At 54.7% G+C, this 57,671-nt stretch carries 46 protein-coding genes and 1 riboswitch (1 of these 47 only partly in view); of the genes, 11 read left to right on the plus strand and 35 right to left on the minus strand.

Features of this window, described 5'->3' with window-relative positions; translation table 11 throughout:
- Nucleotides 1-404 precede the first annotated feature (404 nt).
- The 4 genes from NST26_RS31325 to NST26_RS31340 are packed head-to-tail and all read right to left on the minus strand — an operon-like array spanning nt 405 to nt 4,237.
- Nucleotides 405-1,478: an ABC transporter substrate-binding protein gene (locus tag NST26_RS31325; RefSeq protein WP_036728155.1), complete on the minus strand. Its 1,074-nt coding sequence runs from the start codon at nt 1,476-1,478 to the stop codon at nt 405-407.
- On the minus strand, nt 1,475-2,302 hold the full coding sequence (locus NST26_RS31330; protein ID WP_076074941.1) for an ABC transporter permease: 828 nt from the start codon (nt 2,300-2,302) through the stop codon (nt 1,475-1,477). The genes NST26_RS31325 and NST26_RS31330 overlap by 4 nt, the downstream gene beginning before the upstream one ends.
- 14 nt (nt 2,303-2,316) lie before the next feature.
- Nucleotides 2,317-3,123, minus strand: coding sequence for an ABC transporter permease (locus NST26_RS31335; RefSeq protein WP_340957399.1), 807 nt, complete (start codon nt 3,121-3,123; stop codon nt 2,317-2,319).
- Nucleotides 3,113-4,237, minus strand: coding sequence for an ABC transporter ATP-binding protein (locus NST26_RS31340; RefSeq protein WP_200869578.1), 1,125 nt, complete (start codon nt 4,235-4,237; stop codon nt 3,113-3,115). Before NST26_RS31340 ends, NST26_RS31335 begins: the two co-directional genes overlap by 11 nt.
- 293 nt (nt 4,238-4,530) lie before the next feature.
- Between NST26_RS31340 and NST26_RS31345 the strand changes: the two genes are divergently transcribed.
- Entirely contained in the window at nt 4,531-5,634 is a 1,104-nt protein-coding gene (locus tag NST26_RS31345; protein WP_051478252.1) for an FUSC family protein, read from the plus strand.
- Between the two features lie 406 nt (nt 5,635-6,040).
- On the opposite strand, the gene NST26_RS31350 is transcribed toward NST26_RS31345, so the two are convergent.
- The 8 genes from NST26_RS31350 to biuH are packed head-to-tail and all read right to left on the minus strand — an operon-like array spanning nt 6,041 to nt 14,459.
- Nucleotides 6,041-7,951: an allophanate hydrolase gene (locus NST26_RS31350; protein ID WP_340980645.1), complete on the minus strand. Its 1,911-nt coding sequence runs from the start codon at nt 7,949-7,951 to the stop codon at nt 6,041-6,043.
- A 6-nt stretch (nt 7,952-7,957) separates the two neighbouring features.
- Nucleotides 7,958-9,595, minus strand: a complete 1,638-nt coding sequence (locus tag NST26_RS31355) for a PucR family transcriptional regulator (protein WP_340980646.1) — start codon at nt 9,593-9,595, stop codon at nt 7,958-7,960.
- A 16-nt stretch (nt 9,596-9,611) separates the two neighbouring features.
- Nucleotides 9,612-10,040, minus strand: coding sequence for a cupin domain-containing protein (locus NST26_RS31360; protein WP_076074705.1), 429 nt, complete (start codon nt 10,038-10,040; stop codon nt 9,612-9,614).
- 56 nt (nt 10,041-10,096) lie between these two features.
- The gene (locus NST26_RS31365) at nt 10,097-11,167 is read right to left on the minus strand and encodes a ring-opening amidohydrolase (protein ID WP_340980647.1); all 1,071 of its coding nucleotides are present in this window, start codon (nt 11,165-11,167) and stop codon (nt 10,097-10,099) included.
- A complete protein-coding gene (locus NST26_RS31370; RefSeq protein WP_036728133.1) occupies nt 11,164-11,916 on the minus strand; it encodes an ABC transporter permease in 753 nt (250 codons plus the stop codon). Before NST26_RS31370 ends, NST26_RS31365 begins: the two co-directional genes overlap by 4 nt.
- Nucleotides 11,913-12,722: an ABC transporter ATP-binding protein gene (locus tag NST26_RS31375; protein WP_339252103.1), complete on the minus strand. Its 810-nt coding sequence runs from the start codon at nt 12,720-12,722 to the stop codon at nt 11,913-11,915. The genes NST26_RS31370 and NST26_RS31375 overlap by 4 nt, the downstream gene beginning before the upstream one ends.
- Nucleotides 12,723-12,736: 14 nt before the next feature.
- Nucleotides 12,737-13,750 carry an ABC transporter substrate-binding protein gene (locus tag NST26_RS31380; protein WP_340980649.1) on the minus strand — a complete coding sequence of 338 codons (1,014 nt, stop codon included), beginning with the start codon at nt 13,748-13,750 and terminating at the stop codon, nt 12,737-12,739.
- Nucleotides 13,751-13,775: 25 nt separating this feature from the next.
- Nucleotides 13,776-14,459 carry a biuret amidohydrolase gene (gene biuH, locus NST26_RS31385; RefSeq protein WP_036728124.1) on the minus strand — a complete coding sequence of 228 codons (684 nt, stop codon included), beginning with the start codon at nt 14,457-14,459 and terminating at the stop codon, nt 13,776-13,778.
- A gap of 504 nt (nt 14,460-14,963) precedes the next feature.
- A riboswitch (cyclic di-GMP riboswitch) is annotated at nt 14,964-15,056 on the plus strand.
- A gap of 107 nt (nt 15,057-15,163) precedes the next feature.
- Here biuH and NST26_RS31390 point away from each other — a divergent pair.
- Nucleotides 15,164-16,783 carry a flagellar assembly protein A gene (locus NST26_RS31390; protein WP_036728120.1) on the plus strand — a complete coding sequence of 540 codons (1,620 nt, stop codon included), beginning with the start codon at nt 15,164-15,166 and terminating at the stop codon, nt 16,781-16,783.
- Nucleotides 16,784-16,813: 30 nt separating this feature from the next.
- Nucleotides 16,814-17,788, plus strand: a complete 975-nt coding sequence (locus NST26_RS31395; RefSeq protein ID WP_339252111.1) for an aldo/keto reductase — start codon at nt 16,814-16,816, stop codon at nt 17,786-17,788.
- 97 nt (nt 17,789-17,885) lie between these two features.
- On the opposite strand, the gene hcp is transcribed toward NST26_RS31395, so the two are convergent.
- Entirely contained in the window at nt 17,886-19,538 is a 1,653-nt protein-coding gene (gene hcp, locus NST26_RS31400; RefSeq protein WP_340980651.1) for a hydroxylamine reductase, read from the minus strand.
- Nucleotides 19,539-19,670: 132 nt separating this feature from the next.
- Here hcp and NST26_RS31405 point away from each other — a divergent pair, with 132 nt between their 5' ends.
- On the plus strand, nt 19,671-20,375 hold the full coding sequence (locus tag NST26_RS31405) for a Crp/Fnr family transcriptional regulator (protein ID WP_340980652.1): 705 nt from the start codon (nt 19,671-19,673) through the stop codon (nt 20,373-20,375).
- Nucleotides 20,376-20,405: 30 nt separating this feature from the next.
- Nucleotides 20,406-21,797: an aldehyde dehydrogenase gene (locus NST26_RS31410; RefSeq protein ID WP_340980653.1), complete on the plus strand. Its 1,392-nt coding sequence runs from the start codon at nt 20,406-20,408 to the stop codon at nt 21,795-21,797.
- A gap of 72 nt (nt 21,798-21,869) precedes the next feature.
- Here the strand turns inward: NST26_RS31410 and NST26_RS31415 are convergent, their stop codons facing one another.
- From NST26_RS31415 to NST26_RS31425, 3 genes are all read right to left on the minus strand, one after another.
- Nucleotides 21,870-22,682, minus strand: a complete 813-nt coding sequence (locus NST26_RS31415) for a nucleotidyl transferase AbiEii/AbiGii toxin family protein (RefSeq protein ID WP_340980654.1) — start codon at nt 22,680-22,682, stop codon at nt 21,870-21,872.
- A 108-nt stretch (nt 22,683-22,790) separates the two neighbouring features.
- Nucleotides 22,791-23,567: a type IV toxin-antitoxin system AbiEi family antitoxin domain-containing protein gene (locus tag NST26_RS31420; protein ID WP_340980655.1), complete on the minus strand. Its 777-nt coding sequence runs from the start codon at nt 23,565-23,567 to the stop codon at nt 22,791-22,793.
- A gap of 140 nt (nt 23,568-23,707) precedes the next feature.
- A complete protein-coding gene (locus tag NST26_RS31425) occupies nt 23,708-26,671 on the minus strand; it encodes an ABC transporter substrate binding protein (protein WP_340980656.1) in 2,964 nt (987 codons plus the stop codon).
- A 219-nt stretch (nt 26,672-26,890) separates the two neighbouring features.
- On the opposite strand from NST26_RS31425, the gene NST26_RS31430 reads away from it, so the two are divergent.
- On the plus strand, nt 26,891-27,868 hold the full coding sequence (locus tag NST26_RS31430; RefSeq protein WP_036728113.1) for a LacI family DNA-binding transcriptional regulator: 978 nt from the start codon (nt 26,891-26,893) through the stop codon (nt 27,866-27,868).
- Between the two features lie 1,119 nt (nt 27,869-28,987).
- On the opposite strand, the gene pgmB is transcribed toward NST26_RS31430, so the two are convergent.
- The 5 genes from pgmB to NST26_RS31455 all read right to left on the minus strand — a co-directional run bounded on the left by pgmB (nt 28,988) and on the right by NST26_RS31455 (nt 37,235).
- Nucleotides 28,988-32,041: a beta-phosphoglucomutase gene (gene pgmB, locus NST26_RS31435; protein ID WP_340980657.1), complete on the minus strand. Its 3,054-nt coding sequence runs from the start codon at nt 32,039-32,041 to the stop codon at nt 28,988-28,990.
- A gap of 48 nt (nt 32,042-32,089) precedes the next feature.
- The gene (locus NST26_RS31440; RefSeq protein WP_036728111.1) at nt 32,090-33,181 is read right to left on the minus strand and encodes a carbohydrate ABC transporter permease; all 1,092 of its coding nucleotides are present in this window, start codon (nt 33,179-33,181) and stop codon (nt 32,090-32,092) included.
- On the minus strand, nt 33,181-34,296 hold the full coding sequence (locus NST26_RS31445) for a carbohydrate ABC transporter permease (RefSeq protein ID WP_051478249.1): 1,116 nt from the start codon (nt 34,294-34,296) through the stop codon (nt 33,181-33,183). Before NST26_RS31445 ends, NST26_RS31440 begins: the two co-directional genes overlap by 1 nt.
- A gap of 136 nt (nt 34,297-34,432) precedes the next feature.
- A complete protein-coding gene (locus tag NST26_RS31450) occupies nt 34,433-35,863 on the minus strand; it encodes an ABC transporter substrate-binding protein (protein ID WP_340980658.1) in 1,431 nt (476 codons plus the stop codon).
- 367 nt (nt 35,864-36,230) lie between these two features.
- Complete coding sequence (locus NST26_RS31455; RefSeq protein ID WP_339252128.1) at nt 36,231-37,235, minus strand: LacI family DNA-binding transcriptional regulator; 1,005 nt, start codon at nt 37,233-37,235, stop codon at nt 36,231-36,233.
- A 369-nt stretch (nt 37,236-37,604) separates the two neighbouring features.
- Between NST26_RS31455 and NST26_RS31460 the strand changes: the two genes are divergently transcribed.
- From NST26_RS31460 to pepT, 4 genes are all read left to right on the plus strand, one after another.
- Nucleotides 37,605-38,648 (plus strand): LLM class flavin-dependent oxidoreductase, encoded by a 1,044-nt coding sequence (locus tag NST26_RS31460; RefSeq protein WP_445165052.1) that lies wholly within the window; start codon nt 37,605-37,607, stop codon nt 38,646-38,648.
- Between the two features lie 893 nt (nt 38,649-39,541).
- Nucleotides 39,542-40,516: a hypothetical protein gene (locus NST26_RS31465; RefSeq protein WP_209868674.1), complete on the plus strand. Its 975-nt coding sequence runs from the start codon at nt 39,542-39,544 to the stop codon at nt 40,514-40,516.
- Nucleotides 40,517-40,544: 28 nt separating this feature from the next.
- Nucleotides 40,545-41,225, plus strand: a complete 681-nt coding sequence (locus tag NST26_RS31470; protein ID WP_340957362.1) for a sortase — start codon at nt 40,545-40,547, stop codon at nt 41,223-41,225.
- 58 nt (nt 41,226-41,283) lie between these two features.
- Nucleotides 41,284-42,516, plus strand: a complete 1,233-nt coding sequence (gene pepT / locus NST26_RS31475) for a peptidase T (RefSeq protein ID WP_340980660.1) — start codon at nt 41,284-41,286, stop codon at nt 42,514-42,516.
- A gap of 105 nt (nt 42,517-42,621) precedes the next feature.
- Here pepT and NST26_RS31480 read toward each other — a convergent pair whose 3' ends face one another.
- The 4 genes from NST26_RS31480 to hxlA form a co-directional block, all read right to left on the minus strand.
- Nucleotides 42,622-43,755 (minus strand): NADH-dependent flavin oxidoreductase, encoded by a 1,134-nt coding sequence (locus tag NST26_RS31480; protein WP_445323385.1) that lies wholly within the window; start codon nt 43,753-43,755, stop codon nt 42,622-42,624.
- 95 nt (nt 43,756-43,850) lie between these two features.
- The gene (locus NST26_RS31485) at nt 43,851-44,225 is read right to left on the minus strand and encodes a winged helix-turn-helix transcriptional regulator (RefSeq protein ID WP_036728101.1); all 375 of its coding nucleotides are present in this window, start codon (nt 44,223-44,225) and stop codon (nt 43,851-43,853) included.
- Nucleotides 44,226-44,363: 138 nt separating this feature from the next.
- Nucleotides 44,364-44,921, minus strand: coding sequence for a 6-phospho-3-hexuloisomerase (gene hxlB / locus NST26_RS31490; RefSeq protein ID WP_340980662.1), 558 nt, complete (start codon nt 44,919-44,921; stop codon nt 44,364-44,366).
- 6 nt (nt 44,922-44,927) lie between these two features.
- Nucleotides 44,928-45,560, minus strand: a complete 633-nt coding sequence (gene hxlA / locus NST26_RS31495; protein ID WP_036728098.1) for a 3-hexulose-6-phosphate synthase — start codon at nt 45,558-45,560, stop codon at nt 44,928-44,930.
- Nucleotides 45,561-45,806: 246 nt separating this feature from the next.
- Between hxlA and NST26_RS31500 the strand changes: the two genes are divergently transcribed.
- A complete protein-coding gene (locus tag NST26_RS31500) occupies nt 45,807-47,186 on the plus strand; it encodes an MATE family efflux transporter (protein ID WP_339311975.1) in 1,380 nt (459 codons plus the stop codon).
- A gap of 106 nt (nt 47,187-47,292) precedes the next feature.
- Here NST26_RS31500 and NST26_RS31505 read toward each other — a convergent pair whose 3' ends face one another.
- The 10 genes from NST26_RS31505 to NST26_RS31550 form a co-directional block, all read right to left on the minus strand.
- Entirely contained in the window at nt 47,293-48,618 is a 1,326-nt protein-coding gene (locus NST26_RS31505) for an extracellular solute-binding protein (RefSeq protein ID WP_036728095.1), read from the minus strand.
- 123 nt (nt 48,619-48,741) lie between these two features.
- A complete protein-coding gene (locus tag NST26_RS31510) occupies nt 48,742-49,542 on the minus strand; it encodes a response regulator transcription factor (RefSeq protein WP_036728093.1) in 801 nt (266 codons plus the stop codon).
- Entirely contained in the window at nt 49,505-51,301 is a 1,797-nt protein-coding gene (locus NST26_RS31515; RefSeq protein WP_036728290.1) for a cache domain-containing sensor histidine kinase, read from the minus strand. Before NST26_RS31515 ends, NST26_RS31510 begins: the two co-directional genes overlap by 38 nt.
- 234 nt (nt 51,302-51,535) lie before the next feature.
- On the minus strand, nt 51,536-51,733 hold the full coding sequence (locus NST26_RS31520) for a hypothetical protein (protein WP_339311977.1): 198 nt from the start codon (nt 51,731-51,733) through the stop codon (nt 51,536-51,538).
- A gap of 414 nt (nt 51,734-52,147) precedes the next feature.
- Nucleotides 52,148-52,378, minus strand: a complete 231-nt coding sequence (locus NST26_RS31525; protein ID WP_036722714.1) for a cold-shock protein — start codon at nt 52,376-52,378, stop codon at nt 52,148-52,150.
- A 130-nt stretch (nt 52,379-52,508) separates the two neighbouring features.
- Nucleotides 52,509-52,709, minus strand: a complete 201-nt coding sequence (locus tag NST26_RS31530; RefSeq protein WP_036722718.1) for a cold-shock protein — start codon at nt 52,707-52,709, stop codon at nt 52,509-52,511.
- Nucleotides 52,710-52,987: 278 nt separating this feature from the next.
- Complete coding sequence (locus tag NST26_RS31535) at nt 52,988-53,266, minus strand: hypothetical protein (RefSeq protein ID WP_036722720.1); 279 nt, start codon at nt 53,264-53,266, stop codon at nt 52,988-52,990.
- Nucleotides 53,267-53,335: 69 nt separating this feature from the next.
- Entirely contained in the window at nt 53,336-54,442 is a 1,107-nt protein-coding gene (locus NST26_RS31540) for an MBL fold metallo-hydrolase (protein ID WP_340980665.1), read from the minus strand.
- Nucleotides 54,443-54,480: 38 nt separating this feature from the next.
- Nucleotides 54,481-55,794 (minus strand): DUF3999 family protein, encoded by a 1,314-nt coding sequence (locus tag NST26_RS31545; protein WP_340980667.1) that lies wholly within the window; start codon nt 55,792-55,794, stop codon nt 54,481-54,483.
- Nucleotides 55,760-57,671, minus strand: the 3' portion of a protein-coding gene (locus NST26_RS31550) for a DUF2339 domain-containing protein (protein ID WP_340980669.1). 659 nt of this gene lie beyond the right edge of the window; 1,912 of the gene's 2,571 nt are visible here — the last part of the coding sequence; the start codon falls outside the window, past its right edge — the gene reads right to left on this strand; its stop codon occupies nt 55,760-55,762. The genes NST26_RS31545 and NST26_RS31550 overlap by 35 nt, the downstream gene beginning before the upstream one ends.

Genomic DNA, 57,671 nt, shown 5'->3' on the forward strand with positions numbered 1-57,671 from the left:
CAGCAACTGCTGCTCCTGGTTTTGCCGCTATAGGGCGATCTGGGGAAATTTAAGTGCTGTTTTTCCAACTCTCTCCCCCACAACCCATTAATACTCATCAGTAGGTGGACAAAATCCATCTGTTACCCGCTTCCGCAGCATTATCACCCGATTCCACCAACATAGATTACTCCACCAGCATCGGCAACACCGTTCTTATCCTCTATCAAACCATCAGCCGCCAGCACCCCACTCCTTCAATCCTCGTCAGTCCCCATTCCTCCACGCCGTTATAGTCCCGCTCCCCTATCCCCTATGCAACTCCCGCCACCCACTTCCACCTTACCCCCTGGCAAGCAAAAGCCCCCCGCCTACGCAATACGCGCATGCAGGGGGCTTCTGTACTCTTCCGGCGCTTACGCCAGCTACTTCTTATTCATCTTAAACATCAGGAACAGCTCATTATAGTGGGCAAGCATCCGCTTGCCGAGGTTGTCGTAGACCTCCAGCCGGTCGGTGAGCTCGGCGGGCGGGTAGAAGCGCTCGTCACCGGAGATGTCCTCCGGCAGCAGCTTCAGGCCGGGAACGTTCGGCGTGGAATAGCCGACGTATTCCGTATTCTGGGCCGCCACATCCGGCCGCAGCATGAAGTTGATGAATTTATGCGCGCCTTCGACATTGCCGGCGGTGCGCGGAATGACCATGTTGTCGAACCATTTGTTCGAGCCTTCCTCCGGCACGACAAAGTCCAGCTTGTCGTTGTCATCCATGATCTCCGAAGCGTCGCCGGACCAGACGATACCGACCGCCGCTTCTTCGTTGGCGAGCAGCATTTTGACCTCGTCACCCACAATGGCCTTCACATTTGGGGACAGCTTGTTCAGCTTCGCGAGCGCCTCCTGCAAATGCTCCTCCTTCGTGTCATTGACGGAATAGTGCAGGCTGTTCAGCGCCATGCCCATGACCTCACGGGCTCCGTCCACGAGGAAGATATTATTCTTCAGCCGCTTGTCCCATAAGGAATTCCAGCTGCTGAAATCGATGCCCTTCGTCATCTCCGGGTTGAAGATGATCCCCACCGTCCCCCAGAAATAAGGAACCGAATACTTGTTACCGGGATCGAAGGACAGATTCATGAACTTGGAATCGATGTTGGCGAGATTCGGCAGCTTGCTGTGATCCAGCGGCAGCAGCAGATTCTCTTCCCGCATCTTGGCGATCGCGTAGTCAGAGGGGATCACAACATCGAAGATCGTACCCCCCTGCTCTACCTTGGTCAGCATCGCTTCATTGGAATCGAACGTCTGGTAGATGACCGTAATCCCGGTCTCCTCCTGGAATTGCTTCAGGAGATCGGGGTCCACATAGTCGCCCCAGTTATAGATAGTCAGCGTGTTGCCGCCAGAATAGCCCTGGGCCGAGTTCAGCCGGGAGGCCAGGAACATCAGTCCGAAGGCGACGATCAGAATCGCCAGGAACGTATTGACTAGCTGCTTCATCTAGGCACCCCCGCTTCGGCCACCGGCTCGGCAATCTGTGCCGCCGGGCGGCTTTTACGCTGGTTCAGGTAGTAATAACCGATGACCAGCAGAATTGTGAAGAGGAAAATCAGCGTCGACAGCGCGTTAATCGACAGCGAGACCCCCTGACGGGCACGGGAATAGATCTCCACCGACAGGGTGGAATAGCCATTGCCCGTGACGAAGAAGGTGACTGCGAAATCATCCAGGGAATAGGTCAGGGCCATGAAGAATCCGCTGAAGATTCCCGGCTTGATGATCGGCAGAATGACTTTTGTCAGCACATCCCGGCGCGTAGCGCCGAGATCACGCGCGGCATCCGTCAGGGTCGGGCTCATCTCCTGCAGATGCGGCAGGATCATAATGACCGCAATCGGAATGCTGAACGCCACATGCGAGAGCAGCACGGAGGTGAAGCCGAGCTTGATCCCGACAATCGTGAACAGGATCAGGAAGGAGGCTCCGATGATGACATCCGGGCTGACAATCAGCACATTGTTCAGCGAGAGCAGTGTGTTTTTGGCCCGGCGGCTGCGGACATGATGGATCGCCAGCGCACCGATTACCGCTATGATGGTCGCAATGGCCGATGACAGAAGGGCGATGACCAGTGTGTTAATCACAATAATCATCAGCCGGGTATCGGCAACTACCTCACGGTAATAATCCAGCGTGAAGCCTTCGAACTTGTGCATCGTACCGCCGCTGTTGAACGAGTAGTACATCAGATAGAAGATCGGCGCGTACAGCACCAGGAAGACCAGCACCAGATAGATATTGGCGATGCCGTTCTTGTTCTTAATCCTGCGTCTGTTCTTCATCCGCGCACCCCCTTCCGGGAGCCGCCGGTCAGAATCATGAACAGCGCCATAATGGCGATCAGGAACACCGCAACGGTGGAGCCCATACCCCAATCCTGTGTGACCAGGAAGTGCTGCTCAATCGCGGTGCCGAGCGTAATCACCCGGTTCCCGGCAATCAGACGTGTAATCATGAACAGCGACAGCGCCGGAATGAATACCGCCATGCAGCCGGAGCGTACACCCGAGATCGTCAGCGGAAAAACCACCCGCCGGAACGTTGTCCATCCCGATGCACCCAGATCACGCGCAGCATCCACCAGCGACAGATTCATCTCGTCGAGCGCACTGAAGATCGGTAGAATCATGAATGGAATGAAAATATAGACCGACACAAACACAAAGCTGAAGCCCGTGAACAGAATCTGCTGCTCGCCCAGACCCAATAAATCAAAGAAATTATTGACCGGACCGAAGGTGCCGAAGATCCCGATGAAGGCATAAGTCTTCAGCAGCAGGTTGATCCAGGTCGGCAGAATAATCAGCAGCAGCCACAGCTGCTTGTGCTTCGTTCGCGTCAGCAGATAAGCGGCCGGATAAGCCACCAGCAGCGAGAACACCGTGATCAGAAAAGCGTACCAGAACGAATTCAGCATCATTCTCATATAGACCGGCGTGAAGAAATTGACGTAGTTATTCAGCGTCAGCTTCCCCTCCAGATCGAACAGGGAATAGTAGACCACCAGCAGCACCGGGGCAATGACAAACAGCGCGATCCACAGGTAGTACGGGATGAGGTAATACGACTTGCCCTTAGTCATCATGGCTCTCCACCTCGGCGTAAGCCTCCAGACGCTTGTCGAACTCTTCCTCCGTTTCACCGAAACGCATAACATGGATCGCTTCCGGGTCAAAATACAGCCCAATCTCGGAGCCAACCTCCGCCTTACGGGTGGAATGGACGAGCCATTCATGGCCGGAGCCGTCATAGCAGCTGATCTCGTAGTGAACCCCGCGGAACAGCTGCGAATCCACACGCACCTTCAGCTTGCCCGCCTCAACTGTAGCAATCTCCAGATCCTCGGGACGGATGACAATCTCCACCGCTTCATTCGGCCGCAGACCGGCATCGACACATTCGAACCGGTGACCGTTGAATTCCACTACATAGTCCTCAATCATCACACCCGGCACGATGTTCGACTCTCCGATGAAGTCGGCCACGAACCGGTTAATCGGTTCATCGTAGATATCATTAGGCGTGCCGCTCTGCTCAATCTTGCCGCCGTTCATGACGAAGATCCAGTCGGACATCGCCAGCGCCTCTTCCTGGTCATGGGTGACGAAGATGAAGGTGATGCCCAGCCGTTGCTGCATCTCCCGCAGAATATACTGCATCTCCGTACGCAGCTTCAGATCAAGCGCCGAGAGCGGCTCGTCCAGCAGCAGCACCTGCGGCTCGTTGACAATGGCGCGCGCAATGGCCACACGCTGTCTCTGCCCGCCGGACATTTCATTAATGGCCCGCTGATCATAGCCGACCAGGTTGACGAAGCGCAGCGCTTCCTGCACCTTTTGATGAATGACATCCTTCTTCAGCTTCTTGATGCGCAGTCCAAACGCCACATTCTCGAATACGTTCAGATGCGGAAACAGCGCATAGTCCTGAAATACCGTATTGACCTGCCGCTCATTGGCGGGAATGTGGTTGATAATTTTGCCGTTCAGATAGATCGAACCTTCCGTCGGCTCCGCGAAGCCGGCGATCAGACGCAGAATGGTCGTTTTTCCGCAGCCCGAAGGGCCCAGCAGCGTGTAGAATTTACCGCGTTCAATTTCGAAGCTCACGCCTTTGAGTACAGCCTCTTCGTCGTCGTATTGCTTAATCACCTGGTCAAATGAAATAATAGTGCCTTCCGGGGTAGCTATAGCTAACAACCTCCCTTACTTATGTAGTACAACCTATTTTACCCGCTTCTTGCGGGAGACAATCCGGCAGCAGCATGCTTAGCACGGATAAGCGACAATTCTTGCCTTGGTTCGACAGACTTCAATATATATAGCATAAATGAATCCTGCAATATATGCGATAGCTTACATTGTGAAATCGCGCACAAAAACTTAACAAGTTCGTAAAATCTTGCCCGCCTCCAGCCTGTTTTGAGGTGCTATAATGAAAACGGATGAAAACCATAAAATTTTTCCTATTTACATGAAAGAAGATGACAAACATGAACGAGGGCTTACAGGAGCGCCTTGAAAAGTTCGGATTATCCTTATATATGATACGGATTACGCTCGCCGCTTCGCTCTCGTGGCTGGCTGTGCACATTATCTACGGGGACCATTACCTGTACTTCGCGCCGCTGGCGGCGATTCTGATTACCCAGAGCAGTGTCAAGGCCTCCCTTGAAAAAGGCGTCTACCGCATGACCGGCGTGGTCCTTGGCGGCATCGTCAGCCTGATCGTAGGCAAATTCTTCGATGTGGGTGCGCTGTCGATTCTGCTGATGCTGCTGATCGGCATTGGGGTGGCTACAGCCTGCCGGATCAATATCCAGGCCGTCTCCCAGGTCGGCGTCACCTCGGTTCTCGCACTTACCTTCTATCATGACCAATATATCGTCTGGAGAGTCGCCGAGACGCTGATCGGCGTGCTGATTGCCCTCATCATCAATATGATTATCGTGCCGCCCAAGAGCTTCGTCAAGGTCAAGGACCTGGCGCTGAAGGGCAGCCTGACCTTATCCGATGCCTTAACCGGATTCGCTGCAAGCGGCCGGGATGCCGCACAGGCCAAGGCTGCTCTTGAGAGCTCCGGCGAGCTGCTGAAGAAGAGCGACCGGCTGCAGAAGGAGATGCATTACACGCTGTCTCATTACCAGTGCCGCAAGGACATTGGCAAGCTGACACAGACGACCACCCATCTCATCAAGGTCCACTCCTATGTCAAGGCCATAAGCGAAGAGATCGCCCTGCTGCCGGCCCATTATGCCGCAGCCGACTGGATGCTGGAGGTTGTAACCGCAACGGCAGACTGTATCGCCCTGTACGGCACACGAACGCTATCGGATGCCGAATGCAGCGGACGGTCACTCCCCGAGAGTCTGAGAAGAGCCCGCGATGTGCAGCTCGCCTGGTTCTCGGAGCTGCAGGATCAATGCCCGCTCGCGGCCTTCCGTGATCTCGGTGCGGTATTCTCCCACCTGAACCGGATTCTTGAAGAAATTGAACGCGCCGATTATGCGGCCCTTTCCACCGTACCACAGCATGTCAAGGCACAGCCTGCACGCGCCATCCAATTCATACAAAAAGGACTCTTCCACAAGCTATAAGCTTGGGAGAGTCCTTTTTTGGGATTTCTGCAACTTGTTGGTGGGATGGGATGCGCGCGGGTAAAGTGGCTTGGGTGGCAGCGCGTAAAGTTATAGCAGTTGGAAAAAAGGCACTTAATACAGCCAAATCAGCCGATTTGACTGAAGCAGTTGGAAAAAGTACATCTAATCCGCCGCAATCTATGGAATGCGTTAAAACCGGACAAAATAAGTGCTGTTTATCCATCTGCTGTTCCCATAGGAGGTATTCCACCAGCAGCAAATGGAGAAAATCCAACTAATTACTACATGTATCCCGGTGACACGAGATGGGATACACAAATTCCACCTTAGTATAACGCACGCAGAGGTGAACGCCGAAAGCGGCAGTTAATCGGCATGCAGAGCTGCACGCTGAAAGCGGTATTTATTCAGCAGGCAGGTATCTCCAGCCCCCGTAGGCTGTAACGTTCTCAGCTCCGGCGGCGGCATAGCCTTCGCAGATGAAGCCCGTCACTTCGCGGCCATCGGCGAGGGCCACCCGCCCGAGACCCAGCGGGGCCGGGATAAGCGTGGCGAATGCGCCCAGCGATTCCACCGGCATCTGCCACAGCTCCAGTTCGATAGCGCTTCCCCCTGCCGCCTGTCTCAGCAGGCCCGGCTTCGCCGGCATTGTAGGAAGCTTGACCAGCTCATAACAGGCAGCAGTCCGCGCCTCCTGCCAGAAGCGGGCGCCATGCTCCAGCATCTGCTTCTCCAGCGGGAAGCCGCGCATATGCAGCCCGCAGACCGCCAGTGTAACCATGCCGGACGCTGGTAGTTCGGCGCCAGTAGCAGCACCAGTCCCTCCGGCCTCACCAACGTCAGCCCCAGCAGTACCACCTGCACCACTAGTACCTCCGCCAGCTTCCGGCTCCAGCGATTGGTGCTCCGCCAGAAGTTGAGCCTCGGCCCCGGCAGAACTCCCCCCACTCTCACCATCATTCCCCTCCGCCAGAAGCCGCGCCCCGGCTCCGGCAAGCAGATGCTCACTGTCCGCCAGAGCGAACAGCGTAATGCCGAACGGCAGGTTCCCCGCCGCTTCCCCGGCGGGAATTGCCACCGCCGACAGGTCGAGCAGGTTGCAGTGATTGGTGTAGCGGCCCATATCGGAGTTGGCCCCTACCGGGTTCGCAGCCAACTGCTCCCGGGTCCAGGTTCCGCCGCAGGTCGGCAGGACCAGCACCGCATCCCGCAGCAGCAGCTCCGCTTCCCGCTTATACTGCTGCAAGCGGTGCATGGCCTGGAACAGGCTCGAAGCAGTGTGGCGTTCCGCGGCCCCGGAGGAGAGAATCGACTCCGTTACCGGCAGCACTGCTTCACGGTGACTCTCCACGAATCCGGCCAGATCCGCCCAGCGTTCGGCTACCCAGGGGCCGTCGTACAGGATGGCTGCCGCTTCGGAGAACAGCGTACAGTCCACCCGTTCAACCGGCAGCCCCAGCTCCTGAACCGCCGCTTCGGCCCGTTCCCAGGCCCGGCGGTATTCGTCCGCATGGGGCCCGTAGAAGTCCAGCGGCGCTTCCGGCAGCAGCAGCTTCCCGGGCAGAGCGGCAGCCTCCCGCTTCACGGAACGTGACCACGGATCGGCTGCCTCGAAGCCGCGTGCTGCGCGGTCCACCGTGAGTGCATCCTCCAGATTGTGCGCGAATACGGTGACACAATCCAGGCTGGCACACGCCGGCACTACGCCGCGCACCGGCCAGGCGCCCAGGCTGGGCTTATAGCCGACCAGCCCGTTCAGCGCGGCCGGCACACGGCCCGAGCCGGCGGTATCGGTGCCCAGGCTGAATACCGCCTGGCCCCGGGCCACGGCAACCGCCGAACCGGCGCTGGAGCCGCCGCTGATGTATTCGGGACGCAGGGCATTATGCGTCTCGCCGTAAGGGCTGCGCACACCGACGAGTCCGGTGGCGAACTGGTCCAGATTGCTTTTGCCGACAGGGATCGCCCCCGCAGCCACCAATCTCGCTACAACCGCTGCGTCGGCTTCCGGCTGATAAGCGAATTCAGGACATGCCGCCGTCGTGGGCAGTCCCTTCACATCGATGTTATCCTTCACCGCGAATGGAATGCCCCACAAGGGATGCTCCTGCGGATTCAGCTCTTTGAGCGCTGCCAGGTAGGGAGCGATCTGCGCCACGGCGGGCGCTTCAATCCAGATGTTCATGTCCTTGTCCCGCGCAGCGCGGCGGATGATCTCCCGGATAACCTCCTCCGGCTCCAGCGTGCCGCTCAAATACTGCCCCCGCAGCCAGCCGGCTGTCAGCTTCGCGGGCCATTCCGTTATTGCTGTCATCAGGCTTCATCTCCTTCTCTGCGTATCGGTGCCGGACCTGCGGCCCTTGCTCATCTCATACAGCTTCAGCGCGAGCTGCAGCTCCAGCATATCGTCACCGTCATCCTGGCTTAATCCCAGCAGCTCACAGGCCCGGTCGATCCGGTAGGTGACCGTATTATAATGAGTGAACAGCTCGCCGGAGGTCCGCTTGACGTTGCGGTTGCACTTGAAATACAGCTGGAGCGTCTGGAGCAGCGAAGCATTATGCTTGCGGTCGTACTCCAGCAGCGGAGCAATATACTGATCCCTGTACTCGGTGATCTCCTCCAGCTCGGGCAGATGGTACAGCAGCCGGAAGACACCCAGCTTCCGGTAATCGACATAAGACCCGCTGTAGCCGCTGATTTGGCGGATGCGGGCGATTTTGCGGGAGGATTCATAGCTGAACCGCACCTGATCAGGGCCGTCCGCAAGATCGCCGATACAGAAGGCGCAGCTCCCGCTGACAACTATCCGGTTCATCTCGGCCAGCAGACGACCCAGCGTCTCCTCCAGCGGAAGCTCCGGCTGCTCCGGCACGGTCAGCACCAGCTCCCCTTCAAGGATGGTGAGCTTCACATGCTGAAGGTCTGCCCGGGCACGCACCCGCTTCACTACCTGCTGCAGCTGCTTAAGCTCCGGCTTATCCTCCAGCCATCCGATGGTTACAGCACGCAGCGGGCGCTCCGGGAGCGGGCAGCCGCAGGCCGCGCCGCGCAGCTTCAGATCCTCGGCAGCGGCAATCCGCCCGCTGATCCAGTCCTGCAGGAACTGGTCCACATACTTCAGCTCCACCTCCCGGCGGGCCCCGGCATTGATCATCTCCAGTCCGACCAGCACACCGACCCGGTCAATCGTTAACTGATCCACTACCGACAGCTCGCTGTTCCACTCCAGCAGCACCAGCAGACACTGGTCTGCTCCCTTGTCATTGACAGCCGAGACATAAGCTCGGATACGCCGTTCTCCAACGGTGAGGAATGTAATGCCGAGACTGCCTTCCTGGCGAAGCTGTATCCAGGCCGGAAGCTGCTCCTCCAGCTGTAGCGCATCCGCCTGCGGAGAACAGAAGACCTGATCGGTATCATCCAGCAGGACGACCGGATTATGCAGCATCCCGTCCAGCGTCAGCAGGAAATCCTCAATCCCGTCGCCATGGAGAAGCTGCTTCGACAGCTTCTGGAACCGGCTCTGCAGCTGCGAGAGCTCCCGCGCCTCCTGCACCAGCACCCGCTCCATAATGTCGCGGACCACATCGGAGAAGGAGGTGGAGGCGGGCAGCTCGAAGATCGGGAAGCCCAGCTGATCCGCGAGTTCCAGCGCCCTCGGCGGAATCTCATCGATATAACGTTTGGTTTTGATCCCGAGCGCGGACACCCCCTTCTGGTTAAGCTGGGGAATAATCTCTGCGATCAGCTCCGGACGGTTATGAAAGGGGAAGCCGCTTGTAATCAGGAACTCTCCCGGACGGACCCAGTCAATAACATCGGGAACCTCCATTACATTGACCCGGTTAATATAACGTCCAAGGCCCCCGGCCCCAGCCAGCAGGGCCGCTTCCTTCAGGTCGGGAATCAGCAGAATATCGCTGCAGGTCAAACCGGTAATTACATTGCTGCCCATGGCTCCGCCGCCTTTACTATAGCTTGGAAGAATAGATATCCTCGATTAGTGTAGTGCCGAAGAAGCTGTTGGACGGCACCTCCGCCTCCGCCGGTACAAAAATACTGATCTGCTCCGAAGGAGCATCCCCTGTATTCCTGACAGAATGGACTACGCCCGCAGGCACATGGAACGTATCTCCGGCCCGGTAGCTGTACCACTCCCCGTCACATAGCAGCTTGACCTCTCCTACGGTAATATGAATGATTTCGACTACATCATGATAATGCGGCAACACTTGGCCGCCGATCCCCAGCTTCTCCCACAGAATTGAGCTCATGCGGATGCCCAGGCGGTCCGCCTCCGTTGCCGAGACAATCTCCCGGTGATACAGCTCTATGTGATTCGGCATAAGCTCCCATGTCATATCTGCTGCTGCCAGCACTTTCGTTTCCTGTGTATGCATATTCGATTCCCCCATGATGGATAGTGATAATACATTGCTCCTGTCAAAAAGCTCTGCTACCTGCGGCGGAACACAGCCGCCACCGGTCCTCCGCCCTTCGGCCCCTGATGCTCGCCTCCGCCGGAGACGTAGATCATCGGGTCGCCGCCGACATAGGCCAGCACACCGCCGACTACAGCCCGCGCATGGCGGGTATGATTGATATCCGAGTCATCCAGCATGATATGGCGGCGTCCGCGGATGACGCCATCGGGATCGGCTTCCGCCTTGGCCAGCACCTGCACCAGCTCTTCACCGGGATAACGGTCCAGCAGGCCCTGAAGCGCAGCGCCATCTACAGCATCCTGCATCACGGCATGGTCGATGTGGTACGGGCCATCCGCAGACAGTGAGTTCCCGAACACAATCACTTCGCAGCAGGACAGCTCACTGCCCGCCGAAGTGGAGGCTACCGCGCTGAATTGAGTCCAGTCCGTGCAGATCTCTTCTTCCTGCAAGGCCGCACGATCCACCTCACCCAGCGCTACCCCGGCACCCAGTGCAGAAGCTCCTCTGGAATAGCCCATCGATTTATAAGTATCCTCTGTGACGAGCGAACCCTCACGGCTGTGTGCCTCATAGATCTGCTCAGCGGTAAGCAGCGGACATTTGATCTGTACAAAATGCACATCCTCCGGTGAGGTGATGCCCGCATCCATGACCGCACGGGCCACGGCATCCGCCACTTCGTCCACCTGAGGCAGCCGTCCCAGCTCCTCCGGCCGGAAGCTCCGGGTTCTGGCGACTCCAATGGCGAGTGACTTCAGGCCATCAGTGACCACACCCGGCTCCTTCTGCCCGCTGCGGCTGATGACCGTGAAGTGCGGGCTGAGCACCCCTTCCGTACCGCCGGACATCACATAAGAGATGTCGGCAGCTCCTCCTTTTGCCGCTTCAGCAAAGAATCCTTTCAGGGCCATCACAGCATAACCCCGTGTAAAATCATTCACACAGCCGTTTCCCTCCGTCTTCCCCAGCACCGCGACCACTTCCTCCGGCCGGAACAGGCCTGCTTCCACCGCTGCGCTTAATCCCGACATATCATGCGGCGCGCCTGCCGGGATTCGAATGACCGAGCAGTTCATCATAGATCATCGCTCCTTGTCCAGAAAATAACCCGTTTCTCCAGCAGCCCGATACACCAGAACAGCAGCAGGCCGCACAGCGCCGAAGCAATAATGGCCGAGAACATCACCGGCGTATCCATATGATAGGAAGAGACAAGCACTACATAACCGAGTCCCTTATTCGCTCCGACAAATTCGCCGACTATGGCACCGACTATCGCGAGCGAGGTGGAGATTTTGAGGGCAGAGAAGATATAAGGCAGACTCGTCGGCAGGCGCAGCTTCCAGAAGATTTCGCTTTTCGTCCCTTTGTAGGTGGAGAACAGCTCCCAGGCTTCGTATTCAATGGCCTTAAGCCCCTTGACACTGTTCACCAGAATCGGAAAAAAACAGATCAGCATCGAAGCGATTACCTTCGAGGTATACCCGGTCCCCAGCCAGACGACCAGCAGCGGGGCCAGCGCCACCAGCGGCGTAGTCTTAAGGGCGATGGCCAGCGGGAACATCCCTTTCTCAATCGGCTTGGAATGAACAAAAATCACTGCGGTAGCCAGGCCGAGGATATTGGCGAGAATGAACCCGGTCAGCGCTTCGCCCAGCGTAACCAGCGTATGCGACCACAGCGAGCCATTGATAGCCGAGACTACCTGCGTAGGCGCAGGTAGAAGATACATCGGAACCGACAGGAGACGTACAGCCAACTCCCACAGCAGCAGGAAGCCGAGCGCAAACGTGACCGGGTACAGGGTGTCTTTGATTTTGACCGTCATAGATGCTTCACCCGCTTTCTCAGTTCCTTGACAATCCGGTGAAATTCCGGCAGCTCCTCCATGCCCGCCTCACGCGGGGAGGGCAGCGTCACCGGAATGATATCCGTCACACCGGCAGGCCGGGGAGACATCATCACGACCCGGTCCGACAGCAGCGCGGATTCATGGATCGAATGGGTGACCATCACAATGCTGCTTAGACTGGTCTCCGGGCTTTCCCATAGCCGCAGCAGCTCGAAATTCAGCTTCTCGCGTGTCAGCTCATCCAGCGCGCCGAACGGCTCATCCATCAGCAGCACCGTCGGATCGGCCGCCAGAGCCCGGGCAATCGCTGCCCGCTGCTGCATCCCGCCGCTGAGCTGATGCGGGAAGTGGTTCAGATAATCCTGGAGGCCGACCAGGCGCAGGGCACTTTCTGCTTTTTCACGTGCCTCGGCTTTGCTGAACTTCTTCTTCTCGCCCAGCTCCAGCGGCAGCATGACGTTCTGCAGCGCGCTGAGCCACGGCATCAGGACCGGCTTCTGAAAGACCATGCCCAGGGACAGATCAGGTGAAGCATACGCCACCTCTCCACCGGTCTCCGGGCTTAACAGCCGCAGCATCAGCCGCAGTGTCGTGGATTTCCCGCAGCCGCTCGGTCCGAGGATCGAAATGAACTCATTGCGGTATACATCAAGACTGACCTGATTCAGCACAGGCACGTTGCCGAAGGACAGAGAGCAATTGCGCAGGGAGAGCATGGTTTCCCGGGTACCGGGATGCTGCGCGGCGGCAGCATCCAACTGTTCTTTGATCGCTGTTGTCATTGTCGGTCCCCTCCTTATTTCAAAAACTCGTTGGTGAACAATCCGCCGATGTCCTGCTCCTTTTTCACAAATCCCAGCTCGACCAGATTCTTCTGCAATGTCTCCCAAGATGCCTCGTCCATTGAGCCCAGCGGGAGCTTCTCCGGATCAAGCAGCGGAATGCTGGCCTTCATCATATTGACCTCATGCTTCAGATCCAGCTTCTCGCCATACTTCAGACCAAATTCGGCTGCCTCCTCCGGATGCTTCACTGCATAATCCCAGCCCTGCATAGACGCCTGCACGAAGCTTGTGACCATCTCCGGGTCCTTCTTGATGATAGACTCCGTAGTGAACAAGGTATCGGCATAGAAATTGATGCCGTAGTCGTTCGGGTCGATAATATTCACTTCCTTGCCCTGCTCCTCTACAGCCAGCACTTCATTAATGACATATCCGGGCCAAGCCTTGACCTGACCGGTTAACAGCGGACTCAGATCATATTTGACCGGCATCTCTTCGATTTGCGAAGGGTCGATGCCCGCGCTTTTCTCCATGGCACGGAAGGTCAGCTCTTCATTGCCGCCCAGCTTAATGCCTACCTTTTGCCCGACCAGATCCTCCATCGTCTTGATCCCGGACTCTTTGAGCGTGAACATAACGAACGGGGTTTTGCGGTAGATCGCGGACAACGCTTTGACCGGGACGCCTTTCTCTCTGGCGATGACGATCTGGTCGGCACCGGTAACTCCGAACTCCTCACTGCCGGAAGCTACCATCTGCACAGCCGGGAAATCCGAGCCCCCCGGGCGGATCTCAACATCCAGCCCCGCTTCTTTATAGAAGCCTTTTTCCACTGCGGTATAAAAGCCGGCAAACTGCGCCTGGTGAATCCACTTCAGCCGGAGCACCACCTTTTTCAGCTCGCCCGAGCCTTCCACTCCCTGGCCTTCAGCCTTCCCGGCTTCCGTATTGTTACCGCAGGCGGTCAGGAGCAGCATTAGCGAGGTTAACAGCATCAGCGCTTTTGTTCTGGACTTGTTCCACATGGTTATTCCCCCGTTTATGAATGATTTAGTATTGCTCCAGCGCCTTCAGCACCGCTTGTGAATCACTTACACTGCCGAACACTCCGCCCTGCATTTGAACCATACTCAGCGCCGCCAGGTGATTCGCTTCATCCGTCGCTCCTGTACAATCTGCAAGGATCAGACACTCGTACCCGCGGTCATTGGCTTCCCGCATCGTGGTGTGTACACAGACATCGGTAGTAATACCGGTCAGAATCAGATGGGTAATTCCTTTATTCTTCAGGATCAGGTCCAGGTCCGTTGCGTAAAAGCTCCCTTTGCCCGGCTTGTCTATAATGTACTCTCCGTGGGCAGGCGCCAGCTCATCAATGATCTGCCAGCCGCGCTCCCCCCGCACGAGGATTCGTCCCGCCGGTCCTTCGGAGCCGATCTCGGCCCCGATCTGGCGGCTGCGCCACCGCTTGTTCGCCGGCAGATCCGACAGATCCGGCTTATGCCCCTCGCGGGTATGGATCACGGTGAAGCCTTCGATGTCCCGGATACGGGCCAGCAGCCGCTGAATGGGCTGGATCGCCCTCGCTGTTAATGAGAGGTCATAACCCATTCTCTCGACGTAACCGCCCTTGCCGCAAAAATCCGTCTGCATGTCGATAATCATCAGCGCTGTCTTCGCCGGGTCCACAGCCCCGTCATAAGGCCAGATGTAAGGTGTTGCTGCAATCTGCATGGTTTATGCTCCTCTCCTGATGTCGCTATCTCTATTAATGTCATATTAGTTAACATTAATTCGTGTTTCCTTGGTATGAGTTAGATTATATTACAATGAATTTGCGATGTCTTCGGTTTTATTACGAAATAATACACTGAATGTTTGTGTTTATTTACATAGTTAACATACACATAACATTAACACTCGCAAAACCGCTTATTAAAAAAGAACACTCCGAGTCTTACCAAGCCCAGGGTGTCCCAACAGTTGAATGCTCATACTTTCCTCCCCCTGCCTCTTCCATAAGCTGTAAGCGCTGGGAAACCAGTTTTTTTGTCGAAATAGAGCTGCATATTTCGAGTTTTTTGATAAATAGGCATAATATAGTTGAAAAATAGCTCTTTAAGTACTAGAATTAAGCTTGTTTGCAGAAGTTAATGACGCGTAAGAACTATTTATGACTCTTTTTGTCGATTACAGTCGACCATAACTCCCACCTCTACAGGATGTATATCATTGATCTATTTCTAAAGGCAAACTCCCCGAAAGGGCAGGACGCAAAGCTATGGGCCTAAGAACGCCGGAATCTGCGTTTACGGTTGCCAGGCTGCCAATAGAGACCACTTAAGCCAGCTGTTCCGGAGGGAAAGCCTCCCAGGCTTGATGATGTTCTTTTTCTGTACGAATTGCCATTGATCATACGAAAAAGTGAGGTTACAACCATGCCGCAGCAGGATATCGAACCAAGCCGATATGAATTCGTAGAGTCCCTGATGCTCGAACGTAAAGGTCTCCTGGATTCATTCTCTGTGGAGGGCCGAGCTTCTGACGGGACAACTGGAGATAAGAATGGAATTATCCTCGTGCAGGACAACCAGATATTCATTACTCCCCCGCTCCCCGGAGGTGCTCCCGCCCGCATTTCTGCGGTCCACCCTGTTGTCCTGAAGATCAACTGGAAGACCGTTACAGAGCCAACCGAGGTGACCAGAGCGGATTATATCACTTGGGAGATCTGTGAGAAGCCGCAATATGAAATTACCGTATCGCCTGACAAGCTCAAGGTCCACTTCACTTTATACCGTGCAGAGAAGTACGCCTGGAATCTGGTCAACTGCCCCGCCGCCTTCGAAGCGGTCGTCCGTGCCCAGCCCAATCCGGCGATGCTACTGTCCACGCTCACCATAGAACAGATTATCGCCTCACTGGACAACCGTTTTATTCTGCGCAACCTGAACATTCCCGCCCTGTACGCGGAGCTTACGAACCCTACATATCTCCCCGTATGCATCGCTGAAGGCAGAGCCCCGCTGCCCGGCAAGGAAGCCCGGCTGGAATTCCTGCTGCCTGAGCATACACTTGAGGGGAACCGGATGCTTCAGGGACAGGGAGCCCGGGGTCAGAAGCCTGCGGAACCCTTGGAGTATCTCCGTTTCCCGGGAGCCCCCTTTGCCTTTGCAGGCGAAGTCTTCGCCCGCAAGCTGCCGCCGGAAGAAGGCATTCCCGGCCTCGACACAGACGGAAGGGTCCTGCCCCCTCCCCCGCCGCAGGATATCTACTTTGCTGCCGGTAATCATGCCAAGCTCCTTCCCTGTGGTAATATCGTAGCCCGGCACACCGGCAGGCCCCGTATCTGCGGAGGAAGCGGCAGCGTCCGGATATGTGACTTCCCTCCGGTCAGTCTTCTGGCCAGAGAGATGACAGATCCTGCGGGCGATGTTATGTTCGCAGGTGACATCATTGTACCGGGAGATCTGGAAGGACCTGTACGAATTGAAGCCCTCGGGAATGTGTACGTCTATGGCGATATCCGCCAATCTACAATTATAGCCACCGGCAGTATTTACGTTAGCGGCCAGGTCACCGGCAGCGGCCTGTACGCCGGACACGCCGGGGTAATGCAGCATCGTCTGCACAGCCTCGCATGCCTGCTGCGGACAGAGACGGACGGACTGCTTGAGGCAGCGCGCCAGCTGGCCAAGAATGTGGAATCCCGCCAGCAATCCGTGAATTACGGCCTGGTAGTCATGCTGCTGCTGGAGGATAAATACAGCCACTTGGGCAGCCTGATCCGTGATCTTCAGGCTGCGCTAAGCCGTATGAACGGGGCGTTCGGCTCCGGCACGGACCAGCTCTGGCAGATGCTTGAGGTATTCGCCCATCCGGGACAATTCACCGGGTACATCACGGACAGTGTCCTAAGCCGCTTCTCCAGGCTGCTGCTTAAGCTGGGTGAGGAGATTGAGCTGCTCCAGGAGGAGCATGCGGTGATTAATCTCGCCCGGTCACAGGACAGCCGCCTGGAGTCCGGCGGCAAGCTGCTTGTGCGTGATTCCTGCTAAGACTACTACTATATAAGGAGAAGTGAGCGCATGCGATATAACCGTCTGGGCAATAGCGGCCTGCAGGTGTCCGCCCTGGGTCTTGGAACCAATTCCTTCGGCAAACGGGCAGATCAGGAGACCTCGGTCCGCATTCTGCACACCGCTATGGATCAGGGCATCAATTTCATCGATACCGCCAATATCTATGCCGGCTCTGAATCGGAGCGGATCATCGGCCTTGCGCTTGAAGGCAAACGCCATAACGCAGTGCTGGCGACCAAAGCCGGATTGCCGAAGCATGAGGGACCCGGCGGCAGCGGCTCTTCGCGCCATCATCTGATGCAGGAGCTGGAGGGCAGCCTGCGCCGGCTGAAGACCGACTATGTGGATCTGTATCAGATTCACACCTTCGACCCCTACACACCGCTGGAGGAAACGCTGCGCACGCTGGATGATCTGATCTCCGCAGGCAAGGTGCGCTATATCGGAGCCTCCAATTATGCCGCCTGGGAGCTGATGAAGGCGCTTGGAATCAGCGAAGCCCGGCACTTCGCGAAATACATCTCTATCCAGTGCAGCTATTCGCTGGCTGACCGCACGCCCGAAGCGGAGCTGCTTCCGCTCTGCCTGGATCAGGGTCTGGGCATCATCCCATACTTCCCTCTGGCGGGCGGCATTCTTACCGGCAAATATACTGGCAGCAGCAAAGCCCCTGCCGGCTCCAGAGCAGAGACCGATCCGAACTTCCGCCGCTTCCTTACCCCGGAGCGCATCTCGCTCGGGGAGCAGGTTCAGGCCATTGCGGAGCGACTGGGCACCTCACCTGCAGCTCTATCCCTGGCCTGGCTGATGAACCGGCCCGCCGTCTCCACGGTGATCGTCGGTGCAACTACTGTAGAGCAGGTACAACATAATCTGCTGAGTCTCTCCGCTTCACCGGATGCGGAAATACTTGAGCAGCTTGACCAGGCCAGCGCCGCCTTCCGCACCGGCGAGCCGTTTGCAGTCTACCGGCTGCCGTAAGCGCTGACGGTGACGTTCATATCCATACACAAAAGCGAGCCCCCGTATACGGAGACTCGCTTTTGTGTATTTTGGCTAATGCTGAAGCTGTATTGCATTATACCGCAGCAATGAACCGCTCCATGTCTTCCTGTACCGTAGTAATACCGCCGATGCCGAAGGTATCTACCAGAACCTTAGCTACATTAGGCGACAGGAAGGCCGGAAGTGTAGGACCCAGATGAATGTTCTTCACGCCCAGATGCAGCAGCGCCAGCAGTACAATCACCGCTTTTTGCTCATACCAGGCAATGTTATAAGAGATCGGAAGATCGTTGATATCTGCAAGACCGAACACTTCCTTCAGCTTAAGCGCTATGACCACAAGGGAATAGGAGTCATTGCACTGGCCGGCATCAAGTACACGGGGAATTCCGCCGATATCGCCAAGCGCCAGCTTGTTATATTTGTATTTGGCACAGCCGGCGGTCAGGATCACCGTATCACTCGGCAGCTCTGCTGCGAAGTCGGTGTAATAATTCCGGCTCTTCATCCGTCCGTCGCACCCAGCCATGACGAAGAATTGCTTGATGGCGCCGCTCTCTACTGCTCCAACCACCTGATCCGCGACATTCATTACAGCCGCATGCGCGAAGCCGCCGATAATCTCGCCTGTCTCAATCTCCACCGGAGCGCTGCAGCTCTTGGCCTGCTCAATCAGCGCCGAGAAATCCTTCTCTCCATCCGCGCCTGCCGCGATATGCTGAATTCCCGGATACCCGGTGTTGCCTGTCGTGTACAGCCGGTCTTTGTAGCTGTCCTTCGGCGGCACAATACAGTTCGTAGTCATCAGAATCGGACCATTGAAGCTGGCAAATTCCTCATTCTGCTTCCACCATGCATTGCCGTAGTTGCCTACTAAGTGGCTATACTTCTTGAAGGCCGGATAGTAGTGGGCCGGCAGCATCTCACTGTGCGTATACACATCCACTCCGGTACCCTCGGTCTGCTTCAGCAGCGCCTCCATATCCTTGAGGTCATGACCGCTGATCAGAATACCAGGGTTCGTGCCTACCCCAATATTGACTGTGGTAATCTCCGGATTGCCGTAGGCTGCGGTGTTCGCACGGTCAAGCAGCGCCATAACATCCACGCCGAACTTGCCGCATTCCAGCACCAGAGCCGTTAGCTCACCGCCGCTCAGATTGTCATCCAGCGCAGCTGCCAAGCCTTTTTCCATAAAAGCATGTGCTCCTGCTTCATAGAAGCCCAGTACCGCAGCATGCTCCATGTAAGCAGCCATCCCCTTCAGGCCATAGGTCAGCAGCTCGCGCAAAGAGCGGATATCCTCATGTTCTGTAGCTAGCACACCTACCGTTGCCGCCTTGTCCATCAGCTCTTCATCGGTCACTGCATTCCAGTTCGCCGCGTCATGCTCCGACAAATAGGCCATCACTCCGGCATCAGCCACTCTGCTGCGCCACAGATCCCGCAGGGCCAGTCCTTCCCGGACCTTCGCAGTGAAGTATTCCGGCACAAAATTGGCATTGGTAATGGTAGCGAACAAGCTCTCTATAATAAATTTCTCCGTCACCGGATCAGTAATCCCCAGCTCACGCCCGCTGCGCGCGAAGATGGCAATACCCTTAAGTGTATACACCAGAAGATCCTGCAGATTTGCTACCTCACTGGTCTTACCGCACACCCCCTGAATCGTACAACCCGTCCCCTTAGCTGCCTCCTGACACTGGAAACAAAACATTTCGCTCATTACCTGGATCACTCCTTATCATTAATGGAATCGCTCTGTGCCTCGCCTTTACAGTTACCATTAATTGTAGTAGACTTTCGTCTATCAATCGGTAACGAATGTTACCAATTACAACACATCGGGAGGAAAAGTATGAGACCGGAGCCTGCTTCGCTGCAATCCTGCCTGCTATTTCGCGGAAAGTCCGCAGATGAGATCGAACAGCTGCTGCATACACTGGCTTACGCTGTCAGCTCCTACCATAAGAATGCGATTATTCTGGCAGAGGGTGATCCGGCGGACCGGCTTGGTATTCTGCTCTCCGGCCGCATTGAGGTGCAGAAGACACACCCTACCGGCAGCAGTGTAACCATCGCCCACCTGAAGGAAGGGCAGACCATAGGCGAAGCTGTATTATTCCGCAGGAATAACACCGTGCCCGCCACCGTGACAGCCACTGGCCCCTGCAAGGTGATGTTCATCAGCAAGCAGGAGCTGCTGAGATTATTCGCGGCCGACACCGATATCCTAACCCGCTTCATCGAGAATCTGTCCGAGCGGCTGGTGCTCGTGAACCGGAAGATCGAGAACCTGTCCGCCGGGCCGCTGCGCCGCCGTATCGTAGACTTCCTGCTGGAGCAGGGAGAGCAGCAGGATTCCGATCGGCTGAAGCTCCCCTTCAGCCGGAAGGAATGGGCCGAGCATATGAATACAGCCCGCCCTTCCTTGTCGCGGGAGCTGGGATTCCTGCGCGACCAGGGCTGGATCGAATTCAAGGGCAATGAAATCACCCTGCTGAACCGGAGCCGGATGCATGATTACATCCAGACTCTGCCCTCTTCGGCAGGCAATCTATAGGAACCGCAAATAACCAAGGAGGATACAAGCATGCCACCATACACTGCACAACAGATCGACCGGTTGCTGGCTGAGCATAGACAATGGTTCACCAGCGGAGTCACGAGAACCCCCGGCTTCCGGCTGGAGCAGCTTCAGAAGCTGAAGGATGCCATCTCACGAAATGAAGCCCGGATTATCGCTGCATTGAACCAGGATCTGCATAAAAGCGAATTCGAGGCTTACGCCACAGAGATCGGATTCACGCTGGACAGCATCGGCTATATGATGAAGCATCTACGGCGCTGGATGAAGCCGGTGAAGGTAGGCTCACCGCTGCACCTGTTCCCGGCACGGAGCAGAATCATAGCCGAGCCTTACGGGACGGTGCTAATTATCGGGCCGTTCAACTACCCGTTCCAGCTGCTGATCGAGCCGCTAATCGGCGCCATTGCCGCCGGGAACTGCGCCGTACTGAAGCCCTCTGAAAGCACGCCCGCTACCTGCGCTGTCATTGAGGACATGATCCGGGAGACCTTTGATCCCGCCTATATCCGGGTAGTACAGGGTGAGAAGGAAACGACGAATCTGCTGATTCATGCGGCGTTCGATTATATTTTTTTCACCGGGAGTGTGCCTGTCGGCAGAATTGTCATGGAAGCGGCGGCGAAGAACCTGGTACCCGTCACCCTTGAGCTGGGCGGCAAAAGCCCAGTAATCGTAGACCGGAGCGCCGACCTGGAGACTGCAGCGAAGCGGATTGTCTGGGGGAAGCTGATCAATGTGGGACAGACCTGTATTGCGCCTGATTATCTGCTGGTCCATAGGGAGGTAGCAGCCGAGCTGATTGAGCGGATGAAGCGCTGCGTCACTGATTTCTATGGCACAGACATCCGGAAGAACACAGACTACGGACGGATCGTGAATGAACGCCAGCTGCGGCGGATCGGGGAGATGCTGGAGCGGGACCGCGATAAGCTGATTCTGGGCGGGACGGTCATTCCCGAGGAGCTATATATCGAGCCGTCTCTGATCTATCCGGCGGCCTGGAGTGACGCTTCCATGGAGGATGAGATCTTCGGGCCTGTGCTGCCGATTATGGAGTATACCCGGCTGGAGGAGGCCATCCAGAGCATCAACGCCCGTCCGAAGCCACTCGCTCTCTATCTGTTCACCCGCGATAAGCAGGTGGAGCAACAGGTGATGACCGAGGTGTCCTTCGGCGGCGGCTGCATCAACGATACCATCTCCCATGTAGCCAGCACCCGGCTGCCGTTCGGCGGTGTCGGGAATTCCGGGATCGGCGGCTACCACGGCAAATACAGCTTCGACCTCTTCTCCCATCACAAAAGCATTGTTAAGCGAGGCACCCGTCTGGACCTCGGCATTGTCTACCCGCCCTACGGCAGCAAGGTCAAGCTGGCGCGGAAGCTGCTGAAATAGCGCCGGGGCAGGAGCAGCAGGGAAACCTCTTTTATATAGAAGGAAGGTTTCCTTTGTGCCGCTCGGGTTATTCTAGTTATTGTCCCACTTCAATAATTGATAATTCCAGTCTCCAAAAAATTCTTTATCGTCGAGCACGTTATGATAAACAGGACCGAGGAAAGTATGTATCAATTCCATTGCATCTCGGAATGTGGGTGAGTGTTCCAATTTCAGATTTCTTATAAATGCTTCCCACATCGCATTTCTGCGTCTATCTGTATAGAATTCAGCTGTAAAAACGACATGTCTTCTTTCAGTCAGAGTAGCTCTCCGTTTAAACGTCTCAGACACCGCTTCATATAACCGAATCCCTTCAAACGGCGTAGTAGTAGCCAGCGTATAGATATCAAAGAAATCCTTCATCCTGCTATTCACCAAAGAGAGGGAAATCATAGCTTCGAATTTCTCCGCAATAACAGATTCATTCGTATACACCAAGATTTCCGGCCTATCCATAACAGATAACAGGACAGGAAAATCGATGGTTTGGGGACTTGGTATGATTACATCACCAAAACCAATATCGAGTTGGAGTACCTCCTTCATATTGCCAAGCAAACAAGGCACCTTGATTCGCACACCTTCATACTCTGAATCCTCTTTGATGATTTCAGATACGGTTTGATCTGTAAGAAATATAATCCCATCTTCAACATCGTCGGGTTGCAACTTACATATAGAAGTAATGATAGTTGTCAACATCGTTATATCCTGATTCATTCTCCAGCCTGAGAAATCCATATCTCTTGTGGGTCTGGATTTAAATTGGGTTATAGAATATAAATACACTCCACCTTTAAGAATGAAATTATCTTTATAATTAGACATCGATAAACGTTTCAAAAAGCGTTCCTGAAAATAAATCATAGAAATCACATTGAAGGTTTTTTTATGATCTCGGGCAACATTTTTTAGTCTGGCAATAATTGAAGCAGCAGTATTTGTAACTATCTACAGCACCTCCAGATAACTATCCAAAATTGATCTTACCCTCAGTTTATCTGCATATCTAAGCAGGCGGGTGTAATTCTTTCTTTTACTGGAAGAGTAGTTATTGAGACTTTCTTTCACAACATTTGCATCCAGCTTATTTCTGTATTTCACGATATCGCAAATGGTCCGCTCCAGATTGTATACATTGATAATATGACCTTCCTTATCGATTTGTTCAAGGCCCATAGTAAAGGAAACATCGTCGTATGAGAAAAGTCGGATAGGCGGATATTCCGGGAGCAAAGGCTTTCTGGACTTACGGGATACCGCAAAATTATATTCACCCGGAGTATACGTAGTGAGTTCATGGTGGGCAAGAGCTGAGTACAAACAAAGGACACCATTAGGCACAAGGAGGGAAGCCTCCACGATCTCATCTACAACATAATTAATATCCCTAAGCGCATAGAGTCCACGTTTCAGTCTGATAATCTCCCCCCTTTCTTCGAGCTTACGAAGCTTGTAGTAGCTGACCTGATTTTCTTTGAGAATGGTGCCGTTGGCAATCCCATTATATGTTTTAAACAGATCTATAACCTCCGGATAGAGTTCAGCTTCAGCTTCACTCCCAGTCGCAGACTTGATAGCCTCTATAAGCCCATCCAGATTTTTTATATTAGGATAACGATAAATTAATTCAAAAAAATCCTCTTGTTGCATATTGAGATGCTCCAAAATCTCTGAAAATCCTTTTTTAATATGAATGTAATCTATATCTCCAGCTTCAGACACCATTAACACCTCCTCAAAATAAATGTACTCACATTCAAATAAGTGTGTACACTTAAGTGTGAATTATACCTTTATCATTAGAATTTATCCACTATTTGTACACACATAAGATAATTAAAATACATTTCCCATACCCAGTTACCTCAACCCGCCATCCGCCCAGCCACCCAGCCCGCGACCTCTTTCTCCGGAATAGGCTTGCTGATATAGTAGCCCTGAATCTTGTCACAGCGGGTCCGCTCCAGAAAAGCAAGCTGCTCCGGGGTCTCTACCCCTTCAGCCGTAACGTTCAGTCCCATATCATGGCCGATGGTGACGATGGAGCTGGCCAGCGACCTATTGTTCGGGGTATCGATGCTGTCGATGAAGGACTTGTCGATCTTCAGGGTAGTAATCGGGAGCTGCTTCAGATAGCTGAGTGAGGAATAGCCCGTTCCGAAGTCATCCAGCGCAATCCCAATGCCCCTCTCCTTGAGCGCCTCCAGCTTGGAGCTTATCGCCTCGAAGGATTCCATGAAGATGGATTCTGTAATCTCCAGCTCCAGATACTCCGGCGCAAGCCCGGTATCCTCCAGCACGCTCAGCACCATCTCCGTGAAGTCATCCAGCATCAGCTGAATGACCGAGATATTAACCGAGATATGATAGCCCTCATAGCCCTGATTCTGCAGATCCTTGGTGAACCGGCAGGCGGCGCGCAGCACCCACTCACCTATGGGAACGATCAGGCGGCAGTCCTCGGCAATGCGGATGAAGGATAAGGGGGAGACGAAGCCGAGCACCGGGCTGTTCCAGCGGATCAGCGCCTCGAAGCCCCAGAGCTCACCTGTGCCGGTATCCACCAGCGGCTGGTAATGCAGCGACAGCTCATTATTGGAGACCGCGCTTCTTAAGTGATTCTCAATAATCATCCGTTCGTCAAAATACTGCTGCATCTCCTGCCCGTAGATCATATAGCTGCCCTTGCCCGCTTCTTTGGCCTTGTACATGGCAATGTCGGCATTCTTCAGGAGTTCCTCCGCACTATTCCCGTTCTCCGGGTATTGGGCAATCCCGATACTGGCCGTGATATGCACCACACTTGCATGAAGCTGGAACGGCTCCATGAAGCCCTGTACCAGGGAATCCGCATAGCGGATCACCTCACCTGCCTCCGCCACATCCTTGAACAGAATCACAAACTCATCGCCGCCGAAGCGGAAATGCTTACTGCGCCCGTCAGAGCGGCTAAGCAGCCGTTCCCCGACCTGCACCAGCAGCTCATCCCCGAAGGTATGGCCCATGGAGTCATTAATGTATTTAAAGTTATCGAGATCCAGGAAGAACAGCGCCGCATGGCCGCCGGAATGCTCTTCAATGAACCGCTCCAGCTCCTCGGATAACGACAGCCGGTTCGGCAGACCGCTAAGCACGTCATTATAAGCCAGCAGCCGGTACTTCTCCTCACTGGTCTGCAGCAGCGCCTGATTCTCCACCACCTTGTTATACTGCTCCAGCAGCTCATCCTGCAGGGCAGTCAGCTCCTCATAGGTCGATTCCAGCTCCTGATAGCTCGTCTGCAGCTTACTCTCATAACCCTTGCGGTCCGTGACATCCACCATTGACCCGGCAAACCGGATATATCCGCCGCCCGCATTACGCAGCACCTTGCCCCGGGCCTGAAACCACTTGTATTCGCCTGCCTTGCTCCGCATCCGGTATTCAGCGTAGTAGTAAGAAGAACGACCCTCCAGATGCTGGATACGCAGCCGGTTCTCCTGCTCGGCATCCTCCGGATGGAGAATATCCCGCCAGCCGCCGCGGCTCTCATTCAGCTCATCCCGGGCATATCCTAGCACCTCATACCAGCTGTCCGAGAAATAATAGATCATCGTAGACATATCAACGTCCCAGATTACCGCATCCGAGCCGTAGGTTGCCAGGCTGAAGCGTTCATTGCTTTTTTCCAGGTTGCTTCTAATCCTTCTGACCAGCTGCACATAGAATAACAACACCATAATGAAGGCCACCAGCACCGCAAAAGCAGCCACAATGCTCAGCACCAGCACCTTGTACGTCTGATAGAAGGAGAACGGCTCGTTAATCACTTCGCTGCCCTCCGGCAGCTTATCCGGTGATATCTTGAACCGCTGCAGCTCATTGTAATCAAACACCTTGCGTACATTACTGTCGGTCACCACCGGGATATCCCCGGCACGCTCCCCCTTCAGGATACGCAGCGCCAGATCGGCCGCCGTCTGCCCCTGCATTCTGCCGCTGATCAGGCTCCCGCCGAAGGCGCCATGATTCAATGCAAAATCATAGATATGATACACCGGAACACTGCTGCTCTTGCCCAGCTCGCTTGCGAACCTGTCGAACTCCACAATTCTTCCGGTAGAGTCACTATAATATGTAGTCATCAGCACAATACTGTCCGGGGACAGCGCCGATGCCGTAGCTTTGATCTGTTCCATTGACATGCGGTTCATCGGGAACAGCGCAAGCCCCGGATTCAAGGAGCTAATCTGATCCATCACCATCCGGCCGGTCGACAGCCCGCTCTCCGAATTATCGAAGACGACATACACCTTTTTCAGCAAAGGGTTAAGGTCCATGGCCATGCGGATGGTGGGCGCCGCATCGATTTTCTCAATAACGCCTGTCATGTTGCGCTTATCCGGTAGGCTGTCCACCCCCAGCTCGTTGACCCCGCTGAAAATAATCGGAGCATCGTTCAGAAGCTCATGGCGGTACTTCATCGCGAAGCTCAGCGCCGCATCGTCCGTTGTGATGATCGTATGAATAGGGATGTTCTGATACTTGAAGCGGATGGTTTCGTAGAAATGTTCGAGGTTCCCCTGCGTGGGGTACCTTTTCCAGTCCATATATTCAGTGTAGATGACGGGGGGATTAGCTGTGCCCTTGAGACGTTCCTCTATTCCGGCACTTTGGTCATCGGTCCAGGCAAAGCCCTTCTGATAGGAATGCAGCACCAGCACGTTCCGGGCGGGAAGCTCCTCGGCTGCAGCGAATGCAGCTCCTGCCGGGGCTGTTGTACACAGGAAGATCAGCAGAGGCACAAGCAAGCTTCTTAACAACCTGAGATGAATATGATCTACACTCATTCGCACACTCCCGTTCATCTATCTCATAATCGGAATCTGACAAGTTGAAGGATAATGTATACATGGGGCTTCATTACGGGGACTGCTTTGATACAATTATAGGGGGAAAAGGTGTTTTTAGAAACAACAAAAAGCGACAGCAGCCGTCGATATTGGACAGAGCCGGCCGCTCACGTTAGAATGAATCTGCAGTTGACTGCTCAGACAGGAGGCCAGGCCATGCCGACCATTAAAGACGTTGCGCTAAAGGCTGGCGTATCGGCAACCACCGTATCCCGGGTACTGAATAACAGGGGTTACTTAAGCGAGGAATTGAAGCACAAGGTTCACCAGGCGATGGAGGAGCTGAATTACCGGCCGAACGAACTGGCCCGCTCCCTTAGCCGCTCGAAATCCAACATCATCGGACTGATTATTCCGCATGTGTCTTTGCCTTTTTTCGGCGAATTAACCAGTCATATTGAAGAACATGCCTATCGGGAAGGCTATAAGCTGCTGCTCTGCAATTCGTGGCAGGACAAGCAGAAGGAACAGGAATACATCCACATGCTGCGCGCAAGCCGGGTAGACGGGATTATTATGGGCAGCCATACACTGGAGGTGGAAGCCTACCGGCAGATGAATCTGCCGCTGGTGACCTTCGACCGGCAGATCTCACCGGATATCCCTTATGTCTGCTCGGATAATTATGAGGGAGGCAAGCTGGCTACCACTCTTCTGATTCAAAAGGGCTGCCGGCACCTCGCCCATATCGGCGGGCATCCCAAGCTGAATATCTTATCCCATCTGCGGTGTGTGGCCTTCGAGGATATGGCGAAGCAGCACAATCTGGAGTATGTCACCCTCCATACCGACAACAACAGCTTCGACTTCGAAGCTTACGAGCAGCTGCTCGGGCAGCTCTTTGCGGAGCATCCTGAGGTGGACGGGATTTTTGCGGGCAGCGATATCATCGCCGCCTATGCCCTGAAGGCCTGCCGCACCAGAGGACGGCGCGTCCCGGAGGATGTGAAGATCGTCGGCTATGACGGCATCATGCTCCGCAGCCTGCTCGACCCGCCGATCACCACCATCCGCCAGCCAATGGAAGCAATCGGCAAGCTCGCCGTGGACCTGATCCTGCAGCAGGTGCAGGGCCACAGCGTAGCCGCTGCGCACATTCTGCCTGTGGAGCTGGAGGAGGGGGCTACTACTTGAGGGGACTACAACCCGGAAAGGCTGCCACTTAAAGTAGGTGGGGGCTGAGGGTTTGCTGGCTGTACCCGATAAAGGCGCGAGTGGTAAGGTACTTAACTGTATTCCGTACAACTAAATCGTCTGATGTACCGCCAAAAGTCCGTTTAGCTGTATTTCGTACAACTAAAATTCCAGCTGTACCTGGTTCTCGCCCATTCGAGCAAATTTAGTTGTATAGATTACACTTAAAAGAGGTAACCCTGCCATTTTACGGTTTTTAATTGTACAGAATACATCTATCAACGAAAGTTCGCTTCGCTTCGAACTAAACTCCAACCATCGCCGCATTTATAAATGTATTCACTTCTTTAGAGCTCATGCCCTGCTAGTACAGTGTCAGGTTTAAAAGGGTGGATAAGCTTGTTAAACTCCACCCCGAAATCTAACGGACCGGAGAGACCTTATCCCCACGAAAACGCCACTTTTTGCAGCGTAACGGACTCAGGCGGCCTTATTGTCTCCCTACGAGACGTTTTGGAGCCGAAGTGTAAAGGATAAGGCCCATGGAGTCCGTCACTCGCCCAGTTGGCAACTTTCTTCCCAAATTAAGAGCACCTCAGTCCGTTACGCTAAGCCAAACACCCCTGAAGAACAATCCCCGCTTGGAAAAGATGTAATTTGAAGGGTAATTGCTTCTTCTCCACTATTTTAAATCTGATGAGGTACTAGCCAAAAAGCCTCTGCATACCTGCAGAGGCTTTTTAAAAATCTCATAGTAAATGGTGTGTAATTATGAAGACAGCAACTTTTGAGTAAATAACGTTCTATTTCTCGCCATCATATTGTATTCAGTTTTTCGCATACATCGAGCCAATGTGGCCTCTCGCCGCAATTTGTATTCGGTTTTCCGCATACATTCGGCCCACTAGCCCTCGCACTAGCACATTGTATTCTGTTTTTCGCTTACATTTGGCCCGCACACCTTCTCGTAGCACAATATATTCGGTTTTTCGCATACATTGCGGCCGCGTGCCTTCTCGCAGCACAATGTGTTCGGTTTTCGGCATACATCCTGCCACGCCCCTGCTCCCTTACTATACGCACAGCATCTCGCAGCCCGATACTGCCTTCCACACGCGGCTAACGCGCGAACAGCTTAAGCAGCTTCCCGGCGTCCAGCTCCGCCGTAGTGGGCAGCACCAGGTCGGCCGCGCCAAGCTGCTCGGCCGACCCGATGCCTACAGCCTTCATGCCCGCCGCCCGGATCGCGGCCACGCCTGCGGCTGCATCCTCCACGCCGATGCAGTTGCCCGGCGGAACACCCAGCCGCTCTGCCGCCTGCAGGAAGATCTCCGGATCGGGCTTGCCCTTCCGGAGCGCAGCCGGGTCGGCAACGGCCTGGAACCACCTGGCTGCGCCGAGGCGCTCCAGAATGAGCGGCGCATTCAGGCTGGCCGAGGCCAGCCCCACGGAGATTCCCCGCTCGCGCAGGGAATCGAGCAGCTCCCGGATACCCGGCAGGAGGTCCGCCGGGGTGATACGGCCGATCATCTGCCGGTAATGATCGTTCTTCTGCTCCGCCAGCCGGAGCTTCCCGGCTTCAGGCAGCTTCGCAAGGCCGCTGCCCTCCAGCACAATCTCCAGCGATTCCATCCGGCTGACGCCCTTCAGCCGTTCATTCTTTTCCCGGCTGAAGGGGATACCCAGCTCATCTGCAAGGGCCTGCCAGGCAAGATAATGAGCCTCGGCGGAATCTGTAATCACGCCGTCGAGATCGAAGATCACGGCCTCCAGCCGCTGCGCCAGCGACATCCTCACCGGCTCCTGCGGAAGCAGCCGCAGCGGCTGCTTCCTATGCCTGATCTCAAGCGCTGTCCCCTCCAGCAGCGTATACACTACCGCCTCACGTTCAACGGAGATTTCCAGCAGCTGACCGCCCACTGTAACCTTGAAGCGGTAGCTCTCCCACTGCTCCGGCAGGACAGGGGCAAAGCCCAGCTCCCCCTGAGCCAGCCGCATACCGCCGAAGCCGTTCACAATCGACATCCAGGACCCGGCCATCGCCGCCATATGCAGCCCGTCCTTGGCATTGTGGTTGATATCGTCCAGATCCATCCGCACCGTGCGGCTGAAATAACGGTATGCCCCGGCCAGATCGCCGATCTCGGCAGACATAATACTGTGGATGCAAGGAGACAGCGAGGAGTCATGCGTTGTCAGCGGCTCATAATAATGGTAGTTGCGGAGCTTATCCGCCAGGCTGAACTTGTCACCAAGCAGGAACAGGGCCATTACCAGATCAGCCTGCTTCAGCACCTGATGCCGGTAGATCACCAGCGGGTGATAGTGGAGCAGCAGCGGATACTTATCCGCAGGAGTATGCTCGAAATCCCATTTTTGCTTACTCAGAAAGGTATCATCCTGGGCATAGATCCCGAACTGCTCGTCAAAAGGAATAAACATCCGTGCTGCGGCCTCTCTCCAGCCCTCTGCCTCTTCAAGAGTTAGTCCGATCGCCTGCCGCAGCCGTTCGTAATCCGCCGGATACTCCCGCTGAAGCAGCAGAGCCGTCTCATAGGCATACTGAAGCTGATCCTGCACCATGAGATTGGTATACGCATTGTTATTCACAATCGCCGTGTATTCATCCGGCCCTGTTACTGCATCAATGCAAAAGGCACCTCCACGCGCGGGGTTATAGTGGCCCAGATCGGCCCAGAACCGCGAGGTCTGGAACAGTATCTCTGCCCCCCGGTTAACCAGGAATTCCATATCGCCGGTGGCCTGGACATATTGCTTCAGACCGTAGGCAATATCGGCATTGATATGCGCCTGGGCAGTACCTGCAGGGAAGTAGGCGGAGTTCTCCTCGCCGTCAATCGTCCGCCACGGGTACAGCGCCCCCTTCTGCGACATGACCGCCGCCCGCTCCCTGGCCTTACCGAGCGTAGCATACCGGAACTCCAGAAGCGCCCGGGCGATCTCCGGCTGCGTGAAGGTGAAGAACGGCAGCATGTACATCTCCGTGTCCCAGAAATAATGCCCCTCATAGCCTTCGCCGGTCAGGCCCTTGGCTCCGATGTTCGTTGCTCCGTCCCGGCCCACGGATTGCAGCAGCTGATAAGCATTGAAGCGGATGCCCTGCTGGAGTGCAGGATCGCCGCTAATCTCCACATCCGCATGGGCCCAGAATCTGTCCAGATACGCCTGCTGCTCCTCGGCCAGACCGGCGAAGCCCAGCTCCTTGGCCAGTGCCAGGGCCTCAGCACTCCGTCCGGGCAGATCCTCCTCCCTATAATCTCTGGAGGTGTGATACGTTATATATTTGGTAAGCGTCACCGTCTCCCCGCTGCGGACAGCAGCGGCATAACAGACGGAGATGCGCTGTCCTATCAGCTGGTGGCTCATCTCGCGCCCGGACTTCGCCTGCAGCGCATGGCTGACAGCGGTCAGCAGCGCAAACCGCGTGTGGCGGGTGCGCTGCTTCATCCACAGCCTCCGGGCGGCAGCGTCATATCCGGTATCCTCCAGCAGCAGGCGGGATTCGCCGCCGCCCGCCCCCAGCCTCGGGTCACCGGTAACCTCAGGCCGGGCAATCTCCCCGTCCACCGCAGAATCGAACTTCAGTGTCCCGGAGAAATTCAGCGCCGTCACCGCATAGTCGATAGCGGCCAGATGCTTATGCGTCAAGGCAACCATCCGGCGGATCACCAGCAGTACCCGGTGCCCGGCGGGAGATTCCCACTCCAGCTCCCGGTGCAGCATACCGCTGCGCATATCCAGCCGGCGCTTATACCGGTGCAGCTTCCCCTGATCCAGCCGGAACTCATGGCCTTCGATGCTGAGGCGGATGATACGGGCATTGCTGACATTCAGCATGGCCTGGTTGCGGGAGGGGTACCCGAAGGCCCCCTCAGGATAGACAACCGGCTCAGAATCAAAGAAGCCGTTCAGATAATTTCCGGCTACCGAAGCCCCCGCCTTGCCGTGATAGCCTTCCTCGAAATTCCCGCGCATACCGATATAGCCGTTGCCTAGTGCAAAGACACTCTCGCTCCGCTGATTGTATTCATCCTCGTAGTGTTCCTCTTCAATACTCCACTCTCTGTAAGGGTATAAGGGGGAAGGATACTCACAGGACTTCATCTTTATTTTCATCTCCGTACTTATCTCCGTATTTGTCTCCGGTCTCATCTTCGTATTCTCCTCCCGATTGCCGGCTTCTCTTGTCCCAGCCGCAGATCAGCCTTTGACTGAGCCGCCCATCAGACCCCGGACGAAATACTTTTGCAGCAGGAAGAAGATCGCCAGCGGCATCAGCATCGAGATAAAGGCTGCCGAGGTCAGCAGATGCCAGTCATTTCCGCGCGAGCCGACCAGATCGGCGATCTTCATCGACATGACCTGCACCGACGGCTGGTTCCCGATGAAGATCAGCGACACCAGATAATCATTCCATACCCAGAGGAACTGGAAGATCCCGATGGAAGCGAGCGCGGGCACGGAGAGCGGCAGAATCAGTCTGCTGAAAATAGTAAAGTGGCTGGCGCCGTCAATAAAAGCTGATTCAAACAGATCCTTTGGCAGCTGGCTGATGAAGTTGTACATGAAGTACGTAACCAGCGGCAGCCCGAAGGCCGTATGTGCCAGCCAGATTCCAAGATAACTGCCGTTCAGCCCAAGCGCCGTGTAATCCTTGAGTACCGGAATTAGCGCAACCTGAATTGGAATGACCAGCATCGCAATAATAATGACGAACAGCGTCTTGCGTCCGGGGAACCGTAACCAGGCGAAGGCATAGGCGGCAAAAGAGGCGATCAGCACCGGAATCACCGTCGCCGGAACAGCAATCGTCAGTGTATTCCAGAACGCCTGCGACAATCCGCTCCCCTTTTGCACCGTTTCACTGCCGTCCGCTTCCTTGAGTGTGTACTCCTTGCCGGACAGCACATTCTTATAGTTGTCGAGCGTGAGGTCAGGCACCGCCTGCCAGCCCTGCTCTTGCATATTCACCGTGCGTGCCCTGCGGTTCTCCCACATCAGGCGGCTGCCATCCGCCTTCACCCCTGCCTTGAGCTGTTCATCCGTATAGGTCTTGCCGTTCACCTCAATCGGCTCCCGCAGATCAACCTCCTTGGGAAGCTGCACCGTCCCGCCCGCTTTCCATTCCTGATGGGGGAACACCTTCCACCAGCCCGTCTGCAGAATATCCGCTGCGGGACGGAAGGAGGAGGCGAAGAGTCCGAAGGTCGGCAGAATCCAGAGGAAGCAGATGACGCCCAGAATCAGATTGACGGCCGTTTTGCTGCCCTTTTTTTTCTTGGTGCCCACCATTAGAATCCCCCCTGCTTGCGGAACTGCCGCAGATTAATAAGGATAACAGGCAATACCGCGATCAGGAGCACGATAGCCAGCGTAGAGCCGTAGCCGAAGTTGCGGTACATGAAGAATTGCCGGTAGAACTGCGTCGCTACAACTTCTGTATCGTATTGACCGCCTGTCATCACCATGACAACGTCAAATATTTTCAGCGTAAAGACAATAATCGTGGTGGTCACCGTCAGAATCGTCGTAGAGATGTAAGGAATCATGATGCCAAAAAAGATCTTCACCTCACCCGCGCCATCCACCCGTGCAGCCTCCAGAATATCCTCGGGCACTCCTTTGATGGCCGCTGAGAAAATAACCATCGCAAACCCCGTCTGCATCCAGATCAGAATGATAATAAGGAAGAAGTTGTTCCACGGCTGCAGCATACTCGTCCAGGCCTGCGGTTCACCGCCGAAATAGGTCACAATCGCATTCAAGAGTCCAATCTGCTCATCGCCCGGCTGATAATAATAGACGAACTTCCAAATGACCCCGGCGGCAACAAAGGAAATAGCCATCGGCATGAAAATAATCGATTTGGCGATCCGCTCATAGCTGCTCCGGTCGGCAAGAATGGCAATCAGCAGCCCGAAGCAGACACAGGCCAGCGTGCCCACGAACACCCAGAGCAGGTTGTTGCGCAGAGCCGTAGCCATCAGACGGTCGCTGAAGATGGCGGCGTAATTGCTGAGCCCGACGAACTTCTCGGATGACGCGTTGAAGAAGCTTAAGTACAGCGTCCGCAGGGCAGGCAGAATCAGCAGCCAACCGAGAATAAGGACAGCCGGTCCGACAAAAACATATGGCAGCACCTTCCTGCGGACATGGTCCGGGTACTGCTCCACGGCCCAGGTCAAGGTGTAGTAGATCAGATATACGCCCAGCACGCCCCACAACACTGCGAGCACCGCTGTCAGCAGCGGTTGAAGCGTTGAATCGCGGAAAAACAGGAAAATCAGCCCGTTGACCACAATATTCGCAAGCAAGACGCCCAGCGATAGCAGGACTGCCCTGCCGCTGATTCTCTGATTGGCCTGCGCCCCGGCGGCACCCGGCTCCGGCCTTATTTGTGCATCCATATCGGTTCCTCCTATAGGCTCTGTTAGAGCAGAGCCCTCTTCATAAGCACCCGTTACCACCAGCTGAGGGGCAGGCCTGATTGCTCAAGACCGCCCCTTCAGCTTATTGGTGTCTAAGTCCCGTGCTGCCTGCTTCTTAGTTCTTCCAGCCTGACTGAATCTGCTCCAGGGCCTGATCCAGCGTAGCGGTTCCGCTCACATAGTCAGTCATGCCCTTCCAGAAGGTACCTGCACCCACCTTGCCTGGCATCAGGTCCGAGCCATCGAAGCGCAGGGTCGAAGCGTCCTGCACCAGCTTCGCCATCCGGCGGTCAGATTCGGACTGGTACCAATCCAGGGAAGCATCATTCATCGGGGCAATGACACCGCCGGATTGCACCCAGCTTTTGATCGATTCGCCAGTAGTGAAGAACTCCATTACAGCGCGTACTTCAGGGCGGTCATTGAACATAGCGTAGATGTCGCCTGCCACCAGGACCGGCTTGCCGTACTGCTCATCAATCGGCGGAAGATAGAACCAGTCATAGTCTGTATCCACCTTAGCCGTTTCCGGGAAAAAGCTGGTAATGAAGTTCCCCATCAGGTTGAACCAGGCTTTGGGCGGATTCTCGAACATCGGCTTCGGAGCATCGCCAAATGCAGTAGTGACAATGGATTTAGCACCGCCGTAGACATAATCCTTATTCAGCCAGATCTTGGACATCACTTCCACCGCGTTCTTCACTTCCGGCGAGGTGAACGGAAGCTCACCGCTTACCCACTTATCGTAATTCTCAGGCGTCGTGGTCCGCAGCATGATGTTCTCTACCCAGTCGGTTGCCGCCCAGCCGGTTGCCGCACCGCTCTCAATACCGATTGCCCAGGCTGGATCACCGTCTTTGGCGATTTGCTCCGTCAGGGCCATCATTTCATCCCAGGTCTGCGGAACTGTGTATCCCGCTTCGTCAAATTGCTTCTTCGGATACCAGACCAGGCTCTTCACATTGCTGCGGTTCCAGATCCCGGCCATAATCTTGCCATCCTTGCCGTCCATGGTGGACATATCCAGCCAGCTCTTATTGTAATTGGCCGTCAGTTTCGCCTGATCCAGCACCCCGGTCAGATCAATGACCTTGCCGGTCTTGGCAATAGAGGCCAGCAGGCCCGGCTGCGGGAAGTCCGCGATATCCGGCGCATTGCCGCCATCGACCCGGATATTAATCGTAGCTTCGAATTCCTTGGAGCCTTCGTATTGAATATCAATGCCGGTTTTCTCTTCAAATTCCTTAATGCTGCTCTCGAACTTCACCTGGTCCGCATCGACAAACGGGCCGAACATCGTGACCTTCGTGCCTTTATATTCACCCTTCATTGCCAAATCCAACGGGCTTCCTGCCGCAGCGGGATCTGGACTATCTGTTGATGCTGCGTTGTTATCTGCCGAAGGTGCTGCTGTGGGAGCTTCTGTAACCGCCGGGGCCTTCGTTGGCGCAGCGGTGTTATTCCCGCCGCAGCCGCTGAGCATCATGGTGAAGGATAGACACAACACCATCGCAAGTGACAGTTTACGTGCTGGAGCTTTCTTCATTGTTTCATACATCCCCTTTAATTGTTTTTAGAGACTGCATTGAACCAGCTTCATTACCGGAACCCCTTCCGGCAGAGCAGTAACCCACCTCCTTAACCTAATTCACAGACAACAGGCACCCACACCCATTAACACCGCTAATTCAAACGTACATTCTCCATATCTCACAATAATGTATGCGCTTCCAATAGTCAGTTAGTACCTTCTTCAGTGGATACGGTTCCTGAAACAGTTCCTGAAACGGTTCCCGAAACGATTCGCTCACATTCCTCTAACGCGTCACTCTGAAAAGCTTTTCAGAAGAGCGTAAAGAAACCGTGCTGCCCTATCCCCAGGCAGCCGTGCTTCAGCCCGCAGGAACTACATCTCATTTCTCACGCGAGGATTCTCTTACGATTAGCTTATGCTCCATCTTCTCTTTCATGACAGCCACCTTGCCCGTGGTCAGCAATTCATGCAGCTTCTCGGCCGCCCGGTACCCCAGCTGATAGATAGGCTGTGCGATTGTTGTCAGCTTCGGAATGAACATCCCCGACATCCGCAGATTGTCGAAGCCGATGACCGACACTTGCCCGGGAACAAGAATATTGCGGTCCTTTAAGTAAGAGATCGTTCCCATGGCGAACTCATCCGCTACACAGAATACAGCCGTTAATTCCGGATATTCTGTGAACAGCTCATGCGTTGCCTGATAGGCGTGTTCAAAGCGGTGGTTCGCGTACTTGATTTTCCCGATATTACGCTCCAGCCCCGATTCGCTCAAGGCTCTCACGAACCCCGCCATCCGCGGTGGCCCGGACACCGAATTATCATGATTGAAACCAATCATCCCAATCTCTTGGTGCCCCAGCTCAATCAGGAATTTCACAGCATCATACGCCGCCTTCTCATCATCCACCTCGACCGATGCTACCTCGTACTCATCGGAATGGGAGGAGACCAGCACGAATGGAATTCGGCAGCCTATAAGCTTCTCATAATACTCAGGGTGCAGAATATCGCTGGCGAACACAACACCATCCACCTGTTTCTCATGAAAAGTATCCATATAGGATAATGTCCGCTCCTTGTCACGGTCTGTATTGCAGATCATCAGACTGTAACCGAGCTTAATGCAGGCATCCTGCATTCCCCGGATCACCCCTGCGAAATACAGGTTCTCAATATCGGGAATGAGTAGCCCGAGAGTGAATGACTTCCTGTAAATTAACCCCCGTGCGAATGCATTCGGCTGATACTTGAGCGCTTCTATCGCTTCAATGACCCGGCTGCGCTTACTCTCTACGACCGTATCCGGGGCATTCATTACACGGGACACAGTGCTGATGGATACTCCGGCCATCTTGGCAACATCTCTGATTGTTGGCTTCATAGTCTGACTTCCTTCTTGATTCTTTTAGCCCGAAACGTGTGCCCTCCTTATCAGGATTGGCCTAGCCGCTTAAGTTAGAAAAGCTTTTCAAAGCGATTATAGCAAGGCTCCCTTAAATTGGCAAGCAAATTGTTATGCGCTTACATTTTTGTCCGCTGAGCGCTTGATGAGTTATTAGTACAGTCCGAATTCAACATAAATTCTGTTCAAATTACTTCAAATTCACTCCAGACTCACTCCCAAAAAACTGTACTTTCCTCCCTCCAAGTCACACTTCTCCGCATGCCGCTTACTTAAAGTGTGTAAATTATATTATTTCATGTTATAATTGGCGGGTATATTGATTCATGGCTGCAAATAATGCTACTGATGCGGAATGCATCTACTATAGGAGGGATTCATGTGAAGCAATTGCACGACATACCATTCTCCGTACTGGATTTAGCCCCTATCCGGGAGGGCGGAACGGCGGCGGATTCTTTTCATAACACCCTTGATTTGGCTCGTCATGCTGAGAAATGGGGGTATAACCGTTACTGGCTGGCAGAGCATCATAATATGACCGGCATTGCCAGCTCCGCCACCTCCGTTGTTATCGGACATGTCGCAGCCGGAACTAACACCATCCGCGTAGGTTCAGGCGGCATCATGCTCTCCAACCATGCCCCGCTGGTGATTGCCGAGCAATTCGGCACGCTGGAGTCCCTGTATCCGGGACGGATAGATCTGGGTCTGGGCAGAGCCCCCGGCTCCGACCAGGCAGCCGCCAGAGCACTGCGCCGCAGTCTCGGCAGCGATGGCAGTGAATTCCCTGAGCAGCTTAGCGAGCTGCGGGCGTATTTCGACCCCGAAGGATCAGGCTCCCGTCCGGCCGGTGTCCGCGCCGTGCCCGGTGAAGGACTGAATATCCCGATCTGGCTGCTTGGCTCCAGCGGCTTCAGCGCTCAGCTTGCGGGCCAGCTGGGTCTGCCTTTTGCTTTTGCCAGCCACTTCGCCCCGGATTATCTGCTGCCGGCCCTGCATCTGTACCGCACCAGCTTCAAGCCTTCAGCTGTACTCGACAAGCCTTATGTTATGGTGGGCCTGGGAATTACGGCAGCGGATACGGTGGAGGAAGCGCGCAGACTTGCCACTTCCCAGCAGCAGCAATTCCTGAACATTATTCGTGGCCGCACCGGCAAGCTCCAGCCGCCTGTAGACAGTCTGGACGGAATCTGGACCTCCCAGGAGAAAGCATTGCTTATGAGTAAACAGCAATACTCCATTGCGGGCGACCAGGCCCTGATCGAAGAACGGCTGCTCCAGATTCTCGAAGAGACGGGTGCCGATGAGTGGATTATCGCTTCACAGATCTATGATCATTCTGCCCGCCTGCATTCGTATGAGCTTGTGGCCGACCTGTTGAAGAAGTAATAAGGCCGTAGTAGCTCATCAGATTTAAAATAGTGGAGAAGAAGCAATTACCCTTCAAATTACATCTTTTCCAAGCGGGGATTGTTCTTCAGGGGCGTTTGGCTTAGCGTAACGGACTGAGGTGCTCTTATTTGGGAAGAAAGTCGCCAACTGGGCGAGTAACGGACTCCATGGGCCTTATCCTTTACACTTCGGCTCCAAAACGTCTCGTAGGGAGACAATAAGGCCGCCTGAGTCCGTTACGCTGCAAAAAGTGGCGTTTTCGTGGGGATAAGATCTCTCCGGTCCGTTAGATTTCGGGGTGGAGTTTAACAAAAGCTTTTCCACCCTTTTAAACCTGACACTGTACTAGTCTGATTACAAGCCAGTCTATATAATTAGCCCATTTAACTACCTATGGAGAACTCCATTGAGGTAGCCGAATGGGCTATTTTAGTCTTGCAGCAAAAGACAAATGTGTTCTGAGTAGAAATGATGGAGCCGAGCCTTTCCAGATCAAATTGTTCTTTATAAAATACAAAATCAACTAATATATAGAGAAATAATGAGTTAACCGCAGTAAATATTAAATAAATGCCGTTTATTCATAATAAACGCCCGAATTCATTTACTTAAAGTATCTTTTTCTGTTTTTCTTTATGCTTCATTTTGATTATACTGTAATTACTATTCGTTATAACGAACGTAAACGTATTTTTACCATTCCGCCTTGTTCATCGCACGTTCAGGCTCATCCAGATCCGTTCGTACTCGTTCTGATTTATATCATCGCTTTAATTAGTAGTAGTTCTTCAAGAAACTACTTTATTCGACAAACTATGATTCAGAAGGGCGAACCAGGGCGGATTGTGGCTGGTGGCTGCCGAAGGTCTGCACAGGAAGGGGCGGGGAGAGTGAAGAAGAGACATACATCTATAATTGGCGCGTATATTTTGGCCGTTCTGGCAGGTGTAATCTGGCATGCCGGAGGGGTCAGCGCTGAGGATACGATCAAGCTCACTGTCAACTCACATACGACCAGTACGGCAACCATGAACAACATGCAGCCGGGAGATACGATGGCTTCGGATTATAAGATTATCAATGACGGAAATGATCCGTTCGATTATGCAGTAGCCTTTCAGTTCCGCTCCGGGGACGCAGATCTGTACAATATCCTGCAAATGACCCTGCAAAAAGAGGGAGTAATCCTCTACTCAGGGGTAATGAGCGAGGCCCCGGGGGTAGTGACCATCGGCTCGCTCGCCGGAGGGGAAGAGGAAGCGATCGAAATGAAGGTATTGTTCCCGCCGGAGGCAGGCAACGAGTTCCAGGAGAAGACGGTAAGTGTCGCCTTTGAATTCACTGCCACAGCGGAGCCTGCGCCTACAGCCGGGCCGACTTCTACACCTCAACCCACAGATACGCCAACGGCTGCAGTAACGCCTATGCCTACGTCAACGCCGGGGTCCACCAGCAGCCCTGGCAGTACGCCGCCTGCTGCAACAACAGTCCCTACAGCCTCACCGGCCGGCAGTGCATCGCCTGGCAGTTCAGCAGCGCCATCACAGGCACCGGCAACTGCTACGGCAGCACCGGATGGAGTGAGCGTAAGCGAGGAGCCTGTTCCGCTAGGGGCAGGAGAGGAAGACGGCGGCAACCGTCCGTCCGCGACTCCGGATTCCGGAGCCGCTGCACTTGGCAGCACACCAGCCCCTTCACCAGGGAAGGAGGTCAACCTCACTGATGACGCGCTTCCGCTGGGCGGGCCGGAGGAAGACGGCAGACTGCCCGACACAGCCAGCCCTTGGTACAATCTGATTGCGGCCAGCCTGGTTGTCGCCATGATTAGTGTGCTTGTACTCCGCAGGCTGGGCCAGAAGAAGTAACTTTATGTATATGTAAGGAGGAGAGAGCATGAAGATACGCAGCGGGTTCACTTTAGCCGTCAAGCTGATCTTCCTGCTCTCCTTGTGCGTTATGCTATATTCCGCCTTCCAGATCCTCAAAGCGCCCGCCGAAGCCCGCGAAGCCCTGAGTATCTGGGACAAAAAGAGGGAGGAAGCCCAGCTTCCCGTAAGTTCCGAAGAAGAAACGCCGCTTCCTGAAGGTATGGTCAGCAGCGCAGAATCACCAACAGGCGACAAACCTGCTTATATAGCAGGAGAGGTAATCGGGGAGATCTATTTTCCGAAGCTTAAAAAGCGGGTCGCCATTCTGGAGGGAACCGGACGGGCGGAGCTTAAGCGGGGCGCCGGACACGATGAGGCTAGTGCCGCCCCGGGCGCCTCAGGCAACAGCGTGCTGGCCGGACACCGTGATACCGTCTTCCGCAGTCTCGGCGAGCTGGAGACCGGAGACCGGCTTGAGCTTGCTACAGCGGAAGGCACTTTTACCTATGAAGTGACCGGGAGCCGGATTGTTGACGGAGATACGCGGGGAGCGATTAAGCCCAGCAGAGACCCCGTACTCACCTTGATTACCTGTTACCCATTCTCTTATGTAGGCGCAGCGCCCGAGCGCTACCTGCTCTCGGCCAAGCTAGTCTCCAGCCAGCCTCCATCCCCTTTCACTCCTCACCCTCCGCCTAAAGTATGAGACCCGGGCCGGATCGTGATAATATAGACATACGAAGCTGAAGAGGAGATGACCCGCATTGAAGGAAGAATTAATTAGACGTTTTGTATCGTATGCTGAAATGGATACCCAATCCAGCGAGGACAGCGAGAGCTGCCCGTCCACTCCAGGCCAAATGGTACTGGCGCATAAGCTGGCAGAGGAGCTGCAGGAGCTGGGACTGACGGAGATTACGGTGGACGAGCACGCCTATGTCATGGCCTCGCTGCCCGCCAACACAGATAAAGAGGTTCCGGTGATTGGCTTCCTGGCCCATCTGGATACCGCTACGGATTTCACCAGCACGAATGTGAAGCCGCAGATTGTAGAGAACTATGACGGGCATGATCTGGTGCTGAATGAAGCCCAGAATATTATCATGTCCACGAAGAGCTTCCCGGAGCTGAGCGGTTACAAGGGGCATACGCTGATTACGACCGACGGCACCACCCTGCTGGGGGCAGACAACAAGGCAGGCATCGCTGAGATCATGACGGCTATGGCCCATCTGCTGGCGCATCCGGAGATTAAGCATGGCAAGATCCGGGTCGCTTTTACCCCCGATGAAGAAATCGGACGCGGCCCGCATAAGTTCGACGTTGCCGCCTTCGGTGCTTCCTATGCCTACACCGTGGACGGAGGCCCGCTTGGGGAGCTGGAATATGAGAGCTTCAATGCCGCCGCCGCCAAAATCACCTTCCACGGAGTCAATGTCCATCCCGGTACAGCCAAGGGCAAGATGATCCATTCGTCCAAAATCGCCATGGCCTTCCATCTCCGTCTGCCCGCCGGTGAAGCCCCTGAATTCACAGACGGCTACGAGGGGTTCTACCACCTGATCTCCATGCAAGGCAGTGCCGAGCACAGCAAGCTGCATTACATTATCCGCGACTTTGACCGCGGGCAGTTCGAGAACCGCAAATCGAATATCGCCGCAATTGTGGAGGAATTCAAATCTACATACGGGGCGGACAACATCGTGCTGGAGATGAATGACCAATACTATAATATGCGCGAGAAAATCGAGCCCGTCCGGCATATCGTCGATATCGCCCGGGAAGCGATGGAGGGCCTCGGAATCACGCCGGTTATCCGTCCAATCCGCGGAGGGACTGACGGCTCACAGCTCTCTTATATGGGGCTGCCTACACCGAATATTTTCACCGGAGGCGAGAATTTCCACGGCAAATTTGAATACGCCTCTGTAGACGTAATGCTGAAGGCTGTACAGGTTATCGTTGAGATTGCCCGTCTGGCGGAACATAAAGCGTAAATAAGATTATATTAAAAACAGCAAAAACCCCGTGCCGCCCTGGAAAAAGGGGCGCACGGGGTTCTTGTATTGTTTTGGTCACAGACCGTTATCCGCCTGCCTGCTTTATTGCTTAACCGGCAGCCAGCCCGGCGTATGGATCAATGCTCTCCAGAGCGGGTCCGGAATCACAAGCTCTGCTTGGGCGTTCGGATCAAGCTCCGTCTTAATCTCATCGGCCCGGCCCCCGGCCAGCTTCTGCACCCAGTCCGGTTCAATCAGCAGCGGGCGGCCCAGCGCCACCAGGCTGATGCCGCTGTCCAGACTCTTTAGGGCATCGGCGGCAGAGTAGAGCGAGCCTACGCCAATTACCGGAGCCTTGTCTCCCGCCCGGTCTACGATCTGCTCAATGCGCGGACGGCTGTCCCCCGTTCCCCGGTGCGGTAGTGACCACAGCTCCATGAGGGAGGCATGCAGGTAATCCAGCCCCTCTGCTGTCAGTGCATCGATTAGGGCAAAGGTCTCAGCCATCGTAATCCCCGGCGTCTCCGGCTCTTCAGGCGAGAAGCGGTAGCCTACAAGGAATGCACCCTCTGCATGCTGCTTCACCGCAGCCTTGACACTGCGCAGAACGGCCAGCGGGAAGGCGAGACGCTTCTGCAGATCCCCGCCCCAGCGGTCTTCGCGTCTGTTGGAATGCGGCGAGAAGAACTGCTGCAGCAGATATCCGTTCGCACCGTGAATCTCGACGCCATCGAAGCCGGCCTCGATCGCCCGGCGCGTCGCTTCACCGAAATCAGCGATAATTCCGGTAATCTCTTCGTCTGTCAGCGGGCGCGGAACCGTACCCTGTCCGCCGCCCGGCAGCTCGGCCGGCACATCGCTTGCACTGACAGGCTGCCCGTCAACCAGCTGCTCCGGCGGGCATTGGCGTCCGCCATGGAAGATCTGGAGCACGGCCTTCGCTCCTTCGCCCTTGATGGCCTCCGCCAGCTCACGCAGGCTTGGAATCAGCCCGTCATGGTCAGCTCCGAATTCGCCCGGGAAGCCCTTCCCGCCGCGTGAGACATAGACACACGCGGTAATGACCATCCCCGCCCCGCCCGAACGGCGGATATAATAATCCAGCTCCGGCCGGGAGACGGTTCCATCCTCATTCGAGGAGAAATTAGTCATCGGCGCCATGACCACACGGTTCTTCAGTTCAATCCCGTTCTTGAATTTGAACGTCTCCAGCAGCGGGCTATATTCTGTCTTCAGCATACCTATCAGCCTCCATTTATTTAAATCTTCACAAATGTTAGTATACAACTTAATTTTGCACAATACAAATAGAACGACTTCGTTTACAGTTGCTACCTATCACAGTGAGGTGCATCTTTCCAGATCACCTTGTCCCCGTAATTCTTGCCCCAGTCATACATCATGCGCAGCACCGGCATCAGAGTATGTCCATACTCTGTCAGGGAGTATTCTACCCGCGGAGGAACCTCCGCATATACCTGCCTGAATACCAGCTGATCCTCCTCCAGCTCGCGGAGCTGGTTGGTCAGCATTTTCTGGGTGATATGGGGGATCAGCTTCTTGAGTTCACTGAACCGCTTAGTCCCTTCCAGACCCAGGTGCCACAATATAATCAGCTTCCACTTGCCGCCGATCACAGCGAGCGTAAGCTCCTTCTCGCAGTTGATCTCCTTCAGGTTGATACGGTCTTTAATTTCAGTCGCCAATAATTAGCCCCCTTCCGTCTATTACTACAAATCCATCACGGGCCGCACATAAGCAGCAAAGGATGCCCTCCCGTCAAGGAAAGCATCCGTGTGATAGCTTTATTGTATTCCAAGCTCTATTCTATTCCAAATCGTATGCTATTCCAAATTGGCATGCTTGCCGAACATCCGGCCGGAGGTCTGCCCCGTCTGCTCCATGATCCGCAGAATAACTGCATCATAGAATACAAGCAGCGTCTGTTCAAACAAGGAGGCCATCGGCTGCAGCGTAGTATAGCCGCCGTCCGGCCGTTCCTTGGGAGCGCCAGGCAGCTTGACTGTATAATCTGCGAGACGTCCGATCGTCGAATCCGGCTGAATGGTTACGAGGACTACAGCTGCTCCGATTGCCTTGGCTTTCTCAGCCATGGAGACCAGTCCCTTCGTCTCGCCTGAGCCGGAACCCAGTACAAGCACATCGCCGGGGCCAATGCCCGGCGTTACTGTCTCTCCGACCACATAAGCTGTCCGCCCGGCCTGCATCAGCCGCATGGCGAAGGCCCGGCCCATCAGGCCGGAACGCCCGGCACCAGCCACGAAGATCTGACCTGCGCGCAGCAGCAGCTCCGTCAGCGCCTCGCCTTCTCCGGTATTCAACCCGGAGACAGCGCCTTCCAGCTCCTTCACAATTTCCTGTGCATAGTGCTGCGTATCCATGGCTGCTTAAGCCTGGCTTACAAGGCGCTTCATTTCCGCAGCAGTTGCCTTCATGTCGGCTTCGCTAGTAATACCGCCGCCCACGATTACCAGATCAGGCTGCGCAGCAATCACTTCAGGCAGCGTACTCAGCTTAATGCCGCCGGCAATAGCGGTTTTGGCCCGGGTAACCACGCTCTTAATATCTCTCAGATCCGCGAAGGAATTCTTGCCCTCAGCCTGATGGTCATAGCCGGAATGCACGCAGACATAATCCACGCCCAGCGCATCCACTTCAGCGGCTCTGGCTTTGAGATCCTTCACATTAATCAGATCGACCAGGATCTCTGCACCTGTCTTCTTCGCTTCCTCCACCGCACCGCGGATCGTTGAATCATCAGATACACCCAGCACAGTTACGATGCCCGCGCCTGCTTCCACTGCCTTCATGACCTCATATCCGCCAGCATCCATGATTTTGAGATCGGCCAGCACCGTAAGCGCCGGAAAGGCTTCCTTGATCGCTTTTACCGCATGCAGCCCCTCATTAATAACGACCGGTGTTCCAATCTCAACGATATCTATAGATTCGGCAACCTCTGCAACAACCGCCTTGGCTCCGGCAATATCCACCAGATCGAGTGCTAACTGTAATTTCATATGTGTAAGTTCTCCTTATCCGTAATAAATTTTAGGAAGTGCTGCTTCTCAGTTTAGGGATATACTGCCGATTAGGGAAGTAGGCACTTTAAAGTGAGGTAGTCACCTGGAGGATACTATTGGGCGAAGCCGGGGGATTTTCAGGCAGCATGTCTGAAATACTGCTGCATTTTCACAAAAGCTGTGCTACCATACATTTGATTCGAATATTCACAGCCATAAGGAATCCTAATAAGAAGGTGTATGATGGAAACAAGCAAGCCCGCAACATTCAACTTAATGAAGCTGACCTGGCCGATCTTCCTGGAGCTGTTCCTGTTCATGCTCATGGGCAGTATGGATACCTTCATGATCAGCTCGGTGTCCGATGATGCGGTCTCCGGTGTCGGAGCAGCCAATCAGATTATTGCCATAGCTATTCTGGCGCTTAGTGTCATCGGGAACGGCGCGGCGATCGTCGTGTCGCAATACCTCGGCTCCAAGCAGCCCAAGGAAGCCGCCCGAGTGATCGGCAATGCGGTGACCCTGAATCTTGCCGTAGGGATCGTACTTAGTACAGTGATGCTGCTGCTCGGAGGCCACCTGCTGCAGGCGCTGAACGTGAAGGGTGACATTCTCGCCTACGCCCGCTCGTATATCAACATTGTCGGAGGCGCGATCTTCCTGCAGGCCCTCATCAACGCGCTGGCCGCCACCATCCGGACCCATGGCTTCACCAAGCAGACGATGGCGGTATCGCTGCTGATGAACGTTATCCATGTCGGCGGTAACTATCTGCTGATCTTCGGCCATTTCGGACTGCCTGCGCTCGGCGTAGAGGGTGCTGCCATATCAACCGTAATTAGCCGCTCCATCGCTCTCTTGATCTTCTTCCTGCTGCTCTACCGGATTATGGAGGTACGCGTGAAATGGAGCTATTACGTTCACCTCTCCAAGAAATACGTGCTGCAGATTCTCAAAATAGGTATTCCGTCCGCCTTCGAATCCGTAATGTACCAGTGCTGCCAGCTCGTCTTCACCCTGTACATCACCTATTTGGGGGCCGAGGCCATGGCTACCCGCCAGTATGCGGTTAATATCTCGAACTACATCTTCCTGTTCAGCGTAGCGGTGGCAATGGGGACCTCAATTATTGTGGGGCATCTTGTAGGTGCAAAACGGACGCAGGAGGCTTACTCACGGGTGTTCACCAGTGTGAAGTGGGCGCTGCTGGTCACAGTCATCATGGACCTGATCGTCATTCTGTTCCGCAAGCCGCTGCTGGGTCTGTTCACGGATAATGAGTTGATTATCGCTATGGGCGCCCAGGTCATCCTGCTCAGCTTCTTCCTGGAGACCGGACGGACCTGCAATCTGGTCATTATCAACTCGCTGCGCGCGTCGGGCGATGCCAAGTTCCCGGTCTACATGGGCATGATTTCCATGGTGTGCATGAGTCTGCCGCTGGGCTACTTCCTGGTGTTCACACTTGATCTGGGTCTGGCCGGGGTATGGCTGGCCACAGCGTTCGACGAATGGGTGCGGGCTGTTATTATGTACTTCCGCTGGAAAAGCAGAGCCTGGGAGAAGCACGGCCTGATCCAGCACGAACCGCCGGAAGCCGCTCCGGCAGCCCCGGCGCACTAACTCTGCGGCAGCTCCTCAGGCCGGCTCGCCACACCAATAAGGGATGCTAATCAGCCACCGGAAATACGGCTGATTAGCATCCCTTTGTTGTAAGCTTATCCCATGCTCAGTTCCCCTTGGCTACTGCAACCTTATGTCTGGCTGCGAACTGCTCCGGCGTGACTGCTTTGCCGAACAGCGCCTGGATCATATCCAGATGGACCTGGGCAGCATGCGGCTTCATCTGCACATCCGCGAACAGGGTAATGCTGCTGGCATTGTTCAATTCATTCAGCAGATCCACGTATAGCTGCGGCAGCTCCTCATTCGTGGTATCGACCTTGGTCGCCGGAATCACCCCCGCACTCGTCACTGAAGCCTCGCCCCATTTGAAGACGAAGTATTCGACAAAAGCCTTGGCCTCCTCCTTCACCCTGGACGATTCCGCTACGAACAGTCCGACACCCGGACCGCCTACCCAGTCGCCCGAATTCCCCTTCCCGCCTTCAACCGTAGGGAATTTGAAGAAGCCGACCTTGTCCTTGAAGGCCTGCGGAATCTCCGGGTTGGTCGTGAAGTTGGGCAACTCCCAGGTACCGGTCAGGTACATGGCCGCCTTTTCTTCCATGAATTCCGATTTGCCCTCATCATACGACAAGCCGTTGAAGCCGTTGTTGAAGGCGTTCATATCGACGAGGTTCTGCACTTCCGCTGCTGCCTGCACCAGTCCGGGATCATCGAAATAGCCCGTCCCCTTCGTTGCCCGCTTGAGCGTCTCACTTCCGGCAATACGGTCCGCCAGATACATATACCACAGCGAGCCTGTCCACCGGTCCTTATTACCCAGCCCCACCGGAGGCACACCATGACTGGAGAGCGCTCTCACAACTGCCTTGAACTCCTCATATGTTGTTGGCACCTGAAGATTATATTGGGCAAAGATCTCTTTATTATAAAAGATCGGTGAGATGTTCATCTCCAGAGGCAGCGCATAGGTCTTGTTATCGACAACATAAGACTCTGTAGTGCTCTTCAGGAACTTATCCTTAAGCTGCCCGCCATGCAGGATGTCATCCAGCGGAGCGAATAATCCGCCTCTTACATAAGGCTCCATGAAGCCGGCTGCCCAGGTTATGCCCACATCGGGAAGGTCATTGGAAGCGGAGAGCACCTTGAGCTTGCTTTTATACTGCTCATTCTCCAGCACATCCTGCCTGATGATAATACCCGGATGCTCCTTCTCATATTCTGCGATAATCTGGCTGACCAGCTTATACTGCTGCGCGGAGAGTCCGGCGGGCCAGATGTGCATCATATGAATGGTTATTTTGGGGGAAGAGGCACCGGTAGCTGCAAGCTCACTATTATTCTCTCCCGCAGAGCCGCAGCCTGTCAGAACAAGCAGCCAGATGCAGGCCAGGAGCAGCCCCTTGGTCATGTGATTCCTTCGCATTGCCATTGCCTCCCCATCTCACATTGCAAAAGGCCGTAATTATCCATGTAATCGCTATCATTCAAATTCTAGCATCGTACTCTGAGGCAGATAAGGGCACATTTATTGGCTAAAATACCACATTTATTGGATTTCCTGCGCTCCGCCCTTCATCTGCTGACGGTACCGGCTCGGGCTTATCGCCTCCAAGGACTTGAAAACCTTAATGAAATATTTATCCGTCCGATACCCTACACGCTCTCCAATCTCCCCGACCGGCAGCGCGGTCTGGAGCAATAACTCCTTCGCCCGCTGAATCCGCAGACGGGACAGATATTCAGTGAAGGAGACCCCGGCCTGCTCCTTGAACAGCACGCTGAAATAGCTGGCATTCAGGTGAATCATCCCCGCTACCTCAGCCATCGTCAGCTGTTCGTGCAAATGCTGCTCCACATAGGCAATGGCCTCCTTAACCGGCTGCCCCATCCCCGCCTGCTCCGGGTCAATCTCCAGCAGCTTGTGATCCACCAGCTTCTCCAGCTTCACATGGCGCTGCTGCTCCTCCTCCCGCTTCAGCGCATCCTCGACCACTGTCAGCAGCTCGGACTTGTCCAGCGGCTTCAGCAGATAATTGACTGCCCCCAGCCGCATCGCCTGCTGCACATAATCGAACTCCGCATAGCCGGAGATGACAATGATCACCGGCTTCCGGGGAGCTTCCTGCAGCGAATGGATCAGATCCAGCCCGCTCACCTCCGGCATGCGCACATCTGTGATCAGCAGATGGACGCGCTCCTGCCGGAGCCGCTCGCGTGCTTCCACCCCGTTGTCGCAGGTCTCCACGATATACCGGCCTGCCGCCCATACTTCCAGCGTCTGCTTAATCCCCTGACGCGTTCTTGGTTCATCATCTACGATTAGAATCGTCTTGTTGCCCAGACTCATAGGTATCTCCTCCATTGCTTGGAATCTCAAACCTTATTACAGTCCCTTCAGACCGCCGGCTCTCTACGATCAGCCCCTCCGTCTTCATGCCCGCTTCCGCATAGTACAGTTTCAGCCGCCGCTGCACATTCACCAGCCCGACTCCGCTGCCCTTGGCAGAGACCGGGGGCCCGCCATCCAGCGCATCACGCAGCGCCAGCAGCGTGGCCTCATCCATACCCGGCCCGTTGTCCGACACCTCCACTGAGGTCCAACCCTTGCGGGAGGAGGGGGTGATGATTACTTCAATCACGCCCTTGCCGACGCGGCTCTCCACTCCATGCAGAATGGCGTTCTCGACAATCGGCTGAATCAGCAGCTTAGGTACCGGTACAGCAGCCTCATGCGGGTCAAGCCTGATGTCCCAGGACAGCCGCTCTCCCATCCGCATCTCCATAATCCGCAGATACCGCCTGATCTGCTCCACCTCTTCACTCAGCGTGACCCATTCATCCTTGTTGTGCGGGCTGCCCATAATGTAGCGGAATAGCCTGGACATCATGACCACTAATCCGGCCAGCTCCTCCTCTCCCTTCTCCTCCAGTGACCAGTTGAAGGCCTCCAGCGTATTGAACAGGAAATGGGGATTGATCTGCGCCTGCAAGGCTTTAAGCTCGGTCCGGCTCTGCAGGACCTCCTTCTCATAGACCACCCTGATCAAATCATTAATATTAGCCACCATACCGTTGTAGGTATTATTCAGCTCCCGGAGCTCCATGGTAGATACCTTCTGCGAATTGGGGGTCAGCACCCCCATACGGGATTTGCGCATCGCCCGGATCAGGTGAATAATCGGCCGGGTAATCATTGTCGACAACAGAAAGGATATAATCAGGAATAGCAGGGTTCCGATTCCGCCTGACACCAGCAGCACCGTCCGCAGCACGGACAGTCCCTTGGTGACATAGCTGACAGGTGTCAGCACCAGCAGCGTCCAGGAGGTCTTGTCCGAGCGCAGCTTGACCTGCACATACTCCTTGCCCCGGAAGCTCACCGTCTGATCCCCGCTCTCCAGTAGCGGCAGCAGATCCTCCTGCGGCGTTCCGCTGCTCCCGAGGAGCTGTCCTTCATCATTCACAAGCAGCACAGACTCCCCGCTGTCACTGCCGGAGAACGGATCGTCGAGCTGGAAGTAGCTGCGCTGGATGCGGGCCATCAGGTAGCCGCCCCGCGAGAACCAGCGGTCCATCAGGCTGACCTGGCGGATCGCCAGCAGGCTCTGATCATCATGCGGATCAACGCCGATCCAGACCAGCCGCCCCTTCTGGGCATTAGCCTCACTGATATGCTGCTCGTTAATCCTGCTCTCCAGGCTGCCTTCCTTAATCGGGAACAGCAGCCTGTAATCAGCGGTATATAGCTCCAGCGAGCCTACACTCGGCATGTACGCCTGATAGCTGGAGACAATTTGCAGCAGCGACTGGCGCTGATTGAAGGACACCTCATTGCCGTCCAGCTCCTCCAGCAGCAGCTGTTGAACGGTAGGATGATTGGCCACCTGCTCCATCAGACCGTCAATCTGGCCGGTCAGCGCATCCAGCCTTCCGTTGGCCTGAACCGCCGTCTGCTGGATGTGCCGCTCGGCATTATTTTTGAGCAGAATCGAGACACGGTCATACACAAATGCCCCGGACACCAGAATAATAATGAGCATCACCAGCAAAAAACCGATGAATATCTGATTGCGCAGTGTGTTGAGCTCTCTGAACCTCTGAAGCATCAGAATTCCCTCTTTCGTTGGCAGCGTTTCCAACTCTATTCTCCAAACCCCGGGAGTTTTGTCAAGATAAATCATTGCCCGCAGTGGAGAGACGGCTACGAAGTCCCCAAGGATACCAGCAACAAAAAACCCTTAGCACAGTTCTCCCGGTTCGAGGAGCTGCCCTAAGGGCTTACACAGAAGACTACTTAGATGAACATTAACGGAGTGATCCATTCGAAAATGCAGGGCCGCTCACAGCAGAGCCAGCAATACCCCGCCGATGCAGTAGCTTATCACCTTGCGGCGGGTTGGCTCCAGATAAATATCCAGCGGAATCAAGATCAGAATCAGACCAATCGCGATAATGTTAAGCATAGGCTTATGATAAAAAATCCCCGCTGCATTCAAGGCAACCGCAAGTAACGTCAGGAGCAGAAAATATTTTCTCATAGCTCCATCATCCCTGTATTATCCATTATTGTCAACCCGCTGATTCGCCGGCGTTTAAGAATGGCTTTGCCGTCTTTTTCATGGATAGTACCGTTTTATAAAAGGTACTAAAGAAATTAACGAAAAGCAAAAAGAAACGGAGGGGAAATTGGAACTGTAGGAGCGATAGCGTCCGCCTTTGTCACCGGATTTCCACCGCGATTAGCGGTTAAAATCAAGAAATCTGGTGACAACAGCGGCCGGAAGTCCAAATGTTCACCGCAGTGACGACCAAGCTTCGAGTTCAAACTTTAAATGCCTTTTATATATAGAGGTAAAAATCCAAAAAAAATAGCCCATTGCGGGCAAGAAACGGACAGCGGTATAGGGTTACTCTCCTCTAATTTCGTATAAACCGGTCAAAGAGCGACAGCCTTAGTGGATAGTCACACTCTTCTTAATAGCCTTCGCGTCCAAATTCTTATTAACGAGCGTAGGCAGCATCTTCATGCTCCGGGTCATGGGAGAATTACATTGCCAGCAGGTAGGCACATGTTGAAAGGCAAAGTTGTCGCGTATCCATCCGGTGCATTCTTCCTTGGTGCAGGACCAGATAGCCGTCTCTTCCTGCGGAAGATCTACCATTGCTTTTTTACGAAAATACATAAGTACCCCTCCTAATAGCTTGGTTAGTGCGTCCAACGGACTGTTATGGCAGAACGGAAGCTTGTTCTCTACTACATGGTCATAAAAAAAACTACCCTCAACTGGTGTTAAGGGCAGCTTATTTGTGGAATTACAGTTTTACAACGTTCTCAGCCTGTGGTCCACGAGCGCCTTGAGTTACGTTGAACTCAACGCGTTGGCCTTCGTCCAAAGACTTGAAGCCTTCGCCAGTGATTGCGGAGAAGTGTACGAATACGTCGCTTCCGCCTTCAACCTCGATAAAACCGAAACCTTTGTCTGCGTTGAACCATTTTACTGTACCTGTTTGCATGATATTACCTCCAAAGTTTATTTAACACATGTCCTTTTATTCCTACGTATTGTACGAACAAATAAAAATTCACACATTGGAAAAGGCTTCATACACAAATGCTAACCTTTTACAATATGTGAATTAAGGGTTAAATTTATGATTAACTTCATTGTAGCACACTATTTTCCCAAATGCAAAGGGTTACTGCCAATAACACAAAATAAATTTTAAATTTTAGAGAACCTTTGCCAGGGGCACGGCTTTGGGGGATCAGCCGCGCACCACCGGCTAAGGCTTCAGTCGATATATCCGGCCAGTCCCTTGTCCATCAGGTAATCCATTTCCGCATCCAGAATGGTCTCCACCGTCAGCTCGTCCAGCTTCACATCGCGCTGCGCAGTCACATAGTCAACCAGATCATCATTATCGATATCAACCTCGCCTTTGGCATTGGCCTTGGCCTTATTAATAAACGTCTGCTCATGCTTCAGCACCAGCCGGATAACGGCCGGGTCCACCTTCGTCTGTGCAGACAATACCTCCACCAGTTCCTGCTCGTTCACTTCATTGCTCATCTTCGTTCGTCAGCTCCTTGGTATATATGAACCCTGATTGTACCACAAGTCCCCTTCAGGCGGGCAGCCTCATCTCCACCAGGGAAGAACCGGATATCCGGCGGCCCCCGCGGTTACAGTCTCCCCGATTCTCGGCGTGGCCAGCCGTACCCCTCTCAGCGCCGCAGCAGCCGAGATCCGTTCTGCCGGATCAGTCCAGTCATGCATCGACAGGGTGAATGCACCCCAATGGATGGGGATCAGCAGACCTCCCTGCACATCGATGTGCGCCTCAACAGTCTGTTCCGGCAGCATATGGATATCCGCCCAGCGCGGATCATATTGGCCGCATTCCATCAGCGTAAGATCGAAGGGTCCATGAGTACGTCCGATCTCGGCAAAATGCGGACCATACCCGCTGTCTCCGCTGAAGAAGACCTTGTTCTTCTCCCCTTGAATAATCCAGGAGCACCACAGCGTGGTATTGCGGTCCAGCAGACTCCGCCCCGAGAAATGCCGCGCCGGAGCGCAGGTGAAGGTTATCCCCTCATAGGTAAGCGTATCTCCCCAGTCCTGCTCGCGGATCTTCTCTGCGGCCACCCCCCAGCGGCGCAGATGAGCGCCGACACCCAGCGGTACAATGAACAGTCCTACCTTATCCTTCAGCTGGCGGATGGTTCCATAGTCCAGATGATCATAATGATCATGGGAGAGCAGAACCGCATCCAGCTGCGGCAGGAGGGCAGCCTCCAGCGGAAGCTGCTTGCTGTAGCGGCGGCCGCCGATGAACGGAAACGGGGATGGGGCACGGCCCAGCATAGGATCGAGGAACAGGGTCAAGCCGTCCATCTCCAGCAGCACCGCTGAATGCCCGAACCAGGTCACCCGGGTGTCGCGGCCCGCTCCTATAGAGGACGGCAACAGCGGCTGCGGCTGAAGAGGCTCGGCAGGTCTGGAGTGGGGGTTACCCTTAATGAAGTCCTTCAGAATGGAGAGTCCGCTGCTTCCAGCCTTGTCACCGCTCAGTTCCGCAGTCTGCGGATAAGCAAATTTGCCCTTGCTGTAATGGGCGGAGCCGAGGTTACGGGCCCTCTCCTGCTCCCCGGCCCTGCGCCCGAACGCCGGATAGACAGTCATGATAAGATACGCAGCAGCAATAAGCAGGAGCAGTATAACGCAAATGGTAATCAGGGTCATGCAGTAATCCTTCTTTCTGCGGACTTGTGCCGCATCTCCTATTTCGCCTGGCCCAGCTTGCGGGCTACGATAAAAATAAGCAATAGCGAGACCACAATAATAATGGCATTGAAGCCCCAGCGGCCCTGAAGCCACCAGCTTGTGCCGGGCGGCTCTGCTGCCGTTACCGGTACCCGGGTCTCTGCGCCAAGCGCAGCCTGCACAAGCTTCTCCCCGCTGATCCGGTCTTTGAAATTAATAATATCATACTGCGGAGCGGTTGCCAGCGTGTTGCCATAGCGCAAGTAATACGGCGTCTTCTCCCCTCCCGCAAATACAAGCCGGTCTACCAGATATTCGATCTTAAGGTCCGTGATAGAGATGGGGGCATCGTCCAGATTGTAGATAACCACCCGCAGGGAATCCGAAGAGGCTGGCGTAACCGGCTGAATCTCTGTCCGGGAGATCCGGGTATCCTTGAAATCCAGCCGGTACAGCTCCCCGCTTCCGGTGACCGGGAGCTTGCTCCCGGTGCTGTCATACAACTCATAGCGCCGCAGGAAATTCCCGGCGCTGCCGAGCATCACCTTCCCAATCTTCAGCCGGTCCGTGTTGCTTATCATGATCTCGGTACGGTTCTCCACCTGCGTAATCTCCGTCTGCGGTGTCTTCTGCCGCATGAATGCAGCCGTGCTCCACTCCCGGCTGCTGTCCACCAGCGTCAGGCCGGGGAACTCCAGTCCTTCCGGGTTGTTCTTCACTACAAGCCGGTAATAACTGAACTTGTAGCTGCGCTCCAGCGTGATGCTGTCCGCACTTAACCCGTTCGTGGCATACAGATCCCCTGTGCCAAGCTGCTCCCAGGCCTGCCCGTCATAGCCGCCCCACACCTCCACATGCTTCAGGAAGGATTCCGCAGGCAATTCGAACACCAGGCGGTTCCCCTGAATATCGACATGCTCGGCAAGCGGCTTAATCTGATAATCCAGCAGGGTATCCGTCCCTTTCACTGCCTTGTGGATCAATTCCGAGGCATAGATCGCGCTATGCTCCTCCACCTTCTCTGCTCCGCTCTCCATATAATAGGGAACCGGAGCGCCGGTGCTGTCCTGTATACGCAGATCGCGCAAGTCCTCTGCCGCCGAGCGGTACACCGCTTCATCCAAGTACAATTCATAGTAAGGAGCCGTCTCCGGGACGGAGATTTCACGTGAGAACTTCCATTGTCCGCCGCCCGTCTTCTCCGCTTCGCCAGATGCCGCTGCTGCACTGTGCGCCGGGAAAGCGGCGGGACCCAGCACAAGTCCGCCCAATACAGCGAGCAGCACAGCCGCCACTCTAGCTCTCTGTCCTGTCTTTCTCTTCGAGTGCATAAGCTTCCTCCATTCTGACCGATATCCGCTGGTAGAGGTAGGATATTCCCAGCAGGCAGAGTCCGAAGCTGAAATACGCGATGATCTTGCTGCCGGTGTTCAGCAGGGTCAAATCATAGAGCAGCAGCTTGCCGGTTGCCAGCAGGGATAGCGCCAGTCCGAAGCGGCGGATATACAGGTATCTTTTCCAGAAGCCATACATAATGAACATCACAGCCAGCAGCAGATAGAGCAGACTGAAGGCCAGCCCGCCGTCACGCACCTGCATCTGCACCCCCAGGAACGCCGTAACCATCACCAGCAGATAGATGCCCATAGCTACCGGGTACAGCTCTATATTCTTGTAATCGCGCAGCAGCGTTGTCCGCAACAGCCTTGCACTGCTGAACCACACGAACACATTGAACAGAACAAGCAGACCCAGCGCCACAACATCTGCGGCAGTGCTGCCGGACCATCCTTCCGGAAGACTGGGCAGACCGAACGTGATGCCGATACAGACCGCATAGGCGATCCCGTGCAGCACCAGGACCATGATGCCGACCACTCTGTCATACAGAACGTTCACCTTCGGCAGCGCATAAGCGAGTCCAGAGGTAAGCAGACCTGCCAGCAGCAGCTTGTAAAAGGCATTGTGCGCCATATCCCCCGGCATCATCCAGTCATACAGGCGCAATGCTTCATACACCATATACCCGTAGAAATTGACGATAGCCGCATATTTGAACCAGACGGTAGCCTGCACCTCCGCAGGTGTGCTGCGGAGCAGCGTCTCCTGATTCGAATAACGGATGGCATACAATAAGGCTACAATCACCATACCCGCGGTAATAAATGTATACTTCAGATCGAAATAGGAGTTCGTGTAGTAGATTACCGCATTATAATCAGAGAGCTGCAGCAAAACGTCGAATCCGAAGAAGGTTAGCAGACAGAGGGAAAGGATGCCCCAGCCTGCACGTTCTACCATTTTGAAGCGGTACAGATGTCCGTAGACCGCAAGCGCCACGCCTTCCACCAGCCAGCCGATGGACCACCAGGCCGCTCCCAGCTGGAACGGAATCATCAGAATGGCGAAGGTCAGTGAGGTGACATAGAACAGCAGACGGCTCTCGCGTTCCTGCGGCATCTGTTTCTCCAGAAGGACACCAAGCCCCAGATACATGAGGCAGAAGGCCAGCGCCAGCGCGCCTGTGAAATCATCCAGCCCGGCATTCAGGAACAGAAGATACAGTGTCATACAGCTAACGAGCGTGTTACAGCCCAGCAGGCCGAAGTCCAGCCAGTTAAGCTTCGTCTTGAACTTGAACGGATACCAGAGTGTAATCCCCAGATACATGGCGAAGGTCAGCACAGTGCAGAGAATGCCCGCAGCGTAGCTGTCTGCCAGATAAATCAGCACCAGGATAGACGGCGTGTTGAACAGGAAGCTGATGTAATTGACCACCACCCAGCGCTTGCGCAGAGAGATCAGCAGAATCAGCAGGTTCAGCACGAACAGATACCCCATCGCCGCATATACTGCACTGCCCTCCAGCCCGAAGGCTCCCATATAAGAGAAGAGCGGCAGATAACCCCCTACAAGCCCCATGGAACAGATCGTCCGTGACTCATAGCGCAGCGACAGCAGCACAGCGGACAGCGTGACCAGCACCGACAGGCCGATCCCGGCCCATAACCCGATAATCTCCAGCAGAAAATAACTGTAAAATATCGAGCCGTACAGCACCGACACCCCGCCGCCAATCAGACCCAGAGCGAAGGCTCCCCGCCCCTTGCGGAACAGCCACTCCCCGCCCGCCAGCATGACTGCCCCCAGCAGGAAGAAAGCGCTGCCCTTCATATAATCATTGAACCAGGTGGAGTAGGTGTATCTG

It is taken from the genome of Paenibacillus sp. FSL R7-0128 (assembly GCF_038002245.1).
Taxonomy (GTDB): Bacteria; Bacillota; Bacilli; order Paenibacillales; family Paenibacillaceae; genus Paenibacillus_AQ; species Paenibacillus_AQ silagei.

What these genes read in the sequence shown, in the direction of transcription:
- NST26_RS31325 (WP_036728155.1), bottom strand. Translation starts at nt 1,478, where the DNA reads ATGAAGCAGCTAGTCAATACGTTCCTGGCGATTCTGATCGTCGCCTTC.
- NST26_RS31335 (WP_340957399.1), bottom strand. Translation starts at nt 3,123, where the DNA reads ATGATGACTAAGGGCAAGTCGTATTACCTCATCCCGTACTACCTGTGG.
- NST26_RS31345 (WP_051478252.1), top strand. Translation starts at nt 4,531, where the DNA reads ATGAACGAGGGCTTACAGGAGCGCCTTGAAAAGTTCGGATTATCCTTA.
- NST26_RS31350 (WP_340980645.1), bottom strand. Translation starts at nt 7,951, where the DNA reads ATGACAGCAATAACGGAATGGCCCGCGAAGCTGACAGCCGGCTGGCTG.
- NST26_RS31355 (WP_340980646.1), bottom strand. Translation starts at nt 9,595, where the DNA reads ATGGGCAGCAATGTAATTACCGGTTTGACCTGCAGCGATATTCTGCTG.
- NST26_RS31360 (WP_076074705.1), bottom strand. Translation starts at nt 10,040, where the DNA reads ATGCATACACAGGAAACGAAAGTGCTGGCAGCAGCAGATATGACATGG.
- NST26_RS31365 (WP_340980647.1), bottom strand. Translation starts at nt 11,167, where the DNA reads ATGATGAACTGCTCGGTCATTCGAATCCCGGCAGGCGCGCCGCATGAT.
- NST26_RS31370 (WP_036728133.1), bottom strand. Translation starts at nt 11,916, where the DNA reads ATGACGGTCAAAATCAAAGACACCCTGTACCCGGTCACGTTTGCGCTC.
- NST26_RS31375 (WP_339252103.1), bottom strand. Translation starts at nt 12,722, where the DNA reads ATGACAACAGCGATCAAAGAACAGTTGGATGCTGCCGCCGCGCAGCAT.
- NST26_RS31380 (WP_340980649.1), bottom strand. Translation starts at nt 13,750, where the DNA reads ATGTGGAACAAGTCCAGAACAAAAGCGCTGATGCTGTTAACCTCGCTA.
- biuH (WP_036728124.1), bottom strand. Translation starts at nt 14,459, where the DNA reads ATGCAGATTGCAGCAACACCTTACATCTGGCCTTATGACGGGGCTGTG.
- NST26_RS31390 (WP_036728120.1), top strand. Translation starts at nt 15,164, where the DNA reads ATGCCGCAGCAGGATATCGAACCAAGCCGATATGAATTCGTAGAGTCC.
- NST26_RS31395 (WP_339252111.1), top strand. Translation starts at nt 16,814, where the DNA reads ATGCGATATAACCGTCTGGGCAATAGCGGCCTGCAGGTGTCCGCCCTG.
- hcp (WP_340980651.1), bottom strand. Translation starts at nt 19,538, where the DNA reads ATGAGCGAAATGTTTTGTTTCCAGTGTCAGGAGGCAGCTAAGGGGACG.
- NST26_RS31405 (WP_340980652.1), top strand. Translation starts at nt 19,671, where the DNA reads ATGAGACCGGAGCCTGCTTCGCTGCAATCCTGCCTGCTATTTCGCGGA.
- NST26_RS31410 (WP_340980653.1), top strand. Translation starts at nt 20,406, where the DNA reads ATGCCACCATACACTGCACAACAGATCGACCGGTTGCTGGCTGAGCAT.
- NST26_RS31420 (WP_340980655.1), bottom strand. Translation starts at nt 23,567, where the DNA reads ATGGTGTCTGAAGCTGGAGATATAGATTACATTCATATTAAAAAAGGA.
- NST26_RS31425 (WP_340980656.1), bottom strand. Translation starts at nt 26,671, where the DNA reads ATGAGTGTAGATCATATTCATCTCAGGTTGTTAAGAAGCTTGCTTGTG.
- NST26_RS31430 (WP_036728113.1), top strand. Translation starts at nt 26,891, where the DNA reads ATGCCGACCATTAAAGACGTTGCGCTAAAGGCTGGCGTATCGGCAACC.
- pgmB (WP_340980657.1), bottom strand. Translation starts at nt 32,041, where the DNA reads ATGAGACCGGAGACAAATACGGAGATAAGTACGGAGATGAAAATAAAG.
- NST26_RS31440 (WP_036728111.1), bottom strand. Translation starts at nt 33,181, where the DNA reads ATGGTGGGCACCAAGAAAAAAAAGGGCAGCAAAACGGCCGTCAATCTG.
- NST26_RS31445 (WP_051478249.1), bottom strand. Translation starts at nt 34,296, where the DNA reads ATGGATGCACAAATAAGGCCGGAGCCGGGTGCCGCCGGGGCGCAGGCC.
- NST26_RS31450 (WP_340980658.1), bottom strand. Translation starts at nt 35,863, where the DNA reads ATGAAGAAAGCTCCAGCACGTAAACTGTCACTTGCGATGGTGTTGTGT.
- NST26_RS31455 (WP_339252128.1), bottom strand. Translation starts at nt 37,235, where the DNA reads ATGAAGCCAACAATCAGAGATGTTGCCAAGATGGCCGGAGTATCCATC.
- NST26_RS31460 (WP_445165052.1), top strand. Translation starts at nt 37,605, where the DNA reads ATGCGGAATGCATCTACTATAGGAGGGATTCATGTGAAGCAATTGCAC.
- NST26_RS31470 (WP_340957362.1), top strand. Translation starts at nt 40,545, where the DNA reads ATGAAGATACGCAGCGGGTTCACTTTAGCCGTCAAGCTGATCTTCCTG.
- hxlB (WP_340980662.1), bottom strand. Translation starts at nt 44,921, where the DNA reads ATGGATACGCAGCACTATGCACAGGAAATTGTGAAGGAGCTGGAAGGC.
- hxlA (WP_036728098.1), bottom strand. Translation starts at nt 45,560, where the DNA reads ATGAAATTACAGTTAGCACTCGATCTGGTGGATATTGCCGGAGCCAAG.
- NST26_RS31500 (WP_339311975.1), top strand. Translation starts at nt 45,807, where the DNA reads ATGGAAACAAGCAAGCCCGCAACATTCAACTTAATGAAGCTGACCTGG.
- NST26_RS31505 (WP_036728095.1), bottom strand. Translation starts at nt 48,618, where the DNA reads ATGCGAAGGAATCACATGACCAAGGGGCTGCTCCTGGCCTGCATCTGG.
- NST26_RS31510 (WP_036728093.1), bottom strand. Translation starts at nt 49,542, where the DNA reads ATGAGTCTGGGCAACAAGACGATTCTAATCGTAGATGATGAACCAAGA.
- NST26_RS31515 (WP_036728290.1), bottom strand. Translation starts at nt 51,301, where the DNA reads ATGCTTCAGAGGTTCAGAGAGCTCAACACACTGCGCAATCAGATATTC.
- NST26_RS31520 (WP_339311977.1), bottom strand. Translation starts at nt 51,733, where the DNA reads ATGAGAAAATATTTTCTGCTCCTGACGTTACTTGCGGTTGCCTTGAAT.
- NST26_RS31525 (WP_036722714.1), bottom strand. Translation starts at nt 52,378, where the DNA reads ATGTATTTTCGTAAAAAAGCAATGGTAGATCTTCCGCAGGAAGAGACG.
- NST26_RS31530 (WP_036722718.1), bottom strand. Translation starts at nt 52,709, where the DNA reads ATGCAAACAGGTACAGTAAAATGGTTCAACGCAGACAAAGGTTTCGGT.
- NST26_RS31535 (WP_036722720.1), bottom strand. Translation starts at nt 53,266, where the DNA reads ATGAGCAATGAAGTGAACGAGCAGGAACTGGTGGAGGTATTGTCTGCA.
- NST26_RS31540 (WP_340980665.1), bottom strand. Translation starts at nt 54,442, where the DNA reads ATGACCCTGATTACCATTTGCGTTATACTGCTCCTGCTTATTGCTGCT.
- NST26_RS31545 (WP_340980667.1), bottom strand. Translation starts at nt 55,794, where the DNA reads ATGCACTCGAAGAGAAAGACAGGACAGAGAGCTAGAGTGGCGGCTGTG.